This is a genomic window from Ureibacillus massiliensis 4400831 = CIP 108448 = CCUG 49529 (assembly GCF_000772965.1).
In the GTDB taxonomy this organism is placed as follows: Bacteria; Bacillota; Bacilli; order Bacillales_A; family Planococcaceae; genus Ureibacillus; species Ureibacillus massiliensis.
Genome location: NZ_JPVQ01000022.1, coordinates 1 through 57,671 on the forward strand (window position 1 = coordinate 1; position 57,671 = coordinate 57,671).

The 57,671-nt window shown below is 35.2% G+C and carries 40 protein-coding genes (1 of these 40 running past the window's edge); 36 read left to right on the forward strand and 4 right to left on the reverse strand.

Features of this window, described 5'->3' with window-relative positions:
• Nucleotides 1–1,521: 1,521 nt before the first annotated feature.
• Nucleotides 1,522–1,740, reverse strand: coding sequence for a hypothetical protein (locus CD30_RS20140; RefSeq protein ID WP_141096057.1), 219 nt, complete (start codon nt 1,738–1,740; stop codon nt 1,522–1,524).
• Nucleotides 1,741–2,388: 648 nt separating this feature from the next.
• Here CD30_RS20140 and CD30_RS11960 point away from each other — a divergent pair.
• From CD30_RS11960 to CD30_RS12080, 25 genes are all read left to right on the forward strand, one after another.
• A complete protein-coding gene (locus CD30_RS11960) occupies nt 2,389–3,624 on the forward strand; it encodes an efflux RND transporter periplasmic adaptor subunit (protein WP_036177227.1) in 1,236 nt (411 codons plus the stop codon).
• Nucleotides 3,625–3,627: 3 nt separating this feature from the next.
• Nucleotides 3,628–7,008 (forward strand): efflux RND transporter permease subunit, encoded by a 3,381-nt coding sequence (locus tag CD30_RS11965; protein ID WP_268871088.1) that lies wholly within the window; start codon nt 3,628–3,630, stop codon nt 7,006–7,008.
• A 684-nt stretch (nt 7,009–7,692) separates the two neighbouring features.
• Nucleotides 7,693–8,088 carry a hypothetical protein gene (locus tag CD30_RS11970; protein WP_036177228.1) on the forward strand — a complete coding sequence of 132 codons (396 nt, stop codon included), beginning with the start codon at nt 7,693–7,695 and terminating at the stop codon, nt 8,086–8,088.
• Nucleotides 8,089–8,151: 63 nt separating this feature from the next.
• On the forward strand, nt 8,152–8,757 hold the full coding sequence (gene folE, locus CD30_RS11975; protein ID WP_052126178.1) for a GTP cyclohydrolase I FolE: 606 nt from the start codon (nt 8,152–8,154) through the stop codon (nt 8,755–8,757).
• 15 nt (nt 8,758–8,772) lie between these two features.
• Entirely contained in the window at nt 8,773–9,597 is an 825-nt protein-coding gene (locus CD30_RS11980; protein ID WP_036177229.1) for a 6-carboxytetrahydropterin synthase, read from the forward strand.
• Nucleotides 9,587–10,309, forward strand: a complete 723-nt coding sequence (locus tag CD30_RS11985; protein ID WP_036177230.1) for an SDR family oxidoreductase — start codon at nt 9,587–9,589, stop codon at nt 10,307–10,309. The genes CD30_RS11980 and CD30_RS11985 overlap by 11 nt, the downstream gene beginning before the upstream one ends.
• An 18-nt stretch (nt 10,310–10,327) precedes the next feature.
• Nucleotides 10,328–11,251 (forward strand): ATP-binding protein, encoded by a 924-nt coding sequence (locus tag CD30_RS19550; protein WP_052126179.1) that lies wholly within the window; start codon nt 10,328–10,330, stop codon nt 11,249–11,251.
• A gap of 109 nt (nt 11,252–11,360) precedes the next feature.
• A complete protein-coding gene (locus CD30_RS11995; protein ID WP_036177231.1) occupies nt 11,361–11,612 on the forward strand; it encodes an acyl carrier protein in 252 nt (83 codons plus the stop codon).
• Nucleotides 11,596–13,050 (forward strand): class I adenylate-forming enzyme family protein, encoded by a 1,455-nt coding sequence (locus CD30_RS12000; RefSeq protein ID WP_036177233.1) that lies wholly within the window; start codon nt 11,596–11,598, stop codon nt 13,048–13,050. The genes CD30_RS11995 and CD30_RS12000 overlap by 17 nt, the downstream gene beginning before the upstream one ends.
• A gap of 63 nt (nt 13,051–13,113) precedes the next feature.
• Nucleotides 13,114–14,193 (forward strand): serine aminopeptidase domain-containing protein, encoded by a 1,080-nt coding sequence (locus CD30_RS12005; RefSeq protein WP_036177235.1) that lies wholly within the window; start codon nt 13,114–13,116, stop codon nt 14,191–14,193.
• Entirely contained in the window at nt 14,183–14,422 is a 240-nt protein-coding gene (locus CD30_RS12010; protein ID WP_036177237.1) for an acyl carrier protein, read from the forward strand. Before CD30_RS12005 ends, CD30_RS12010 begins: the two co-directional genes overlap by 11 nt.
• A complete protein-coding gene (locus CD30_RS12015; protein WP_036177238.1) occupies nt 14,419–15,864 on the forward strand; it encodes a class I adenylate-forming enzyme family protein in 1,446 nt (481 codons plus the stop codon). Before CD30_RS12010 ends, CD30_RS12015 begins: the two co-directional genes overlap by 4 nt.
• A 7-nt stretch (nt 15,865–15,871) precedes the next feature.
• The gene (locus CD30_RS12020; RefSeq protein WP_036177239.1) at nt 15,872–17,476 is read left to right on the forward strand and encodes a methyl-accepting chemotaxis protein; all 1,605 of its coding nucleotides are present in this window, start codon (nt 15,872–15,874) and stop codon (nt 17,474–17,476) included.
• Between the two features lie 11 nt (nt 17,477–17,487).
• On the forward strand, nt 17,488–17,814 hold the full coding sequence (locus CD30_RS12025; protein ID WP_036177240.1) for an STAS domain-containing protein: 327 nt from the start codon (nt 17,488–17,490) through the stop codon (nt 17,812–17,814).
• On the forward strand, nt 17,807–18,634 hold the full coding sequence (locus CD30_RS12030) for a PP2C family protein-serine/threonine phosphatase (protein WP_036177241.1): 828 nt from the start codon (nt 17,807–17,809) through the stop codon (nt 18,632–18,634). The genes CD30_RS12025 and CD30_RS12030 overlap by 8 nt, the downstream gene beginning before the upstream one ends.
• Nucleotides 18,635–18,650: 16 nt before the next feature.
• Nucleotides 18,651–20,750, forward strand: a complete 2,100-nt coding sequence (locus CD30_RS12035) for a flagellar assembly protein A (protein ID WP_036177243.1) — start codon at nt 18,651–18,653, stop codon at nt 20,748–20,750.
• A 1-nt stretch (nt 20,751) separates the two neighbouring features.
• Nucleotides 20,752–21,069: an STAS domain-containing protein gene (locus tag CD30_RS12040; protein WP_036177245.1), complete on the forward strand. Its 318-nt coding sequence runs from the start codon at nt 20,752–20,754 to the stop codon at nt 21,067–21,069.
• 443 nt (nt 21,070–21,512) lie between these two features.
• Nucleotides 21,513–21,704, forward strand: coding sequence for a hypothetical protein (locus CD30_RS20145; protein ID WP_141096058.1), 192 nt, complete (start codon nt 21,513–21,515; stop codon nt 21,702–21,704).
• Between the two features lie 701 nt (nt 21,705–22,405).
• Entirely contained in the window at nt 22,406–25,981 is a 3,576-nt protein-coding gene (locus CD30_RS19555) for an S-layer homology domain-containing protein (RefSeq protein ID WP_052126180.1), read from the forward strand.
• A 788-nt stretch (nt 25,982–26,769) separates the two neighbouring features.
• Nucleotides 26,770–28,194: an MBOAT family O-acyltransferase gene (locus tag CD30_RS12055; protein WP_036177249.1), complete on the forward strand. Its 1,425-nt coding sequence runs from the start codon at nt 26,770–26,772 to the stop codon at nt 28,192–28,194.
• A 9-nt stretch (nt 28,195–28,203) separates the two neighbouring features.
• Nucleotides 28,204–29,391 (forward strand): DHHW family protein, encoded by a 1,188-nt coding sequence (locus CD30_RS12060; protein WP_036177251.1) that lies wholly within the window; start codon nt 28,204–28,206, stop codon nt 29,389–29,391.
• Between the two features lie 443 nt (nt 29,392–29,834).
• Complete coding sequence (locus CD30_RS12065) at nt 29,835–30,725, forward strand: hypothetical protein (protein ID WP_036177253.1); 891 nt, start codon at nt 29,835–29,837, stop codon at nt 30,723–30,725.
• Between the two features lie 250 nt (nt 30,726–30,975).
• Nucleotides 30,976–32,499, forward strand: coding sequence for a DUF7309 domain-containing protein (locus CD30_RS12070; RefSeq protein WP_036177254.1), 1,524 nt, complete (start codon nt 30,976–30,978; stop codon nt 32,497–32,499).
• A gap of 200 nt (nt 32,500–32,699) precedes the next feature.
• Nucleotides 32,700–33,923, forward strand: coding sequence for a GNAT family N-acetyltransferase (locus CD30_RS12075; RefSeq protein ID WP_036177255.1), 1,224 nt, complete (start codon nt 32,700–32,702; stop codon nt 33,921–33,923).
• 763 nt (nt 33,924–34,686) lie between these two features.
• On the forward strand, nt 34,687–36,759 hold the full coding sequence (locus CD30_RS12080) for a choice-of-anchor I family protein (protein WP_036177256.1): 2,073 nt from the start codon (nt 34,687–34,689) through the stop codon (nt 36,757–36,759).
• A gap of 475 nt (nt 36,760–37,234) precedes the next feature.
• On the opposite strand, the gene CD30_RS12085 is transcribed toward CD30_RS12080, so the two are convergent.
• Both CD30_RS12085 and CD30_RS12090 read right to left on the reverse strand, forming a co-directional pair.
• Nucleotides 37,235–38,692: a carbon starvation CstA family protein gene (locus CD30_RS12085; RefSeq protein WP_036177257.1), complete on the reverse strand. Its 1,458-nt coding sequence runs from the start codon at nt 38,690–38,692 to the stop codon at nt 37,235–37,237.
• Between the two features lie 342 nt (nt 38,693–39,034).
• A complete protein-coding gene (locus CD30_RS12090) occupies nt 39,035–39,544 on the reverse strand; it encodes a hypothetical protein (RefSeq protein ID WP_036177258.1) in 510 nt (169 codons plus the stop codon).
• A gap of 293 nt (nt 39,545–39,837) precedes the next feature.
• Here CD30_RS12090 and CD30_RS12095 point away from each other — a divergent pair, with 293 nt between their 5' ends.
• The 9 genes from CD30_RS12095 (at nt 39,838) to CD30_RS12135 (ending at nt 51,019) form a co-directional block, all read left to right on the forward strand.
• On the forward strand, nt 39,838–40,284 hold the full coding sequence (locus CD30_RS12095) for an Hsp20/alpha crystallin family protein (protein ID WP_036177259.1): 447 nt from the start codon (nt 39,838–39,840) through the stop codon (nt 40,282–40,284).
• Nucleotides 40,285–40,856: 572 nt separating this feature from the next.
• On the forward strand, nt 40,857–42,422 hold the full coding sequence (locus CD30_RS12100; RefSeq protein ID WP_036177262.1) for a glucosyltransferase domain-containing protein: 1,566 nt from the start codon (nt 40,857–40,859) through the stop codon (nt 42,420–42,422).
• Nucleotides 42,423–42,578: 156 nt separating this feature from the next.
• Complete coding sequence (locus tag CD30_RS12105; RefSeq protein WP_036177265.1) at nt 42,579–43,508, forward strand: glycosyltransferase family 2 protein; 930 nt, start codon at nt 42,579–42,581, stop codon at nt 43,506–43,508.
• Nucleotides 43,495–43,914: a GtrA family protein gene (locus CD30_RS12110; protein ID WP_052126181.1), complete on the forward strand. Its 420-nt coding sequence runs from the start codon at nt 43,495–43,497 to the stop codon at nt 43,912–43,914. Before CD30_RS12105 ends, CD30_RS12110 begins: the two co-directional genes overlap by 14 nt.
• A 204-nt stretch (nt 43,915–44,118) precedes the next feature.
• The gene (locus tag CD30_RS12115; RefSeq protein ID WP_088350771.1) at nt 44,119–44,817 is read left to right on the forward strand and encodes an S-layer homology domain-containing protein; all 699 of its coding nucleotides are present in this window, start codon (nt 44,119–44,121) and stop codon (nt 44,815–44,817) included.
• Nucleotides 44,818–45,003: 186 nt separating this feature from the next.
• Nucleotides 45,004–46,305: a CAP domain-containing protein gene (locus tag CD30_RS19560; protein ID WP_052126182.1), complete on the forward strand. Its 1,302-nt coding sequence runs from the start codon at nt 45,004–45,006 to the stop codon at nt 46,303–46,305.
• Between the two features lie 225 nt (nt 46,306–46,530).
• Entirely contained in the window at nt 46,531–47,448 is a 918-nt protein-coding gene (locus CD30_RS12125) for a C40 family peptidase (RefSeq protein ID WP_036177269.1), read from the forward strand.
• Between the two features lie 217 nt (nt 47,449–47,665).
• Complete coding sequence (locus CD30_RS12130) at nt 47,666–49,690, forward strand: N-acetylmuramoyl-L-alanine amidase (protein WP_036177272.1); 2,025 nt, start codon at nt 47,666–47,668, stop codon at nt 49,688–49,690.
• 405 nt (nt 49,691–50,095) lie between these two features.
• Nucleotides 50,096–51,019, forward strand: coding sequence for a C40 family peptidase (locus tag CD30_RS12135; RefSeq protein WP_036177274.1), 924 nt, complete (start codon nt 50,096–50,098; stop codon nt 51,017–51,019).
• A 255-nt stretch (nt 51,020–51,274) separates the two neighbouring features.
• Here the strand turns inward: CD30_RS12135 and CD30_RS12140 are convergent, their stop codons facing one another.
• On the reverse strand, nt 51,275–53,302 hold the full coding sequence (locus CD30_RS12140) for an S-layer homology domain-containing protein (RefSeq protein ID WP_036177276.1): 2,028 nt from the start codon (nt 53,300–53,302) through the stop codon (nt 51,275–51,277).
• 235 nt (nt 53,303–53,537) lie between these two features.
• Between CD30_RS12140 and CD30_RS12145 the strand changes: the two genes are divergently transcribed.
• Both CD30_RS12145 and CD30_RS19565 read left to right on the forward strand, forming a co-directional pair.
• Entirely contained in the window at nt 53,538–55,022 is a 1,485-nt protein-coding gene (locus CD30_RS12145; protein ID WP_052126183.1) for an O-antigen ligase family protein, read from the forward strand.
• 980 nt (nt 55,023–56,002) lie between these two features.
• Nucleotides 56,003–57,671: the 5' portion of an S-layer homology domain-containing protein gene (locus CD30_RS19565; protein ID WP_052126184.1), read on the forward strand. Its footprint extends 1,076 nt past the window's final position; only the first 1,669 of its 2,745 coding nucleotides appear in the window; the start codon lies at nt 56,003–56,005; the stop codon falls past the right edge of the window.

Genomic DNA, 57,671 nt, shown 5'->3' on the forward strand with positions numbered 1-57,671 from the left:
AAAGAAAAACTATTTTCGTGTCTAAATATTTAAGGGGGCTAAAAAGAAAGATGGTGCTGAGTGGACAAAACGATCAAGTGAATGGACAAAAACCGCACGCGAATGGACAAAACTGAAGTGGGTAGACAAAACGAAGCGATGAACGGACAAAAGTTGGTGCTGAGTGGACAAAACGATCAAGTGAATGGACAAAAACCGCTCGCGAATGGACAAAACTGAAGTGAGTAGACAAAATAACAGTCGGAATGAGAAAAAAGTTGCTCGGTTAATTAAAGATTCAACATTATTTGTTATGTTACTAGTTAATATCTTGTGAAAAGAATTCGATACTCATAATTTCTTTTAACTTAGAAGTAGGCAACAGGATTTCGGATCTCAATCCTATTTTTTCTTTTTAAAAATAATAGCAATTAAAATGAATCGTTTTAGTATGGTCAATCGTAGATTAATATGAATGAACAAAGTGGTGATTAGTCTGTCATTTTTTTTCGGGCGGATAGGTAGTTGATTTGAGCACATAGTCCGATTATTGGATCACGTGCGCGTTGTTGTATGCAAATAAAATTTATTCGGGCGGATAAATCGTTGATTGGATCACATAGCCCGAGGATTAGAGCGGATACCAATCCGATTGGATCACATGCACCCTCGTTTCGGGTGGATTAAATAATTTGGAGCGGATACCAATCCGATTGGATCACATAGTCAGAGGATTGGAGCACATATCTGGTTGATTGGATCACAAGCTCCCTCGTTTCGGGCGGATAAAATTATTTGGAGCGGATACCAATTCGATTGGATCACATAGCCCGAGGACTGGAGCGCTTATCTGGTCGATTGGATCACAAGCTCCCTCGTTTCGGGTGGATAAAATTATTTGGAGCGGATACTAATCCGATTGGATCACATAGTCCGAGGATTGGAGCGCTTACCTGATTGATTGGATCACATGCTCCTCCGTTTCGGGCGGATTAAATAATTTGGAGCGGATACTAATCCGATTGGATCACATAGTCCGAGGATTAGAGCACATATCTGGTTGATTGGATCACATGCACCCTCGTTTCGGGAGGATAAAATTATTTGGAGCGGATACCAATCCGATTTGAGCACATAGTCCGAGGATTGGAGCACATATCTGGTTGATTGGATCACATGCACCCTCGTTTCGGGCGGATAAAATTATTTGGAGCGGATACCAATCCGATTGGATCACATAGCCCGAGGATTAGAGCACATATCTGGTTGATTGGATCACATGCACCCTCGTTTCGGGCGGATAAAATTATTTGGAGCGGATACCAATCCGATTGGATCACATAGCCCGAGGATTAGAGCACATATCTGGTTGATTGGATCACATGCACCCTCGTTTCGGGCGGATAAAATTATTTGGAGCGGATACCAATCCGATTGGATCACATAGCCCGAGGATTAGAGCACATATCTGGTTGATTGGATCACATGCACCCTCGTTTCGGGTGGATAAAATTATTTGGAGCGGATACCAATCCGATTGGATCACATGCTCCCTCGTTTCGGGCGGATTAAATTATTTGGAGCGGATACTAATTCGATTGGATCACATAGTCCGAGGATTGGAGCGCTTATCTGGTCGATTGGATCACATAGCCCGATGATTAGAGCGCTTATCTGATTGATTGGATCACATAGCCCGATGATTAGAGCGCTTATCTGATTGATTGGATCACATAACCAACAGATCCGACCTTTATCCAATAGTTCCAATCCCTATCAAATTAGCTGCTCACAAATCCACTCCGAAAATCAACGACAACTGCCCGTGTTACAGGATTTAAGCGAATTTATCTATCTATTTGAAATTTTTTTATTTTAGTAGAGTGATTTGATGCTTTTTTTAAAAAAGCATGGTAAACTGATTTGTGATAATGAACAATGATTTGAACCGATAGTTCAAAAGGTAAATAAAACCTGTAATTTAGCGCTTACATTTTCAAATTTTGTTCATTTTTCACAAGAATTGGGTAGTGCTTGTATACGTTTTGTACTAGCAGTCTAATTTACTTAACTGAAAAAATTTTTAAGATTGTTTAGACAAACAGTACGATGCCAGCAATATCTGATGAAAGCAGTCCAAACATTACATAATTGAAATTTGCCTACATAAGATGCATATGTCGCAAAACTAAATCACACACAAAAACTTATTGATTAGGTCTTTACGCGAACATTTTTATGGAAGTTTCCATGTATAGCTTTATTTTTAAATAAGGCTATTGCATTTCTTCCATTAAAGCTACAGACCCCATCATAAAAAGACATAGTCATTTTAATAAGCAATTTCCATTCATTTTTTGAATGATACTAGATTTTGAGATTACAATTTTAGGAGGATAACGTTTAATTATGAAGGTGAACAAATATCGTTTCGGTGGAGCGCTGTTTTTAAGTACAGCACTGCTGCTGAGTGGTTGTAATAATAATGCAGATTCAGAAGACACGACAGAAGAAGTAGTTCGCGAAATCCCTGTTGAAACAGCTGCTGTAACATTCGGTGCTTTAACGGATGACCAATTGTTAACAGGACAAATTGAAGCAGAAAATGAAGTATCAATCTTACCAAGTACTGCAGGCGAAATCACAGCTATTTATGTTAAAAAAGGTGATGTCGTAAAAGTAGGTCAGGTAATTGCTCAATTAGATAATACGAATGAGTTAAATGCCGTGAAACAAGCGGAAATTAGTGTGAAACAAGCCCAGCTTTCATTGGAAGATGCACAGAAAAGTCAATCGGATGCATTGGAAAATATTGAGTTGCAGCTTGAACAAGCACAATCAGCTTATGATACTGCAAAGGCTGATTTAGATCGCAATCAGAAGCTTTTTGATGCTGGTCTTATTTCAGAAAAGGAATTAGAGGGTTATAAATTACAAGAAAAAAATGCCCGTATCCAATTAGACCAGGTAAATTTAAGTAAAGTACAAGCAGAAAATACAATTGGTATCCAAACAGTTGAAACTTCGTTAGAACAAGCCCAGCTTTCTCTTGAATCAGCTAAGCAACGTTTAGATGACAAAGTGGTGAAAGCGACGATTTCAGGTGAAGTTACTTCTGTAGATGCAGAAGTAGGAGAAATGGCATCAGGTCAAAGTCCATTAGCAACAGTTGTTTCTATGAATACTGTTTCGCTAAATGTGAATCTTTTACAGGGTCATTTAAATTCCTTTGCAGTTGGCGATGAAATCGAAGTACAAGTGATTGGCCTAGAGGGTACATTTGAAGGTACTGTTTCATATATCTCAAGTATTAGCTCAGGCTCAGGTTTATTTACAATGGAAGTTCAAATTGACAATTCAGACAAAGTAATTAAACCGGGTATGGTAGCTTCTATTGTTATGGAAGAAGTTCTTGAACAAGATAAATTAATGGTACCAACGGAAGCAATTATTCAAAAAGAAGGTAAATCCGTTGTCTTTATCGTTCAAGATAATAAAGCGGTACAAAAAGAAGTGGAAGTTATCCGCTTCAATACCGAACTAACAGCAGTTACTGGTGAATTAAAAGAAAATGACTTAGTCGTTATATCAGGACAAAACCTCCTAAATGATGGAGATTTAGTGAAAGTCATGGAGGAGGACTAAACCTTGAAAAATTTAGTTAAAACCTCTATACAGCGTCCAGTCGGCGTCATTATGTTTGTCGTTGTCGCCCTGGTAATTGGATTTATATCTTTAACAGGTTTAAAAGTAGATTTATTCCCTAAAATGGATTTACCGATAGCGGTTGTAGCAACTAGTTATCCAGGAGGTGCCCCTCAGGAGGTAGAGGAGTTAATTTCCAAACCGATTGAGGATGCAGTAGGTACAATCGAAGGTATGGATACGATTCAATCGGTTTCTCAACAATCATCTTCTTTAGTCATTATGATGTTTGACTTTGGTCGAGACATTGAAAGTGCTATGACCGATGTGCGTGAAAAAGTGGATCAAATTTCTGGGACGTTGCCAGAGAATGCCAATGATCCAATGGTTATGCGACTTGACCCAAATGCAACTGCGGTCGTCTATGCATCGTTATCGGGTGCAGAGTTAAGTGAATTACAAGAGATTGCAGAAAACGAAGTACAACCTGCTTTAGAGCGTGCAGGTGGTGTTGCTTCTGCATCTATTTCCGGTGGGGTGGAACGCGAAATCCGCGTGAACCTTGACCAGGCGAAGCTAATGAATTTTGGCTTAACTGGCTCCCAGGTAATGAATGCGTTGGCTGGAGAAAACCGTTCTATATCAGCTGGGACAGTTGAACAAGGTGGTAAGGATGTTCAGCTACGGATTGTAGGGGAATATACTTCCATTGAAGATATCCGCAATACGCAGTTAACATTAAATAGTGGTGAAACGATTCGTGTACGAGATGTTGCGGAGGTTGTGGATACATTTAAAGAACAAACATCCGTTTCTCGTGTTAATGGGGAAGATACTTTATTGTTCTCAATTATGAAGCAATCTGATGCAAACTCAGTTGAAGTATCTACAGAAGTTCAAAAAGCTATAGATGAATTAAACGAAAAGTTTGCAGATCGTGGTTTGAAAATTAATACAGTAATGGATACGTCGACATATATTACGGATTCCATTGATTCTGTTATTAGTAACATGGTTATCGGTGGCGGTTTAGCAGCGTTAATTTTATTACTATTTTTACGTAGTATTCGTGCGACATTGGTTATTGGGATTTCTATGCCAATTGCCATTATTACGACGTTCTCGTTAATGTACTTTACTGGTGAAACATTGAACGTTATTTCCATGGGTGGTCTTGCCCTTGGTATTGGGATGATGGTGGATAGCTCCATCGTTATTTTGGAGAATATATTCCTCAAACGGCAGGAAGGTATGCCGCTTAGGGAAGCTGCTATAGAAGGTGGCGGCGAGTTAGTTGGTGCCGTTGTTGCTTCCACATTGACGACAGCCGTTGTGTTTATTCCAATCGTCTTTGTTGAAGGGATTGCAGCACAGATTTTCCGTCCATTGGCTTTAGCGGTAGTGTTCTCATTAACGGCGGCGTTGTTAGCAGCGATTACATTGATTCCGATGTTATCTTCGAAATTACTTGGTAATGTGATGATTGCCATGGATGGAGAGAAGCCAAAAGGTATTGTTAATAAACTACTAGAAGCGTTTAAAAAGGTTTATGGAAAAGTATTGAAATGGGCTTTGAAGTTCAGAAAAACAGTAATTTTAATTGTAATGGCATGTTTTGTAGGAAGCTTTGCTCTACTAGGCTCTGTGGGTGTTGAGTTTATGCCAGAAAGTGATGCAGGGCAAATCGGTATTACTGCAGAAATTCAAAGTGGCTCACAATTAGAAGAAACAGAAGAAGTTGTGAATGAAATCAATGAACGTCTTGCACAATTTGAAGACATTATTCGTGTAAGTTATGTAAGTATTGGCGGTAGTTCAAATGGTGTAAGTGCCGGTACAACCAATACCGCATCTTATATGCTTGAGTTAGTAAGTTCTAGTGAACGTGATATTACGACTAAAGAATTTATTGCACAGGTTACAGATCTTGTGGGAGATATTCCTGGAGCAGAGATTACAGTAGCTGATCAAAGTTCGGGTATGAGTACAGGGTCGCCAATTCAATTACAAATTTCTGGTGATGATCAAGATGTGTTAGGTGATTTAGCACAACAAGTAGTTTGGATGCTTGAAGATATTGATGGTACATTAAATGTAGAAAGTTCAATGTCAGAAGGGAATCCGGAAGTACAAGTTGTAGTAAATCGTGAAGTTGCAAGTGCATTTGGTCTTTCTTATCAGCAAATCATGAATGAAATTAATTTGTCCTTTAACGGTCAAGTGGCGACTTACTATAAAGAAGGCGGTTCTGAATACGATGTAACGGTTGCATTACCAAAAGAAGAAACGGAAACTGTTCGCGATTTAGAAACAATGAACATTCGTAATAATCAAGGTATGGATATTCCATTGTCCCTTGTAGCGGAATTTGTACAAGTACAGGGTCCTTCTCAAATCACACGTGTTGACCAAGTTCGTACAGTTAATGTAACGAGTGATGTTTATGGTCGTGATTTAGGAAGTGTCGCAACGGATATTCAATTAGCAGTTGAGGATTTAACCTTACCTGATGGCTATGAAATTAGTATGGGTGGGGAAACGGAACAAATGATGGAATCCTTCGGTCAACTAGCATTGGCACTATTACTAGGTATCTTCCTAGTATATATGGTCATGGCAGTGCAGTTTGAGTCCTTTGTATATCCATTCATTATCATGTTCTCGATGCCGACAATGATTATCGGTGTAATTGTGGGTCTATTTATAGTAGGTATCCCATTAAGTATGCCAGGTTTCATCGGTATAATATTACTAGCAGGGATTGTAGTAAACAACGGTATCTTACTAGTTGAGTATATTAATATTTTACGAAATAAAGGCATGGAACGTATGGAAGCCATTATCGAAGCGGGTAAAAGTCGTGTTCGTCCAATCTTTATGACGACATTAACAACTGTTCTTGCGATGATTCCATTAGCAATGGCATTAGGAGAAGGTGCGGAATCTCAACAACCAATGGCAGTCGTTGTTGTATTCGGTTTATCTGCTTCTACATTATTTACTTTAGTATTTGTTCCAGTTATGTATGTCATTATCGATAATATGGCAGTGAAAGTAAAAGGCTGGTTCGGTCCTAAAGAGAAAAAAGCGAAGAAGAAAAAGAAAAAATTCGGCTTCGGTAAACGTAAAAACGGTGATAACAGTGTTGAAGAGACAGTAGATACTAAAGATCGTTCATCAGAAGGTATTCCTGCGCTAAACACTGATGAACTTAAAGATAAAGTCGGTGTTACAAGTGATACAACTGAAATTCCAGTTGTTCCAGAAATACCAGAACAAACAGAATCAGAAACTGTAGAAAATGCTGAAGTATCCTCAAAACTTACTGATAAAAAAGTGAACAAACGAAAAGGACTATTTGGCCGTAATAAGTCCAAAGAATGATTAAAATTAATACAAATTACAAGCACCAGACGTGGGTAGATGCGTCTGGTGCTTGTTTTTTTATTTTGTGGTAAACGATTTATTCTTCTCTCTTTGATGTAATTCGTAAAGAAGTGTTTTCGTTAATAGGAACTCCTTCCTAATCGTAGTCCTATTTAATTAGGAATAACGGAGTAGAAGATGAGAGCAGTAGGTGATATCATTTGCTATTTTTTGAAAATATAATTAAATCACTTCCATTAGTAACTTCATAGATTAGTAAAGTCATATTTTTATCACTTCCAACAGATTCCGCTCAGATATCTAGAAGAATATTAATTAAGATTCAAACAGGTGGTAATTAGAAATTACTAAATTTCGCCAGTGCTTTATAAACTGAAACAATATAGACAAAAAAGTAAAAAAATAATATTATAAAGAAGTAATAGGTACTTTTTTCTTCTTGTAAAAATCTAGTTATAAGGACTTTATACCTAATGTAATTAATTATTTAATTATGGTTTATTAGCTATAATTTAGTAATTTGATTTATCTGAATAGTTGAATTTACGAAATAATATTAGAAATCTATCTATGTATGCTTTAGTACATAAATTGTTCGTAAATTCGTTATTGTATGATAATGATAAATTTATGTTTTGGGGTATGAGCGGATACTCGAAAATATCGAAAGGGGGATAAAAAATGACTCGAAAAACTACATATGATGGAATGTCAGTAAAAACAAGACAAAATATACCTTACCACTTTTCAAAACATAAGATCAAAGGAGAAATTCTAAAAATAACTGAAGAAAAGAAAATGACATCTGAAGAACAAGTAGAATTCTTATATGCTGTTATTCAAGAACAAGCTATTGATTTAGAAAAGTTAAGAAAACGAGAATTAAAGCAAAATTATGAAATTGAAAAGTCAAAACTATTTAATAAATTAGTTCATTGTTATGAAAAGAAAGTCGATATTGCAGTGGATCGTGAATTAAAGAATCACTATTTTGAATTGCGAGAGATCATAAAAGAAATGGTTAAAGTAGATCGACAATTTGAGAAGTTTGCAGTGATTTTGGATGATTTGAAATAAGGTTGCCCCAATGTCACGTAATATATCTACAGACAAAATAGCATTTACAGGAGAATGATAGACATGATTAACACTAAAGAATTAACAGAACCTTTCGCAGAAAAGAAATCGGTGGACAATCAAATAATTGAAGATGCAATGCGTACGATTTTAAATGAGTTAGGAGAAGATATCCATCGTGAAGGGTTATTAGATACGCCGAAACGTGTTGCGAAAATGTATCGAGAAGTATTTCAAGGAGTAGGTATTGATCCAGAAATCGCATTAACAACTACCTTTGCAGAAGACTATGAAGGCATTGTAACTGTAAAAGATATTACATTCTACACGTTCTGTGAGCATCACATAATACCGTTCTTTGGTAAAGCGCATATCGGATACATTCCAAATGGTCGTGTTGTCGGCTTATCTAAATTTGCAAGATTAGTAGAATTAACTTCACAGCGTCCACAAGTACAAGAGCGTATGACAACTCAAATTGCGAATGCAATTGAAAATGTACTACAGCCAAAAGGTGTTATCGTCACTCTTGAAGCAGAACATCTTTGTATGTGTGCAAGAGGCGTAAAAAAACCAGGAACAAAAACGGTTACGACAATTAAAAAAGGTTTATTTGCATCTGATGTTTCTCTATGTGAAGAGTTTGAAAGATCAATTTCTAGAGATTAATAGGAGGAATATCCAATGCTTTATTTATCAAGAAGGGTAGATTTCTCTGCCACTCATACATACAACATCCCGAGTTGGAGTAAAGAACTGAATAGACAAGTATTTGGAAAATGTAATAACCCTAATGGTCATGGACATGACTACAAGCTTGAGGTAATGGTGCGTGGAAAATTGAACATGGAATCAGGAATTGTGGTTAATACAACAGACATTAAACATATCGTAAATACTTTTTTAGCAGAAGAACTTGATGGGAAATTTTTAGATAGAGAACACCCGTATTTTATCCGAAACTTGCCTACAACAGAGAATTTAGTAAATTACATTTGGAATTCTTTAAAGGATAAAATGGAGGGCTGTGAACTCTATCAACTGCGCCTACACGAAAACCATTATTTACATGCCGAAAGGAAGATTAATGAAATGACTTATTTAACGAGACAATACCATTTCTCTGCTGCTCATAGATTACATAGCATCCACCTTTCTGATGAGGAAAACGTAAAGCTATTCGGAAAATGCAACAATCCAAACGGCCATGGTCACAATTATTATGTGGATGTTCAAGTAAAAGGCGAACCTTCTAAAGAAACGGGAATGATTATTAACTTAGCAGATTTAGATGAAATCGTTGAACGTGAAATAATGGATAAATTTGATCACATGAATTTAAATCTGGATACAGAAGAATTTAAAGAATTAAATCCAACATCGGAAGTAGTGGCAATGGTGTTTTATAACTTACTCAAACCACATATCCCAAATTTGCATAAAATCGGGCTATGGGAGACTGAAAAAAATTACTTTGAATATTTAGGTGAGGACGATTATGGCATTTAATACAGACATCCTTAAAGGAAAAAATATCGCAATAGCAGGTGCTTCGAAAGGAATTGGTAAAGAAACAGCCAAACTTCTTTCATCACTAGGTGCCAACTTACTATTAGGGGCAAGAACTTTAGATGCTCTTATCGAGGTGTCCGCTAACCAATCAAATAAAGTGGTACATCAATTTTTAGATGTAACAAATGAAGACTCTGTAAGAAATTTTGTTGAACTTGGAATATCAGAATTCGGTGAAATCGATGCACTCGTTAATTGTTCTGGATATGGTACTTTCAATTCATTTTTAGAGCTTTCAACAGAAGAATTCGATCGAATGATTTCTGTCAATTTAAGAGGAACATTTTTAACTTCAAAATATTTTGCGAAACATATGGTGAAAAACAAACGAGGACAAATTATTAATATTAACTCAATTGCTGGGGAGACGGTGCTTGAGGGGAATGCAGGATATTCTTCTTCAAAATTTGGCCTACTAGGATTGTCCAAGGTGATGCAGTTAGAACTAAGAAAACAAGGAGTATATGTAACTTCTGTTCTTCCTGGTTCAACAAGTACTTCTTTTTGGGATCACATTGAAAATCACCCAGATAAATCAAAGATGATTCCACAGGATGTTGTTGCAAAACATATCGTTTCAATCTTATGCCAACCAGAAGGAGTGGTCGTTGAAGAAGTAACCATTACACCACCTTTAGGGATACTTTAGTTTAGGGAGTGGATAACAATGAATCCGCTACTCAGTCGATTTTTTGGAGGTAACGAAAAACAAGAAGTTCAAGAAATCCCTATAATTCCTAAAACGATTCATTCTTTAGAAGAGCATCAAAGAATTTCAGTTGTTGGATGGATTGCGAATAAATTAGGACAGCTCATTGGAGTAGAACATTGCGATGACGGACAATTAATGGTGGATGTTTTAAGTAAAGACTTTACCGAATTAGATCAGGAGAATCAAGAAGAGTATCTTTTTTTTCTCGCTAATTCCCTCGTTACTTGGATTGAAAAGGATGAGGACGTTTATTTCAACATTAAAATGATGCAATTAGATTCCAACTATCACAAACATTTATTAGAAGTGTATGAGTTAGTGAAATCTTATGACAACATCTACTTTAACAAAAAGAATCCGCTTATACAGGACATTAGCGAAGATGATAAGGAATGGGAAATATATCGAGATGTCCTTCATGCTGCAAGTAGTAGGAAATTTTTAATGGTAAAAGATGAGGAGCTTGAGCAATACAGGAACGATGAGCTTCTACTAGATGAACCTGTTGAAACAAAGGAAGACATTCCTTTAGTAAGAAATAAAGCGAAAACTAAGCTACAGGAAATAGAGGTACCTTCGAGTAAAATTGCTAGCTACGTGTTATTAATATCTGAAGCGATTACCAATATGATCAAACATGCTAACGGTGGTCGTCTGAAAATTACAAAGAACGAAAAATCTATTCATTTTTTAATTGAGGACCGGGGTTCGGGTTTTCCTTTAAAAATATTACCTTATACAGTACTGATGTCTGGATATTCAACGAAGAAATCCTTAGGACAAGGGTTCACATTAATGCTAAAACTATCATCTCGAGTTCTTTTGAAAACTTCGTCAACTGGTTCAACAATCGTGCTTATTTTAGAAGAAGAAGAGTAAATAAAGAGAGTTTTATAAATGATTTTTAAATAGAAAACACTATAGTGATAGTGGAAATGATATTTTGATTTTACATGCGAAGGATATTGTTAAAAGGAGGAATAGTTCAATGAATTTTAATGATTTTTGTACGACGATGTTCGATCTACTGGAAAGAGAACCCATCATAGTTTCGGAAAATACAGTGCTTCGAGATGACCTAGATGTAGATTCACTTCAAATGGTTAATCTCGCAACAAGCTTGGCAGATCATTATCTTATCCCTTTTAGTTTATTTATTGAGAAAGCAGACAAGATTGGCACAGTTGGTGGACTATTCGAGATTGTTAAAGAAGGTGCAACATATGAAGTTATACAATAAAGTGCTAGCTGATATAGAAGAAAATACAATTTCTTTAACTACTTTTGATAGTCGATTCACAGCTGGTGAATTGCGAGATGCTGTTTCAAAGTATGAGGAATTACTACGTCCCTATAACGTAGTGGGAAAAAGAATTGCAATTTTAGTACCAGCAATACAGCAATTTCTACCTCTTTTCTTTGCAATAAATAAACTGAAAGGAACAGTCGCTCCTCTAAGCTGGCAATTTAGAAAAGAAGATTTGAATAATGTGATCGATTTTCTTAACCCCCATATTATTTTTACGGTAAACGAACATAATGGTTTTTCATTCTCAGAAGTGATTCAAGGTTGGGCGAGTGAGAAAGGAAATGAGACGTTAATCTTTACATCGGAAAATTGTAGCGATTGGCATCTCACAAATTTCCAAGGAGCAACTAAAAAGCTAGAAACAATCCCAGGTCGGTTTATCACATTTACTTCTGGTAGTACAGGAACACCTAAAGGATTAATTTATAAAGAAGAAATCATGGACTATTCCTACGAACAGTTATCGAAAGTAATGAAACTGGATAATAAAGATAATGTTTTTGTCTATGCATCCACAAGCACCGTTTTGGGGATTATTTCCATGAGTTCAGTATTAATGGCGAATGCAAATTTACTTGTGGCAAATGAGTTTGATTTAGTAAAAATTATCCAAAGGATGGAAGACACTCAGTGTAATAAGTTTATTACGACGCCTTCCATATTTAAAGCATTATACAATTTCGCAAGCAAGCTTAACCCGAAAGTATTAACCAATTTAGAAGTCGTTTGTCTTGTAGGCGAGAAGATACCAGACAATTACGTAAATCCATTCCCTCTATTAGAACAATGTATATTTGTTTCTCACTATGGTAGCTCAGAGACAGGCGCTGTTGGGAATGTATATCTTAAGAAGGATTCTAAAGATTTGGAGTATACATTGATTAATGAAGCCGAGGCAAAGTCAGTTGAAGGTGAGCTATATGTGAAAACAGGAGCGATGTTTACTGAATACTTCGGAAACCCTACATTAACAAATGAAGTTTTCGAAGACGGTTGGTATAAGATGGGAGACTTAGTTGAATTTTTAGATGATCAAGTCTTTAAAATCATCGGTAGGAAAAAGGACATTATTAAAAAAAGTGGTCAACAGGTCGTTTCTGCTGAAGTAGAACAGATTTTACACCGAATGGAAGAAGTTCAAAGTGTTGCTGTAATCGGCGCACCACACGAGGTCTTTGGAGAACAAATCGTTGCATTTGTCGTTTCTGAAAATTTAACTGCTGCAGATATTCGTACATATTGCTTAGGGAAAATCTCATCCTATAAAGTTCCTGACAAAATCATATTTTTAGAGGAACTGCCCTTAAATCAAGGGAAAGTAGATAAGTTAAAGCTAAGAACACATTTTGCAGAACAGCAATTAACATAATCGTGTAATAGATGATTTCTTTTAAGAAGTGTTTGAGAAGAAGAGAAAGATGATGGTGAAAAAATGGAAAAGTCTCTTGGGAAAATGTCGACGGATGTCATTATTGAGAAAACAATTTTTACAAGTGTTATGGATAACGGATTTTGGGATCGTTGGATTGTCCATGGAATCGATGAAGCATTCATTAAAGAAAATAAAACTAAAATGATCAATGTAGATGGCTGGACAAAAACGTTATCAGATAAAGCAGAAGAGTATTCAAAACTAGCGGAAAAATTTGAAGAAGCAGGGGACAAGCTTCAAGCAGAACAAAATTATCGTAAAGCGGGTATTTATTATAATCTCGTTCAATGGGTGTTTCCTGAGCCAGCTGGTAAGAGAGCTGAATGGTATGAACGCTGCTTAGAAGCGTTTCGATTTGCAGATCTTGCGTCGGAGGATGAAATCATCCATCATACATTGACGATTAATGAAAAAAATTATGGTGGACGTATTCGAATTCCGAATAGAGAAGTTGAAGGGGTTGTCATTCTTGTGATGCCAACCGATTCAACAAAAGAAGAATTCTATTTGTATGAACAGGATTTTGCTGAAGAGGGATTTGTAGTTATTAGTTTTGATGGAACAGGTCAAGGGGAAACATTACTAATCCATGGACATAAGGCAGATATTGAGACATGGGAGCAGTTCATGAATGGGGTAGTCCATTTTGCATCGGCGCAGTTCCCAAATCTATCGATCAATTTATTTGGTACAAGCTCTGGTGGTGCATGGGCAATGGAAGGTAGCCGAAATTCGCTCGTATCGAAAACGGCAGTTGTTAGTCCACCACCAAAGTTTAAAAATAACGTTCGACTTCCTGATTACTTTAGAGAGCGTATGAACAATATGTTAGTTGATTTTGATAAAGGCTCATTACCATTATTTCAACATGCAGAGGAAATTGACGACATCGTGGTATTTCACGGTGGAAAGGATTTATTAGTTATTGAAGATGAATTGAAGGAGCTATTTAATCAATTCTCCCCAGAAAAACGATTCATTACTTATGAAGAAGAGGCGCATTGCTGTAACTATAAATTAGGGGAAATTCGTCACAGAACAGCTGAATGGTTTAAGGGGAGAAACATCCATGAAATTTAACGATTTTTGTGAGACTTTATTCAATCTATTGGAAAGAGAACCTGTACCAGTTTCAAATTCTATGAATCTTAGAGACGAATTAGATGTGGATTCACTACAAATGGTCAATCTTGCAACAAGTATAGCAGATCATTATGAAATTCCTTTTCGTTTATTTATAGAAAATGCCGATAAAATTGGTACGGTTGGTGGTTTATACGAAATTGTGTTGGAGGGGGCATCTATGTGAGTCTATACGAGAATATCTTAGCAGGCTTAGATAGAAAAAAAGAATCATTAGTTACTTTAGAAAAATGTTTTACAGCAGGTGAATTGCAAGATGCTGTATTTAAATATGAGATGATGTTAAGTCCTTTTAACTTAGAGGGAAAAAGAGTCGCCCTTTTAGTTCCAACTATTTCTGAATTTCTACCATTATTTTTTGCGGTGAATAAACTGAAAGGTACCGTTTCTCCTTTGAGTTTGCAACTAAGAAAAGGGGACTTGTTAAATGTTTTGGATTTCCTAGATCCACATGTTGTATTTTCTGTAAATGATCATTCAGGATTTGCTTTCTCAGAAGTTGTAACAAATTGGGCAAGTGGTATGAATCGAGAAGCATTAATCTTCACATCAGATGATTGCACAAATTGGGAAGTGGAGATCTTTCATGGAAGCTGTAAACCATTACAGTCTCAATTAGGAGGATTTATTACTTTTACTTCAGGTAGTACTGGTACTCCAAAGGGTGTCGTTTTTAAAGATGAGGTCCTACAATATGGCTATGACAGACTGTTGGATGCCATGAAATTAGAACCTTCTGATACTGTTTTTGTTTACACAGCACCGAGTACGCTCTATGGTGTTTCATCGATGAATGCAATGTTAAAGGTAGGCGCAACATTGGTTACAGCTGATGACTTTGATTTAGTTAAGATGATTCACACAATGAAAAAAGCAAAGTGCAATAAGATTACTACAACTCCATCAATCTTTAAATCTTTATATAACTTTGCTAGTCGATTAGATGAAGAGGTTGTAAAAAATTTAGAATTAGTATGTGTGATTGGTGAGAAAGTACCTGCTAATTTTAAAAGTTATTTTCCATTAATGGAAAGTTGTACGTTTTTATCACATTACGGTAGCTCGGAATCTGGTTCTCTAGCAAATGCTTATATGAATAAGGATGCCGAAGAATTACTATTTACAATGCCAAAGGAAGTAGATTGTAAAACAGTAGACGGGGAATTGTTTGTGAAGTCAGGTGGATTATTTACAGAATACTATCAAAATCCAATTTTAACAGCAGAAGTGTTAGAAGACGGTTGGTTTAAAATGGGTGACTTAGTTGAATTTATTGATCAACACACATTCAAGATTGTAGGTAGGAAGAAGGATGTCATTAAAAAAGGTGGCGTTCAAGTAATAACAAGTGAAGTGGAACAAATTCTCAGTCAAATAGACGGTGTAAAAGGTGTTGCTGTAGTTGGTTCTCCGCATGAAGTTTTTGGCGAACAAATTGTTGCATTTATCATTGCTGATGGCATCACATCAAAAGATATCCGCTCTTATTGCGCGGGAAATTTTTCTTCCTATAAAATACCGGATAAGATGATTTTTATTGATGAATTCCCTTTAATAAATGGAAAAGTAGATAAGATGAAACTGAAATCCCAATTAAGTAGAGGATAACAATAATATGAAAAAAATAAAAAAAACAAGAAAAAGTACTTTAAATAGGCAGTTTGTCAGCAGAATGCTTATCGTGCTTTTAATTATATTAAGTTCTTCTGGTTTTATTCAGTATTTATATTTAAGTAAAAAGGTAAATTCTGATGTAACTGTTGAAGCATATAAAGTAGCTCAAAGTATTGAGCAAGGTTTGATAGAAACACATGAGGCATCAAAAGCAATTGAACTTCAACTAGACTTAAAGCTTAAACTAATCGCCCAGCATATTAGTGATCGATTAGGAGATAGACCTATAACTGAGATAACGAATGAAGAGTTAGTAGCTCTAAGCAAAGAATTTAATATTGCGGGAATTTCCCTATTCGAAGAACAGGCAGAAGGAGATATTGTTGGTGTCAAATCAACTGCACGAAGTGATATAGGATTTAGTTTTAAGAAGTTTCTTGGTGAAGAATCCCATGGGTATCAAACCGTATATAAGCTACTAAAGGGTGAGGAAATTGACGTTACTTATGAGACATATGTAGATGAAACGACGGTTGTTTTACCTATTGCACCATCGGGATCACACAACGATACCCCAACATTTTTTAAATATGGATATTATGTTGCTCCAGATAAAAATTACATTATCAATCCATTCTTTGAGGCAAATGAGGTATATCATTTTACACAAGATGTTGGACCAAGTGCATGGATTAAGACCGTATTAGAATCAAATGATTATGTAGAAGAAGTAGCGGTTTTAACACCGGAAGTTTACGCTGATCCATCATTATTAGATATTACAACTGAACTTTGGAAAAAAATTGAGTATGGTGCATTCGATTCTGAGACTGAAAAAGATAGAGCAACAGTATCTAGTTTTCTTGAAAAGCCTGAAAGAGTTTCTTATATCGAAAAGCAAGGTGAGAAGACTTATTACAAAATGTTTATTCCGACAGATGATGGAAAAGTCATTTATGTAGGATTAGATTATGATCATATGAGCGCACCATTAAAAAATATGTCATTAATACTTCTAGGATTTAGTTTTATTTCATTATTAGCGTTATTTATTTTATCAACAAGATTCTTTGGGAAAATCTATAAAAACATCCAGGTCATTATTTCTCAAATTAAAACACTTGAGTCAGGAGACTTTACTTCTCAAAGTGAGATCAAGGATAACGGTGAATTAGGAGACTTATCTGCTAGTGCCAATCGAATGACGGTTACACTAAAGGATGTTTTAAAGGATACAACGAAGCAAGCTTCAAAGGTGCAAACGTTGTCTTCTCAGTTAAATAATGAAGCAAATGAAACTGTTGAAAAGGTTTATGAAATTTCAATTGACCTAACATCTAAAGCTCGAGATGATGCATTTGAAATTATGGATTTCTTAGATATGGTAGAAAAAACCTTACAATCAGTGTCAAAAACAGAAGATGTCGAGTCTCTATTAAATCGAATAGAGAAAGTTCGAGCTCTTACAAATGATCGTTCACAATCAGCGACGGAGATTACTATTACTCTTTCAGATTTAATCAAATCATTACAGGAACAATCAATGGAGCTGTCTGAAATCTCAAATGTACTCTTCAAAAATATGTATAAGTTTAAACTTAAATAGGAGTGTCCAGCATGCTTTTAACAGTAGAAAGTTTTACAGAAGAGTTTAAGCAAGTTTTTCAATTAAAAGGGATATTGGATTTCTCAACTGTTGATCATTTTGATTTCTACCAAAATATAAGTGAATCTGTTAGGGAAATAGAAGTTGATTTTACTCATCTAGAATTTATCGATTCAACTGGAATTGGTGCGATATTATCAATTCTTCATCGTGCAGCTAGTTTAAATGCAAAGGTTAACTTCAGTGGGATGTCTAAGGATACCATTGATCTGTTTGAAACGATTGGCGTGTTCGATATAAAAAAATCTCTTCTAGATGGGAATGATCATCATGTTTAAAAGAGGATTAGTTCAAGATCATCAATTGCTTGATCCGCAGATTAAAACACTAGAACGAGAAATAAATTTGGCGAAAAATATCCAAACGAAATTATTAAATGGTGAGAGGCCAAAACTAGAGAATAGTGAAGTTTTAGGTATCTCAATACCTGCTAGGTTAATAGGGGGGGACTATTTTGATTTTTACCCCCTTCCTAATGGGAAGATTCGAATTGTAATTGGTGATGTAATGGGGAAAGGAATTCCTGCTGCCATGCTGATGATACTGACACGTGGCGCATTTCGGACAGCAGCAGAGTCAACAAAGGGTCCAGGTGAAACTTTAACGGCAATGAATAATGCACTTTATCGAGATTTGAGAATACTTAATTCATTTGTAACTGTATTTTGTGCTGATTGGGATTCGACAACGTGGACTTTTTCTTATGCTAGTGCCGGTCATTCATTACCAGAGGTTATAAGAAAAGATACGACTCAATTTGATATACCTTCTGTTCGAGGAATCATGCTTGGTGGATTACCTAATCAAGTATATAAAGAAGAAAAAGTAACTTTAGCTGAAGGTGATCTAGTTTTCTTATATACAGATGGAATTGTGGAAGCAGTTAATAAAGCGAATGAAATGTATAAAGTGGATCGTTTGAAAGATGTATTGAGATCAGTCGTGTCTAAGAATATAAAGACGATTGAAGAAACGGTGATTGAGGATATAAAAGTTTTTACTGAAGGATTACCACAACGGGATGATATAACGATGGTTCTTTTAAAAATTGGGAAGGAAAGCTCAGAGATATCCAGTTATAATGCCCCGCTAGTGTAATGAGAGGAGGATGGATATGGGTGAATTAATTACATCGAAGGGTAAAAATGCAAAAGAGGCTGTTGATTTGGCTTTATCGTTATTAGGTAAGGATATTTCTGAGGTGGAAATAGAGATATTAAAACATGAGGAAAAAAGTTTTTTAGGGTTAAAATCTAAGCCAGCTGTCGTTCGGGTCAAAGTAAAAGATGAAGTCATGTTAATAGAAGATGAACTGAACGAGTCCAGTCACCTTGTAACGGATAATGATATTGATTCCGCGTCCCAATCGATTGAAGAATTCCTATCATCAATAGAGAACGAATCGCAGAATACGGATGTAAATTTCAATCTTGATCCCTTTGAAATTGAAAATCTTCGAGGGAAAGCTTGGATCATTGATGGAAAGATTTATTGCAAAGATGCGGGAAATAAATATCCATTAATCGAACCATCTAAAGATGTACGTATATTTAAAAACGGTATGTTAATTCAATCAACAGAAATTATTACTGAAACAGATGTTTTCAAAATTGAAGCTCCTTCTGAAGAAATATTACCGTCTTGGGAGCTTTCGATAAGTAAAGATAAATTAGAAGTTCGTTTACAGATTAAAGTCGGTAAAAAAATAAGCTATACACCAATCGATTTAGAGCCTAGTGATTATCTAAAAATCGAAACAGTTAAAGCCATTACTCCTCTTACAATTCAACTAAGTGAAGTTTTAAATAAATTGAAAGAATTAAGAGTAGTGCATGGCATCGATTACACGGAGATTAATAAAGCCTGTGCCACAGAAGAAGATGGGGATTATATCATTGCAAAGGGTACACCAGCAACTCAAGGAAAGAATGGTACCTTCCAGCTTTTTAATGATATTGAAGTAAAGAAGCAATTAAAAGAGCGTGTAGATGGGTCTGTTGATTTTAGAGAAACGCGAGAATTTCCTTCAGTACATTTTGGTCAAATTATTGGTGAAGCCATGCCGCCAATCGAAGGGAAGTCCGGCATGGATGTTACGGGAACAGTAATCGAACCAGAAGCTGTATATCCAATTATATTAAAAGCAGGTACTGGTGTCATTCTTGTAGATAATTCTAAAGTCGTTTCAACAGAAACTGGTTATCCCGAAGTGAAAATAGTTGGACAGTTAGCAACTGTTTCCGTAGTTCCTAAACTAGTCATTCAGCATGATGTCACAATAGAAACTGGCAATGTTCATTATCTAGGTGCGGTAGAAGTTAAAGCATCCATCCAAGATAATATGACAGTGGAAGCAAAGGGAAATATTAAAGTTGGTAGTAACGTTATTCGAGCGAAAGTCTTATCCGGTAAATCTATTATTGTAGAAAATAATATTATCGCCAGCAGCTTAACTTCTGGGAATGGAATTTTACAAAAGCTAGAATTATCGAAAGAACTATTACGCTTTTCTAAAGGTTTGAAAAATTTGATTGTCGCAATGAAACAATTGTCACAAGCGTCGGCATTTAAAGTCCAATCTCTAAATGTCACAGGTCTTGGTCCACTTGTGAAAATTCTTTTTAATAGTAAATTTAAAGATATGCCACCATTGATAAATTCAATCGTAAATAGAACAAGAGAGTATTCCTCAATCTTGGAAAGTGATTGGATTGATTTTGCAGAATTAATCAATAAAGAATTTATTGCTTTTCATCAATCTTCGTTAAAAAATGAAGAAGATTTAGAACGTATTGTAAGTCAAGCGGAATCCTTGTACTTACCAGTGATGGATGAAAATGAGGCGGAATCTACTTTTATAAGAGCGAATTTTGTTCAAAGTAGTGATTTATATTCAAGTGGAGATATACTGATTACGGGCCAGGGCGTCTATAGCTCGAAATTGTATGCACGAAAAAATATAAAAATAAACGGTTTTGTTCGTGGTGGGGACATTTATGCTGAAAATAGTGTCATCATTAACGAAGTTGGCTTCCGAGCAAGTTCTTATGTAAAAATCAATGTATCGAAAGATGGTTATATCAAGATTAAAAGTGCTTCACCCAACACAATTATCCAAGTTGGCGGTCAGTCTCAAATTTTATATAATCCAGCAAAGAACATTGATGCAAGATTAGATCAGTATGGCAACTTAGTTATATCAAAGGAGGAATAACATGTTCCGGTTTAATGTACAAGATGAACATGAAAAGACCGTTATTCATTTCGATGGAGATTTAGACATTGAAGCAACAGAAGTCATTGAAGGCGAATTAATGAATGAAATAACTCATACTTCAGAATTAGTGGAGCTAAATTTTAAAAATATCGACTTCGTAGATTCTTCTGGGATTGGGTTATTAATTACTTTAATATCTGTATTAAAAGATTCAGAAAAAAAGCCGACAATCACAAATATTAATGAAGATGTCAAAGTCGTTTTTGAATTACTCCAATTAGAAGAAATATTAGGCAAAGATGTAGTAAACGTTTAACATTTAAACAATCATGTGCATATGGGGATATATTTTCGGAGAAGTTGAAATTTTGACTTCTCTTTTTTTGCGTGGGTTTGGGATAGTTGGTGTGCCGTAGAAATCGAGGGATTGGACAAGAGTTGGATGTAGGCGGAAATTTGCGGTGCTGGTGGGTTTGCTTGCGAATAAAGTTTGGAGTGCTGGAGGTTTGCGGATGAATAAAGCTGGAGATTTGCGAGTGGACAAAAGAAGGTTCTGGACGGGCAAAAAGTAGAGCTGAGCGGACAAAAGCCGCGGTTGAATGGACAAAACTTGAGGTACTGGACAAAAGCGGTTTGTGAATGGACAAAAGTAAATCGTGGATGGACAAAAAGTAGAGCTGAGCGGACAAAAGCCGCGGTTGAATGGACAAAACTTGAGGTACTGGACAAAAGCGGTTTGTGAATGGACAAAAGTAAATCGTGGATGGACAAAAAGTAGAGCTGAGCGGACAAAAGCCGCGGTTGAATGGACGAAACTTGAGGTACTGGACAAAAGCGGTTTGTGAATGGACAAAAGTAAATCGTGGATGGACAAAAAGTAGAGCTGAGCGGACAAAAGCTGCGGATGAATGGACAAAACTAACACCAGATAGTTATCTTTCGAGCGGATAGCATCACCATAGGATCACATAACTAATAATTGGATCACAAAGCATCCCGACTTGAGCGGAAGACGCCATGTCTTGATCACACATCATTCTTTCGAGCGGATAGCATCACCATAGGATCACATAACAAAATAATTGGATCACAAAGCATCCCGACTTGATCGGAAGGCTACATGCTTTGATCACATAACAATCTTTCGAGCGGATAGCATCACCATAGGATCACATAACAAATTAATTGGATCACAAAGCATCGCGACTTGATCGGAAGGCTTCATGTTTTGATCACATAACAATCTTTCGAGCGGATAGCATCATGATAGGATCACATAGCAAAATAATTGGATCACAAAGCATCGCCACTTGATTAGAAGGCGCCATATCTTAATCGCATAACTAACCTATTAGAACTAACGCCATGTCTTAATCACATTGCAAACGATTCCTTCACAATAAGCCCACATACTGAATCGACACCCCCTTTCTCCACATCACACACATTCCTATAGAACAAAAACCGTATCCGCTAGATTACTATCCGGAGCTACAATATTACTTTCGTTCATGAAAATCCGAAAATCATAAGAACGATAACTTTTCGCCATCATATACCAACAAAACCACAAATATATCATTTATTTATCAAACCTATTAAATTATTATTAAGTAGTAATATCAAAACTATTACTTGGGGGAAATAAATTAATGACGAAAAAACAATATAACAAATTTTTAAATACAGCAATCGCAGCAACGGTAGTAGCATCTGGAGCAGCAATGGTAGCGCCCAATACAGCTGATGCAAGTGAAAAGTTTTCAGATATAAAAGTAACAGATAATTTCTATGATGCTGTTATGAGCTTAGCAGATAGAGGTTTCGTAAAAGGATTTGAGGATGGTACATACGGTCCGCATAAAAGTATTACGCGCGGACAAGTGGCAGTCATCCTAGCGAATGCATTAGGGTTAGATAAAGAAAACGTAACAAATCCAGAATTTAAAGACGTTTCAACAGATCATCCTTATTATAGTTCGATTGCCGCTCTACAAAATGCAGGTTATGTAGCTGGTTTTGAAGATGGAACATTTAAACCAGGGGAACCAATTAACCGATATCATATGGCTTTAATCTTAAAAGCCGCATATAACTTATCAGCATCAAATGTGGATGCACTTCCATTCACTGATGTATATAAAGATTACAAAGAATCCATTGCAGCACTTTATGAAAATGGCGTAACTTCTGGTAAAACACCAACTTCATTTAAAGGTTTAGATAATGTAACACGTAGCCAAATGGCATTATTTATTGTAGCAGCTGAAAAAGCAGTAAACCCGACGATTACTATTAGCGAGATTACAGACACTAAAGTTGTGACAACAAAAGGTGAGTATTCATTTGTTCCGGAAGTTGCTGAAATTTTCACAGAAGCAAATGAATCAGCGTTAAAAAATGCACAAGCTCAAGTAAAAGTTGAAGCAGGCAAAATTGTTGAAATACAAGCTTTAACATTAAACAGCGCTGGTACAGCTGAAACGTCAGTCGTATTCAATGGTGGCGCTGCAAAAATCGGTGCATTGACAATTAATGCTGACCATGTTGAAGTGAATAACTTAGAAGTTACTGGAGATATTACAGTTACTGATAGTGTGTCAACTCAAACAAAATTAATACAAGTAAAATCAAATGGTGAATTAATTGTAGAAGAATCTGTTCAACCAGTAGCTGCTCGAACTTTCTTCTCATTAATGACTGCAACTGAAGAAGTAGGACCAACGATTACATTAGAACAATCTTCAGTACAAGGAGTTCAAGCAAAACGAAACAACCTAGTATTAATTTCTGATACAAAATTAGGTCATATCACTGTTGCACCAGCAGTATCTACTATTAAAGTTGATAGTAAAGTAGATAAAGTGGTTGTTGATAACTCATTAGCAATCTCAGGTAATGCAACAATAAATGAATTATCAGTAGAAAAAGAAGCAAATGTTTCAGTAAATGTTACTGGCGTAGTGAAAAACTTAATCGTTAAAAATGGAACATCTAAGGTTGAATTAGGTACATCTACTCAAGTTGAAGCTGTTAAGGTTCCAGTTGCGTCTACTCCTTCAACAATTATTTCGAACTACGATGATGTAAAAGATAATATTATTTCTATCGTTGATGATGAAGGTACTGAAATTGATGAATTAACAGACGCAGAAGCTTATCAAATTTTCTTAAACGATATTGCAAATGCTTCTGAAGGTGAAACTGTTGAATTAAGACGTGACATTACGGTTACTTCCCCATTAGTAATTGATAAAGCAATTACATTAGAAGGTAATGGTCATAATCTGGTGATCAACACTGGTAGCGATGATTATAGTAATACATTAAAATCATTATTTATCAACGCAGATGCAACGCTTCAAAACATGATTGTTGAAAACGGTGAATTAACAAACGACAACTTGATAGAAGTACAAGATGCAAATGTAACACTAAATAATGTTGCTATTCTTAATAGTAAACGTGCAGGTATTGCGCTTCTTGCTGGCGGTAAAATGACTCTTCAAGGTGAAATTACATTAAACGGTAATACTTGGGGCGGTATTGATGTAAGTAAAGAAGGTTCACATTTAACAATTGCAGAAGATGCAATGATTCATTATGATGGTGCGAAAAAAGTAAACGGCCAAGTAACGCCAATCGTTTATATTGATAATGAAGCGAAAAACATTGACCCTAGTGTTTACGTTACTGACAACGCTGGAATTTTACCGGAAGCTGTTTATGTATTAAAAGGTAAAGACGAATTTAACGTTGAGACAAATGAACTTTCAACAAAAGAAGAAGCAAACTTCGTATGGTTTGGTGGAACACCGATTTCTGAAGAAGGCGCAATTTCAAAATTCCTAGCAGATATCGAGGCAGCTGAAGTAGGTGACACTGTTGAATTAGCTCGTGACATCACATTAACTCAACCATTAGCAATTGATAAAGCAATCACAATTGATGGTAATGGATTCACTGTGACAGTAGAAACAGGAGCAGATGACTGGAGTAATACATTAAAATCAGTATTTATTAGCGCAGATGCAACATTAAAAGATATCAAGATTGTGAATGGTGAATCAACAGACGATAATTTAATCGAAGTACAAGCTGCCAATGTTACTTTACAAAACGTAACAGTAGAAGGAAGTAAACGTGCAGGTATTGCAATCTTAAAAGACGGTAATGTAACACTTGAAGGAAAAACAACTTTAAAAAATAACGCTTGGGGCGGAATGGATGTAAGTCAAGAAGGTTCTCACTTAACAATTGCTGAAAATGCATTCATCTCATATGATGGCGCAGTGAAAGCAAATGGACAAGTAACTCCAATCGTTTATATCGATAATGAATCGAAAAATATAGATCCAAGTGTTTATGTAACAGACAATGCAGGAATTTTACCTGAAGCTGTTCATGTAGTAAAAGGTGGAGCAAGTGGCACAGAAACTGAAACAAACGAAAGAGCAACATTAGAAGAAGCAAATTTCGTATGGTTCGGTGGAGAGCTTGAAGCAAATGAATATCTAGTAAACCAACTTGAGTACGATCTTGCAAATGCAGAAGCAGGAGAAACAGTAGAACTTGTTGCAGATATTACGATTTCAGAACCACTAGCAATTGATAAAGAAATTACATTCGATGGTAATGGACGTACAATTACAGTTGCAACAGGAGCAGATGACTGGAGTAACACATTAAAATCATTCTATATTAGTGCAGACGCAACATTGCAAGATGTTGATATCGTAAATGGTGAAGGTACTGACGATAACTTAATTGAAGTTGAAAATGCGAATGTAACGTTAGAAAACGTATCTGTTGAAGGAAGTAAACGTGCAGGTATCGCAGTATTAGCAGGCGGTAATGTCACTTTAGAAGGTGAAACTTCATTAATTGATAATGCTTGGGGCGGTATTGATGTAAGTAAAGAAGGCTCTCACTTAACAGTAGCTGAAGGCGCAACGATTGCTTACACTGGTGCGTTAAAAGAGAACGGCCAAATGACACCAATCATTTATATCGACAATGCTGCAGGAAATATTGATCCGAGCGTTTATGTAACAGATCTTTCTGGAACATTACCTGAAGCGGTTCATGTGTTTAAAGCAATACAAAATGGTGTTGAAACAAACGTAATAGCTTCTAAAGAAGAAGCAAACTTCGTATGGTTCGGTGGCACGCCAACATTAGTTGAAGAGTCTCCGGTAGTTGACTCTTCAGAAGAAATTGTAGAGTAATAGAATTTGCTACAAGGCAGTGAACGTAAACTTTAGGTTTTACGAAAATTTAAACATGCTAAGTTTCCTTTGAACTTTCAGATATCGGGCTACCAACCAAGTATTTGAAGCAGGTTCATATTTAGATAAGATGCTCCCTCAAGAAATTGAGGGAGTATTTTTCAATTTTATATTTGATTGAATCGAAGTTATTCGTAAAACAGGTTGTTTTGGCTGATGAAGGTTTAATAGGATCGCAAGGAATGAGGAATTGATCGTTTAGCAGAATGATTCGGGCGGATAGAGAATTCTCATCTTTGGAGAAAACTGTTTTGAGCGTATATGAGGTTCATTGGATCACATAAATGAACGATTTGGTCACTTAGCAGAGTGATTGGAGCGGATAAGAAGGCGTTTGGATCACATACGTTTTTTTGGGGCGGATATGTTTGTCATTGGATCACATAGGTGAAGGAATTGATCACTTAGCAACGCAATTCGGGCTGATAGAAGATTCTTCCTTTAAAGAAATGCTTTTGGGCAGATAGCCCCACCATTGGATTACACAAACTCCAAGGGATTAAAAAAATAAGAAACGACTAAATTATTGCATTAATCCCTTCTATCAAAAGACATGATTCGATATTTAACGGAACTATTTCAGCACTTTCCCGTCTTATTATTCCGTACATTTGAACTAAAAAACGTATATTCTAAAATCTAACAAACTAGTGTATACTTTATGCTTGAGAGAGAAGAAATTACTATTTTTTAACAAGATTGATTAATTAAGAGTGGAGAAGTTAGTTATGGTTTTTAGTAGCCTAATATTTTTATACGTATTTTTACCAATTGTAATTCTTTTATATTTTATATTGCCGAAGATATTTCGTAATACGCTTCTTTTAATCGCGAGTTTGTTCTTCTATGCATGGGGAGAGCCCACATATGTTGTGTTAATGCTGATTTCCATTTTGATTAACTATATTATGGGTCTCGTTATTGACAAGGCAGATGGGAAATCAAAACGGCTTAGTCTACTTTGGATTACGATCCTATTAAACTTTGCAATTCTTGGATATTACAAATATGCTGGATTCTTTATTGATATATATGCAGATATTACTGGTCAAACTATTGAATGGGAAGCAGTACCTCTGCCAATCGGTATATCTTTCTATACGTTCCAAGCAGTCAGCTACATAATCGATGTGTATCGTAGAGATGTAAAAGCACAGCGAAGTTTAATCGATTTATCGTTATTCATTTCCTTGTTTCCACAGCTTGTGGCAGGACCAATTGTTCGTTATCAAACGATTGCTGAACAAATTAAACAACGTTTTGTAGCAAGCTCTGATTTAATGATCGGAACGAGACGTTTCATTCAAGGTTTAGGGAAAAAAGTATTAATCGCCAATCCAATGGGATCCGTTGCAGATGAAGTATTTGCAATATCGGCTGCTGATTTGACTACAGGTACCGCATGGGTCGGAATTATCGCATACTCATTACAAATCTACTTTGATTTCTCTGGTTACAGTGATATGGCCATCGGGTTAGCTCGTATTTTTGGTTTTAATTTTGAAGAAAACTTCAATTATCCATACATAGCACAATCAATTACTGAATTCTGGCGTAGATGGCATATTTCATTAAGCTCATGGTTTAGAGATTACGTGTACTTCCCGCTTGGTGGAAGTCGAGTAAGTCACCAATGGAAAGTCTATCGTAACTTATTAATTGTATGGACGTTTACAGGGTTCTGGCATGGTGCTAGCTGGACGTTTATGGCGTGGGGCTTTTATTACGGAATTCTCATCTGTTTAGAGAAAAAATTCTTACTGAATTGGTTGAGCAAAATTCCAAGAGTTGTTCGCCACGTATATGTACTAATTCTTGTAATGATTGGATGGGTGTTCTTTAGAGCGGATAATTTTACATATTCATTTGACTATATAAAAACAATGTTCTTTATTACAGAAAATGAATTTTATGATTATAGTACGTTGATTTATTTACAGGATAATGGAATTTATTTCGCTCTGGCAATTGTGCTTGCAATTCCAATTTATATGCTGTACCAAAATTGGACGGAAGCAAAAGCTGAACAGTCGCTTGCATTTGCAGCATCACTCCGAGTTTGGCAAACTGTGTATTATATGGGGTTAATTTTAATTGTTACAATGTATTTAGTAAATGCAACACACAATCCATTCATTTACTTTAGATTCTAGGTGGAAAACATGAAAATTTTAAATTATTTATTACCTATAGCTTTTATTTGTACATTGGTTGGTGGATTGGCGCTTCATCTTGTCATTAAAGATCGTCCTATTTCTGACATGGAGAACCGTACTCTACAAACAGTTGGTGAATTTGATGCATCACTTGAAAGCACACTCAATGGGGAATTGACGAAAAAGGTGGAATCATATATTTCCGATCAGTTCCCATTCCGTGATGCTTGGATGAAGGCGTATGTGCAAGCGCAAGGGAAAATGGGGAAAACTTATATAAATGATTCCTATTTCGTGGATTATGCAAGTGGGTGGATCATTTCTAAACCGGTTCTGGATATGAAGGAAGAAGAGAAATTGGATGAATTTGCAGATGGATTTGTGGAAATTCAGGATGGGTTAAACGAACATGACACCCCAATGGCATTTTTCACTTTCCCAGCAAAGGCGACTTATGTACGTGACCCGAGCCCAGCTTATTTACCTAAGGATACAGGTGAAGAAAGCAATCGATTGTTGCATAGCATATTGACTGAAAAGGGTATTGATAATGCGGTACTGATGGATTTCATTGGGGATGACGTTGATGTGCATGATATGTATTTCAAAACTGACCACCACTGGAATATCTATGGCGCTTATCATGGGTATAAGGCTTTAATGGAAAACATCAGTGCACGGATTGATGAGGACATTGAACCGATAGCATATGATGAAGCGGCCAATGTGTGCTTAGAGAAAGATTTTGTAGGCTCATGGAATAAACAACTGTATATGACAGTCAATAGTGATGATCAAGTTTGCTATAACTATCCCGAATCCTTTGAAACTCAGTTCAAGATCTATAAAGGACCTGTGGCAGAAGGTAAGGAAATTGCGTTTAACGACATTTATGGTTTAGTTAGAAATAATCCTGAAGAAGATACTGTTTCGTATGCAACAGGCTACACTGCTGATTATGGTGTGTTAAATATTGTGAATGAACATGCTGAATCCGATAAGCATATCGTTGTTGTGAAGGATTCCTATTTCAATGCAATCCAATTCCACGTAGCAAGTCATTTCAAACAATTGACGGTACTGGATTTACGTTATATTGAAGAAAATCCTGTTGATTTTATCGCTGAATTAGACGCAGATTATGTATTCTTTGTTTATAATGATCGTAACTTTAATGTAGTGGAGATTTATTAATAAAAAAGCGTATTCGAACATGTTTCGAATATGCTTTTTTGATGTTTGATTTGCAACTGAAGCTGAACCTGATTTTATCGCTCTACAATGTGTCCGAATGGATCAGTTTTGTGACCAAATCGCTCTAATTTATGTCCGAATCGCCCTAATTTGTGACAATATCGCCCTTCACGAACAAGAGCTGCATTTATCGCTCTAAAATGTGTCCGAATGGATCAGTTTTGTGACAATATCGCTCTAATTTATGTCCGAATCGCCCTAATTTGTGACCATATCGCCCTCCATGAACAACAACCACATCTAACATTCACTAGTTCTACAAAACATCATCTCAAAATTAAATTCTATAATTATTTAAGAGGGAATATCATAAATTAATATAAATAAATTGGACGGAAATTAAATTTTTCTGATATTCAGATTGTATAGGAGGGGATGTATGCTTGAACATTGTTATTGAAAATGCAATAACGAATTTCGAATTCTATCAAAATAATATTCCATTAAACTATCAAAAGATGATAGAGAAACACCCCTCTGATTATATTGCGTTGGGTGCTCGAAGCGAAGAGTCATTTATAGGAATCATACTGGCAAAGAAAAATTTAAAAATATCAATAATAGAAATTGTTTATTTAGCTGTAAGTGATTGGAATAAAACTACAGGTGTTGAAGAAATGCTAATCTATGCATTGGAGGATAAAGCCCAAAAGGAAAAAGTCAACTTTATTAATTTCGACTACTTTGATAATAATGATTTGGATTACTTAAAATATATTGATGGGATTCTCCGGAAAAATAACTGGTCCTCCTTACGAACAAAAAATTATATCTATATAACTCGGAGTTTCAAAGTAGAAGAACATTATTGGTTCAGAAGATTTATAAAAAATACTCAAAATCTGTCAATATTTCAATGGGGGTTACTATCAGAAGACGACCGTCAAAAGCTAAAAGAGGAAGAGGGAAATGGATATCCTAAAAAACTATCTCCTTTTATAAATGAGGATCAAATTGACAAAAAAAGTAGTATTGGCGTCAAAGCTGATGGAAAAGTAGTTGGCTGGTTTTTAATTCAAGAAGTATCACCAACCATGGTGTTTATAAAATCTGTTTACCTTAAAGAAGGTTATAGGAGCATTGCAAATATTAAACAATTAATGAGCACAGGCATAATGCAAACAATCTATAAAAGTAAATCGAAATATGTGATGTTTAGTATTGGAGAAAGTAATAAACAAATGTTGAACTTTGTTGAGCGAAAATTTAAAAACGCTATCATCAGCAAAAAACCAGTTTATCGTTCATTAAAAAGAATCAATCAAAACCATTAATTTTTTGAGTGTATGGCAATAAGTTATGCGCGATTTTTTTGCGCGAAAACTGGAATAAAATGTTAAACTTTATTCCTTACCTTTTATTATATAAAAATACTATTTTAGAGTAATCAAACATTGTATGCTTAATACCACTATTTTTTGTCTAGAATTTTATTAAATTGAAAAAATGATAAATTACAAAACTTCTATGTTGTTGGCAGGTTATTCATTTTATAATTAAGAAAAATAATCAAAGGAGCCTATCATGAGCAAAATACTAGAATTAGAGTTGAATGTTTCAGATATCAGTCATAGAGTGAATCGAATTATTGAAGTTGAGGAAGAAAGTACTTTTGATCATTTAAGTGAAATTATTCAGATTGCCTTTAACTCTTTAGAGTTCGAATCATTTTTATTCGAAGTGAAAAGAAGCAATGGGCAAGATGAAAAAATGTATATTGGCGTGGACTTTGATGGTAGCTGCATAAAAACTAGCTCTATATTAGATGATGAGGAAGAAATTTTAGCAGATTGGTTTAAGAAAATAGATGACTATGCGAACTTTAAGATTGATAGTGACAAAGATTTAAACATCCAAATTTTATTTAAAAAAATTAAGGAAGAAAATATTTATATTGAATATCCGAGATGTATTGGTGGGGAAGGTCATTTGGATGGCTCCACTCATGCAGTTAATATAGAAGAAATCTCGGAGCAATTAGAATTTGTTAATTTCATTACAGATGAATTTGTGGAAGAATTTATGCGGGATTTAAATATAGATGATGAAATGGAAGATCCAAAAACAGATTGGCGAGATCTCTTCGAAGTCGCAGATGAATTGAAAAAGTTAAAGCCTTGGGAATATTTAGATAATAACCAAACGATTGTAGTAGAACATCCTGAATCGAAAACAATGCTTTACATTTGTGTAATGGGTGCAGGTGGACAAGAGTTTGGACTATCAATTTATCTTGATGATAAAGGCCGTAAAACGATGGAAAATATGCAGCTTGATAAATTACAAGACGACTTCTTATTTAATATGGAATGCTTGAATGTTACATTTGTGGATCGTGATGAACTAACAAATGATGACTATCAATTAATTAAGTCACTGGGGCTAACTTTTAGAGGCAAAAGAAATTGGATCCAATTCCGCTCTTATACACCTGGGAAATTTCCATGGATTCCAAACGATCGTGATGCAGATTTTATATTATTTGCAATGCTTGAAACAATTGAAGTTGTTAATAAATGTAAGAATGGATGGGAGTTTCCTAGCTTGCCAATAGGTGACTATTATTTCCGTAGAATTGAATTTGTTAATGACACATTTCAAGTAGTTGAACATATTATTACCTTTAATGAAAAGGAAAATCAGGTACTTGAGCCTATTTTAGTCGATATTTCGGAATTAGAAATAAAACAATTAGCAAAAAAGAAAGTGGAGCAAGAAGAGCTTGAATTCGATCTCTTGTATATGCCACAAGCAGTGCAGGAAAATCCTGGTGAACGCCCATTTTATCCATTATTGGTAATCGGAATGAGCCGTAGTTCAGGAATGGTTATTTACCAACAAATGCTGTCAATTGCAAAAGACTCATTTGTTGCACAAATTGCTTTTATCGAAATGCTAAAAAGTCTAACATTTAAACCAAGTACAGTCTATGTATCTGAAGGTGTTTATTCGACTGTTGCAAACTTATCAAAAGCCATCAATGTACCTATTAAAGCAGGCAAGTTAATTGCGATTGCCGATTTAAAATCTTATATGGAAATGAAATAAAACATTGAATTATTTACGCGCTAGGCATCTTGCATAAAAAAATGTAGGTGCCTGGTTTTGCGAACTTTTATCAATGAACGGGCACTCAACCTTAAATAATCAAAAACAAAAAAGCATTCCAGAAGCTTATATGTCTGAAATACCAATCATACTGCTACAATATAAATAAGTAGATACGACTGTAAAAGAAAGGTGAAATTATGAATCAAAGAAAGGGACTCGTGATGCGGGAGATACGAATGGATGAGATGGCGCAATCCATCGATCTGTTGAACTATGTCTTTCAAATGTCGATGTCCATAAAAAAAGATCGTCGTTTTGTTAGTGAGAAAAGTAGACAGTTTAATGAAGGGCATGCAATTGGTTGGTTTGATGGCGATCATCTTGTATCCCAAATCCTAAGCCTTCCATTCCAAGTGAATATTTATGGAGTACCGTACGAAATGGGGGGGATCACTGCCATTGGTACCTACCCTGAATATTCTAAGCAAGGGCTGATGGATCAATTAATAAAAGAAACATTGACGATCATGCGAGAAGAAGGCCGATATATTTCGTATTTATTCCCATTTTCTATCCCTTACTATCGAAAAAAGGGCTGGGAGATAATGAGTGATATTGTAGAGTTTCAGGTAAAAGATACTCAGTTCCCACATTATAAGCAAGTGCCTGGAAAAATTCGTCGTGTGAATACGCGCCATCAGGATTTAGTAAGTGTCTATGATCGCTTTGCTGCGAAAACCCATGGTGCGATGATTCGTAATACGATTGCTTGGAATGAAAAATTCCACGAAGATTATTGGGAAGAGAAGTTTGTTGATACAGATGTCGTCTTGCAGGCCGCGGTCTACTATGACGAAGATGATGTTGCGCAAGCTTATATGTACTACCGAATTATGGAGGAAAATTTCTATATAGATGAAATAGTTTATTTAACGGAGGAATCTCGTAAAGGGATTTGGAATTTTGTTTCTGCTCATACTTCCATGGTTTATAATGCTTATGGCAAAACTACTGGAAATGAACCTGTTGCATTTTTGCTGGAAGATAGCGAGATTATTCAAGAGGTTTCGCCTTATTTTATGGCACGAATTGTAGACGTACAAAAATTTCTGGAACGCTTCCCATTTGATGAACCTAATTTCCATATACGATTTGCTGTGTTCGACCGTCTAGTTGAATGGAATAACGGCACATACGATATTGAGTCGGTCGATGGACAGGTGACAGTCAATAAAGTAAATGATGTGGATGAGGATATCACTGTTCATTTAAACATACAAACTCTAGTTACGATGCTCCTAGGTTATAAGCGCCCTAAATATTTAGAAAAAATTGAACGACTTAGAGGTAAAAATGAAACCATTTCTACTTTAGAGGATATACTACCAATTGGCATTCCGACGTTTATCGATTATTTCTAGGTAATTGGAAGTAGCATTGTTTAAAATTACCTAACTTGTTAGTACATGAAAGTAATTATAAGGTATTGGTAATGTCATGCCGCATTTGAAATTGTTCACTACCCTACAAGTAAAGTGCTGGATGGGTTCCTCTCATGAGCAAAGAAAATAGAATAATACTAATTAGTTTCGGGAGAATTAACAAGTATCTCTAAATGTAAATAATAATTTAATTAAATAGCCAGGTACATAAACAATTATGTTTCATCGTTGTTTGTGTACCTGGTTTTTTTGTTCTTCTTTCCAAATCATTTTCAATGAGAAAAGTCATGATGGTATTAGCTGATGAGATATAAGCATAGGCTAATCCAACATAATTGTTTTCAATAATCGAATATTTACAAGATGACGTATAAGAGAAATAGATAAAAATATCCTAGTCTATCAAAATAGAACTCATTATGAGTTCTGCTTTTTATATGGGATCTTTCCAAAAAGATTACCAAATTTTATTGAACGTTTATTAAGTTATATAATTTATAGTCATTATTAAGAAATTTTTTTAAGACGATGTTGTAAGAAAAATTAGTGTTGAGACTCTGAGATTTTGTTAATTAAACTGTCGAACTGTCGTACGTAATTTTTATAAGTATAAATTGTTCTATATAAATAATCTCTCTTTGTAAATATTCAAGGTTAAAAAATTACAAAACTCTAATAATAATTAAAATTAAATTCACAAACTTTTATTAAAATAGAAGAAACTAGAAAAGGTGGTAGGAAAATGAGTAAATTTACATCAAAAACGATGTTTGCGTTAGCTACTGCTGGTGCTGTAGTGGTAGCACCAACTATTTCAACGCAAGCAGCTGAAGTAGAATATGAAATGTCAGTTGACGCGCGTTATAATTCTGGGATTGTGAATGCAGATGGCGGTACAACTGAAATAATCGCATATAACAAACATAATAATTCGGTTTATTTAGTAAATGGTGAATCGAAAAAAGTTGAAGCGGTTTCATTAGACTATAACGAAACAAATGCAATGAACTTAAAACCATTCTTCTCGGTAGATGTGGCAGAATTAATTGCTACAGTTGATGCTGATTTTGTTTACGGTGGGCTACCAAGTATCGCTGTTCACCCAAATGAAAATGTGATTGTGGCGGCTGTACAAGCTAATGACTATACAAAAGAAGGATATGCTGTATTTTTAACGGGTGAAGGTGAATTAATCAGCATTGTAAAAACGGGTGTGCAACCTGACAACATTACTTTCTCACCAGATGGTTCTAAGGTGTTAACTGCGAACGAAGGCGAACCACGTGACGGTTACGGTGAAGGAATTATTGACCCACAAGGTACGATTTCAGTAATCGATGTAACGGATGGCTTTACAAACCTAACTGCTGAGAACGTTACATTTGAAGCATTTGATACAGCTGAAAAACGGGCTGAATTAATAGAAAATCAAGTAATCTTAAAGAAAGGTTCTAATCCATCAGTAGATTTAGAACCTGAATATATCGTTGTAAGTGAAGATAGCAAACAAGCCTATGTTGCATTACAAGAAAACAATGCAATTGCAAAAATCGATTTAACAACGAATGAAGCAGTGTCTGTTGAAGGTTTAGGATTTAAGGATTTTAGTGCTGAAGGAAATGAACTTGATCTTCGTAAAGACAAAGTAGCTAAACTTCAAAATGAGAATTATTTCGGTATTTATATGCCAGATGGAATCGCTACTTATAGCGCAAACGGTAAAAATTATATCGTTACAGCTAACGAAGGTGACGGCCGTGAGTGGGGCGAAGAAGACACAGAAGCTTTCCATTTAAATGAAAATGAAGTAGAAGTCGATGGCAATGAAATCGTACTTTTCGATACAGCAGAATATGAAGGTTTCGAAGAAGGAAAAGAGTATATCTTTGGTGGTCGTTCATTCTCCATTATTGACGCTGATACTTTAGAAGTGGTTTATGATAGCGGTAGCGATTTCGAGCGTATTACTGCTGAGCTTTATCCAGAATTCTTCAACTCTAGTAATGATGAAGTGAAACTAGATGACCGTAGCGGTAAAAAAGGTCCAGAACCGGAAGATGTAAAGATCGGTAAAATTGGCGATCAAGTATTCGCATTCATTGGCCTAGAGCGTATCGGTGGTATTGCAATGTACAATATTACAGATCCAACAAGTGTAGAGTTCGTTGATTATATTAACACTCGTGACTTTAGCGAAGACATTAAAGGTGACGTTTCTCCTGAAGGATTAGCATTTGTAGGTGGAGAAAAACCAATGTTACTTGTCGGTCATGAAGTAAGTGGAACTGTAACAGTATTTGATTTATTAAAATCAGAAGCGCCTGTAGAAGAAAATCCAGCTGAAGAAACTCCTACAAAAGAGGTTTCATTCAACGACATTAAAGGTCACTATGCCGAAGATGCTATTTTAGCAGTTGCAAATGCTGGTTTATTCAGTGGTATAAATGAAAATACATTTGCACCAAATAAAGGCTTCACACAATCACAGGCTTCTATCGTGCTAAATCGTTTAGCAGAGGCAAATGGTTTAAATTTTGATATTCCAGAAAATCATTCAAATAAACCAATTACACGCGAGGATTTTGCAGTAGCAGTTTACAACTATTTAGAGCAAAGTGGTGCAGTATCAAATCCAAACGCATCCGTAACAAACTATAAAGATGATGCGAAATTAAGTACAGATGCGAAACAAGCTATTTATGCATTACAAGCAGAAGGATTAATGACAGGCGATGAAAAACAAAACTTCAATCCCAACAAACCTTTAACACGTGCACATGCAGCAATCGTTTTCTCGCATATCCTTGGAGAATAAGGTTGAAGCGCGGCGGCCATTAGAAACGGAGTTGAATAACTCTCCAGAAACTTTTCTGGAGAGTTGTTTTTATGTATTCACCTTTATCAAATAAATATCCTCTCTACTCTTTTGCGTATGTGGTCAAATAGACATTTTATATGCCCCAATCAAAGGCAATGGCTCAAGACGGAATGCTTGTGATTAAATAGAAAGCTTGAATAACTGATTCCAAACTCTATCTGCTCGAAAGCCACCCATACCATCACACTTGAAAAAAGGTTAGGCATGAAATTTATTCCGTAACGCATCAGTCTGTATATTGCTGTCCCAACCCAGTTGAAGAAGTTGATCAATTCTTCAATCTATCTATATAATCGATTCCTCCGCTAAATCTCCGATTCATCTCATAGACTAGTTTAATTTCAACCTAAAAAAGACGAGGAGTTCATCCTCGCCTTTCTAATATCATCTCATACACCCCATATTGTAAATCTTAAGCCTTATTCACCTTAAACCCTGAGACATCCTCATCCAGCAAGAACGAACTACCACGTTGTTTATAAGCCGATATGAAGAAGATGGCAATAATCGCAGCTGTTAACACAGCCCCACCAACATAAGAAGCATTTAGTGGAATGCCGAATCCCATCGTTGGTTCATATAAAATGTAAACGAGACACATGGACGTCATAAACGCGGCTGGAATGGTTGCAATCCAGTGATTTTTCTTTGCTAAGAATAAATACATTGCACCAACCCAAAGGGCGATAACTGCTGTCACCCCATTTGCCCAGGAGAAGTAGCGCCATAGAATATTAAAATCAATTTTTGTTAAGCCATAGGAAATGACGAATAATGGAATCGCAATCCATAAACGGCTTAATAATTTTGATTGAGCAAATTTGAAATAATCTGCAATAATCATACGAGCTGCACGGAATGCAGTATCACCAGAAGTGATTGGTAAAATGATAACCCCAATAATCGCAAGGGTACCACCGATTGATCCCATCATTAATAGTGAAACTTCGCTTACTACCGCAGCAGGTCCACCAGCTGTGATTAATTCATTTAGACCACCGTAACCGCCAAATAAACTCATAGAAGCAGCAGCCCAAATCATCGCGATAATTCCTTCTGCAATCATCATACCGTAGAAAATTTTACGTCCTTCATTTTCATTTTTTGTTGTACGCGAAATAATGGGTGTTTGCGTTGCATGGAATCCAGATAAAGCGCCACATGTAATCGTAAAGAAAATTAATGGGAAAATCGGCAAGTTATTTGGGTGCATATTTTGGAATGTTAATTCAGGAATTGGTGCACCTGTCACAAGTAATCCGATACCAATACCTACAGCAGAAATAAGTAACACTGCTCCAAAGATTGGGTATAGGCGCCCGATAATTTTATCAACGGGTAACAATGTTGCAAGAATGTAGTAGAAGAAGATAACCCCTACAATGATCGCTAATGCTACTTGACCATTCATCAAATTACTGATTAGCATTGCTGGTGAAGTAACGAAAACCGTACCAACTAAAATAAGTAATAAAAGTGCAAACACATTTACAACATGTTTCATAAATTTCCCTAAAAATTTTGCGGCAAGCTCAGGAAGGTGAGCTCCCTTATTACGAATAGAAATCATGCCAGTTAAATAATCGTGAACTGCCCCTGCAAAAATACAGCCGACTACAATCCAAATGAAAGCGACAGGTCCATATAAAGCCCCTGCAATTGGTCCAAATACAGGCCCAGTTCCTGCAATATTTAATAATTGAATCATTGAATTCTTTGGTGTAGACATAGGAACGTAGTCAACCCCGTCTGCATTTACATAAGCAGGCGTTGGACGAGCTGGTTTTGATCCAAATACTTTTTCAACAAACTTCCCATAAGTGAAATAACCCACAATCAAAATAACGATACAGACTAAAAACGTAATCATCTCACATTTTCACCCCTATTAGAATTTTCTGTTTATTTCTGATAGATTGATAATATCACATTTTGTTATATAACAGCAATATATATATATTATTTATATATAACAGATGTGAAAACAACGACAATTGTTACAATGAAACCCCTTACAAATATGTATGGATCAAAGATTAAGAATATGATAGGAAAAAAATATTATAAAAAGTAGCAATGAAACTCCCCTAATCAACGAACGGTAAGTTCATTACAATAATGATGGGTTCTTTAGCTCAGAAAAAAAATAAGCAGCACGCTTTTTTTCCTCAACATAAAAAGAAGACACCCCTTTGTGGATGCCTTCCTTCTATTACAATGCTACAAATGTTTTTTTCATTTTCATAAAGCCGTAAACAAAGAAGAATATTCCACAAGTAATATACGTTAAAACGACAAAAAGAACTGATTTTCCTTGTTCTCCTGTCCAGCGGAAGAATAGACGATAGTAGAAATAGACCATTAAGATAATTAATGCGATTGATGATAAAAATCCAATAAATGGGATAAATGAAATGATTATGAGCCCGAAGAAAATTAATGTATATTTCAAAGCCTCTGATTTCACTGCTTCCATCGTTGATTTTTTCGCTCCAAAGGCAAACATCATGTAAACATTGATAAACGGAATCCAACTCATAAAAGCGATTTCGTGGAAGCCGTTAGCTTTTGCAGTATTAGAATAAATAATGGCAGAAAGAATGTAACCGATAATGGCAAAAATTATGGCGATGATAAGCATGGCCATCAACATAGCTGCAAAAGCGGCTAAATCTACAAATACCATACTGTCGTTGTATTGGTACTGTTGAAGTTGTTGCATTCAACATACACCTCCTTTCAAATACGTATTAATGTATGAATCAATATTTGTATTTAAGCATAAAAAAACGAGAATTTTATTAAGTGAATGTTAATTTAAGATGTAGCGTAGTAAATGTAATGTTATTCAATTTATTAATAATGAGTAAGTTTAATAAAATCATATGTACCGGAACGGAAAAAATGACCCGAATTCAATTTTTCATTCAAACTTCAATAAAAGCAAAAACCATTTACAAGTAACCGTATATAATAGAACGAAAAATATTTTCTAATTAAAGGAGGGGATTGATTATGTTTGATTTGAGCCCATTTCGTAAAAGAACCGATGAACTGTTCAATCATATTGAAAAGGTTTTTGATGAAATGTTAAATGATAGCAATTTTCCTATACTCAGCGAACAAATGAAATCACTCCGTTCAGAATTTACTGAGGGGAAAGATGCTTACTTTATAGAGGTAGGTGTGCCGGGTTTTTCAAAAGAAGATATTCAAATTGATTTAGAAAATAATCAGCTAACAATCGTTGCAAAACGTGATGAAAGAAATGAAATGCGGGATAAGGATGATCAAATCATTCGCTATCACAGACAGTTCGGTCAATTTGTTCGTCAATTTTATGTTCCTAACATTGACCAAGATCAAGTGGAAGCAAAATTAGATAAAGGGTTATTGAAAATTAAACTACCGAAGCTAACACTTGGCGATAGTGGTAGTCCAAAGCGTATTGATATCGACTAAACTACAATGAATTTATAGGGACAATCTACTATTAAAATAAAACCTTCTAAATGAATGGAGCAGACTATAGACTAACTCGAAAGAAATGGGTTTGTTTATAGTCTTTATTTTTAAAGAATGATAGTTTAAAAAAGAATTCTATTATGGACAATGGGTCATAACTGAAAGTGCCCGAATGCTTGTAACAAAACGGGAAGAGGAATTTTCACAACCAAAAGTGCCCACCCGACACTCGTAAAAAATAAGTTAATCCCCAATTAGCTCCCCCTTATAGATGATATTGCGACTGAAACATAACAAATCCCCCAACACCTACAACTTCCTATTAAAAAATGATTTAAAAAGTAGTTTAATTGGAAATAATGATAGGGATGTTATATAGAGAGAGTGAACACAAATTCGCACACTAAACTATCTTACTAATCTATTGTTTTAATACCTCTATGCCAAGCTTTTGCCCTGTCTTATAGTCGTTCAAACTTCATTTACATAAATTTGCACGTGCTGTATAATTAAAAATTGTACATAAAACTGTCGAATCATGGAATTGGACAACTTGTTGGAGGTAACACATGCCAGAGAAAGCATTTGAAAAACTGAAACAAAACATTAAAAATGAATGGATTATAGCCTTTAATGCAGCCATGATTATCGGGATTGTAACTCATCTTTATGCATTCATGCACAGATACCCAAATCATGATAGTCTTCATAATTTATATAGCTCACAAGCAATGGTAACATCCGGGAGGTTTTTCCTTAGCCCTGCAGCTGGTATTAGCTCTTATTTCGATCTTCCATGGGTTATTGGATTATTCTCTATTTTCTTCTTAGCATTAGCTGCTGTCAGCTTAGTCATTTTATTTGAAGTACGTAAAAAATTATCAATCATTCTAATTTCAGGGATTGTTGTTACATTCCCAAGTGTATCTTCAACATTTTCATATATTTTCACAGCTGATGGTTATATGCTTGGTATTTTTATGGCTATTTTAGCTGTTGTGATTACGAAAAAATTTAAGAAATTTGGTTTCCTTATTGGAGCAGTGCTGGTTTGTTTATCAGTAGGGGTTTATCAAGCAAACCTTTCAGTCGTTTTAACATTTACAACGTTTTGGTTAATTCATGAAATTATTTATTCAAACAACTCATTAAAACAAATTTGGGCAAATGTTTTACGATCAGGCCTTATGATTGGAATTGGGATGGTTGGGTATCTAATCGTCTATAAATTATTTACCTCTTTTTTTGCGGTTCAAATTTCAACCTATCAAGGACTAGATAAAGTAGGAAACTTAACGTTATCAGACATCCCTAGAAGAATCTCTCAAATAATAAAAGAATTAAAAACTTTCTTCTTTAGAGGTTTTATCAATGGCTATGAAGTTAATTTTCTTGAAATTTTAAACGTCTTATTAGTTATCGTTCTATTTGTTGGTGTCATTGTTGTTATTATTAAAAAACAGCTTTATAAAAATATTGGGATGCTCGCTACTTTAGCGATCGGTGTCATCACACTTCCATTTAGCTATTACATTGCTTACTTTATGTCACCATCTGTCTTTTATCACATGCTAATGGTCTTTGGGCTAAGCAGCGTTTATATTTTCATCGTATTAATGTATGACAAAATTGATGAGAAGCAAGGACCTGTATTAAAAATTGAACGTTTCAATTCATGGGCAACAGTAATTTTAATGACCTTTACTATTTTTAATTTTGGTTTGATTGCTAATATTGCTTACATGAATATGGAACTCCGTTATGAAAAATCAATCAATGTGGCAAATCGACTTGTGGATCGTATTGAGCAATTAGATGAATATGAAAACATTGAAAAAATAGCGGTTTATGGCAATGTTTCGTTACATTCAGACTTAACGTCAAAAATTATTCCAAGCCAGATCCCTGAAATGACGGGTTCAGTTGGGGAAGTTGTATTTTACAAGCCATATAGCTATCAAGAACTAATCGATCAGTTCTTAGGCTATTCTTTAAAAATGGCAACTGATGAGGAAATGGAACAAATTAGCCAAACTGAGCAATTCGCTGAAATGGGTATTTGGCCAGCAAAAGACTCTGTTGTGGTTATTGGTGATACGGTCATCATTAAATTTGAAGAAGTTGAAACAAATTAGGAAACATTTCGTACTAATAAATAGGACTTCTAATACGCATGTGAGATTTTCCATACGCTAAAAACAGAAAATCTTAATTATGAATTAATACAAAACAAATTTACATTAAGTAAAACACGACCTCCGAACAAAACGTCAAGTGGAAAGGAGTACAATATGCCGTTATTATCAGTAATTCTCCCTGCGTATAACGAAGAAAAAATGATTGCAAAAGCGGCTGAAACACTTTCTGCCATTTTACAAAAAGAAAATATTGAAGCGGAGCTCATTTTCATAAATGACGGTTCGAAAGATGGAACTTGGCAAGAAATTGAACGGGCAAGTCTGGAGTTCAACTGTGTACGAGGGGTTTCATTCTCTCGAAACTTCGGAAAAGAAGCTGCTATCTTGGCGGGGCTTGAGCATGCAAAAGGGGATTGCTGTGTTGTCATGGATTGTGATTTGCAGCATCCACCAGAAACAGTTATTCAAATGTATCGACTTTGGGAAGATGGATTTGAAATTATTGAGGGTGTCAAGTCTTCCCGGGGAAATGAAACGAAAGTACATGGTATCTTCACGAGGGGTTTTTATCGGTTAATCAATAAAGCAACGGGCTTTGATATGTCACGTTCTTCAGATTTTAAGCTTTTAGATCAAAAAGTTGTTGAAGAGTATATCCGTTTACCAGAAAGAAAGCTATTTTTCCGAGCACTTTCATTTTGGTTAGGCTTTAAAAGTATTGAAGTGGAATATGAAGTTCAAGAGAGGACAGCAGGGGAAACAAAATGGTCATTTTACTCTCTTTCGAAATATGCGATTAATAATATTACTTCCTTTTCAACTGCACCGATGCAAATTATTACAGTAATCGGTGTGTTGTTCTTACTTTTCTCTATCTTTTTGAGCGTTCAATCGCTTGTAAATTATTTTTATGGGCAGTCCTTAGGCGGTTTCACAACGGTCATTTTACTATTGTTAGGGATTGGGAGCTTGTTAATGATAAGTTTAGGAATTATCGGTTTTTATATTTCAAAAATTTACGAAGAAGTAAAACGTAGACCACGTTATATTGTTTCTGGGAAGACGACAAATGGAAAAGAATAAATCAAGCCTTAGTTCTCTCGTTGATGAAAAGTTTTGGAAGTTTATATTAGTCGGTATCGTAAATACAATCGTTGGAACAGCCATCATGTTTGGATTATATAATTTTGCAGGATTTTCTTATTGGATTTCTTCTAGTGCCAACTATATTTTAACGAGTATACTAAGCTATTTTTTAAATAAATATTTTACATTTCAGCACAAGGAAAGTTCAATTAAGTCAGCTATTCGATTTACAATAAATATTGCAATTTGTTATTTGATTGCATATGGCTTGGCAAAACCATTAACACTACAATTTTTATCCAATGCAGATGTTGCTGTTCAAGAGAATGTTGCCATGTTTGTAGGAATGGTTCTTTTTACTGCATTAAATTATTTAGGCCAAAGATTTTTTGCTTTTAAATAGAATTGCAGGGGTGTCTACATATTAGTTACCCCCTACCAAGCCCTAATGTCTTTTCAACACATATGGGAGAAAAGTTACTAAAGCGAGGCTCACTACACCAAAGATTACTTACTTCTTTCATCCTCACCAAATCATCAAGATTCAGTAAATATATCATTTTTAGAAAGTTTTATATCGAAATAAATTTCAAGGGGGAAGTTTAAATTGACTAAAAGAAAAATGTTTACAAAAGTAATCTCCGTATTAAGTGCAGGAATATTGGTAGCAATGGTTCTCGTATTAACACCCTTTCAGCCTCAAACAAATGCATTATCGAAGGAATCGGATTCAAACCCATTTTCTGATGTAAAGCCAAATAACTCTCATTACAATGCAATTTTATCTCTTTACGCTGATGGTATTATTACAGGGGTTTCTAACACGGAATATAAACCAAACTCCATAATAACACGTGGTGAAGCAGCACAGTTTATCGTTAATGCTTTAGGAATGGATACGAGTAAAGTAACAAACCCAGGTTTCTCAGACGTTCCTACAACTCATAAAAACTATGAAGCTATTGCAGCTTTATATGGAAAAGGTGTAATAGGTGGGTATACAAATGGTAATTTTGGTCCAAGCGATTCATTAACACGATCACAAATTGCCACAATGCTAACGAGAGCATTCGGTTTAGAAGAAGCCACTACAACGAAAACAAAATTTTCTGATGTGAATAAATTAACAGATTCAAATGCAAAAAAATATATTCAAACTCTTGTAAACTACAATATTACAGTAGGAACAACTCCGACAACATTTAGTCCAAATATGAAGCTAACACGTGGTCAACTTGCGACATTTTTACTAAAAGCGATGGAAGTTGATTCGGATGACGACTTTGAACTTATTAACGTGGAATAGAGTTTGTATCAAATGTCCCAAAATACTCATCAATTGACCAATCATAAGGAATGAATTTAAGCTCCACGTAGTGATTTCGATTCAATCCCTATAAAAATACAAAACTACTAGTATAAAAATAGATGTTGATGGATATTCTATAAAGAGATTGTGTTAGGGATTAATAGAATCGTTAGGGGAGAAATCATGCTTAGAATATTTATGAATGTGATGATACTTTTCGTTATGTTTACTTCTTTTAGCACGTCACAAGTTGAGGCGAAAAGTAGTTTATTAACTGATTCGGTAACAGAAGAGAATGCGCTGAGCAACTCTAGCTCAAATGAAACGAATGAAACAAATAAGCTAGTACAACCACAAAATGTATTATATAAATCTAGCAATCCGGAGCAGTCGATTGAAAATGAAAATAGAAAATTGCAATCTGACTCTATATCAAGTTCAATTGATGAAACGAAGTCCGTTAAGTCTACTTCTGAAATATTTAATAATATGTTACAAACACAAACATTTCCATATAAAGATGTAAAAAAAGGGCATTGGGCTTATAAGGAAATTGTTACTTTTATAAATAATGATTATTGGTTAAATAATAAAGAGCCATATTTCAAACCAAATTATGCTGTAACAAGGGCAGAAGCAGCGGTCGCTATTGCACGTTCATTAAACATGGATACTGATTGTGTAGGTGATATTAAGTTCGCTGATGTACAGTCAGGGGATCCTTACTATAATGCCGTTTGTCAGCTTACAAATGCAAAAGTAATTGAAAATGGTACCAATTATTACCCAAACAAAAAAATTACAAGAGCAGATTTTATTAAAATGATTGCATTAGCCTATGATATAGATGTTGATTCAGTCAATGATAAGGCTTTTAAAGACATAACGAATCATCCGCTAAAGAATTATATTCAATCATTGGCTGATATTAATATTGTTAGTGGTGTAAATGAACATCAATTTGCACCGGAGCGACATGTTACTCGTGCTCAATTAGCTATCATCATTTGTAGAGCAATAGAGTTTCAAGAAGCATTGAATAACCATGAAATGATATATGATTTTTTGAAAAAGGATTATATCGAGACCATTAATGACTCTGCAGAGTGGTCGAAAGAGGTTATTAAACTAGTAAACGAGGAGAGACAGAAAGCCAATCTTCCATTATTACAAGAAGATCCACAGCTTTCACAGATTGCTGTAATCAAGGCACAAGATTTTATTAATTCTCATTACTTTGAGCACGAATCTATACTATATGGTCAGCCATGGGATTTAGCAGCACTTTTTGATTATGAATTTATGACCTTAGGGGAAAATATTGCAAAAAACTATCATTCTCCAAAGGAAGTTGTTGCTGCATGGATGGAATCGGCAGGACATCGTGAAAATATTTTAAGACCTCAATATACCAATATAGGCGTAGCATTTAAGAAATCAACTGACGGGAATTTCTATTGGGTGCAAATGTTCTCTAGTAAGTAAACAATCCTCTAACATTACAAAAATGTTACAAGAAACACAAAAATTATCCAATTTAATATTTGTCAGTAACGCTGATGATCAGGGAAACCTTGATATATCAGCGTTTTTCGTGTTGGTAGTCTTGTTTTGAAACCGTTACACAATTGAAAAATAAAAATACTAAATTTTATGATAGTCTATTATCAGGTCAATAAATCGAAAGAACGTGTCGGAGGAGATTACCAAATGAAGAAAAAGTGGTTACTACCTGTACTTGCTTCCTTAATGGCTTTTTCAGCTACGCCAGCTTTAGCTAGTGCTAATTCAAATACACAAGCAACTCAAGCGGAACTTACAACAACAGCGAAAAGTTTTTTAAATACACCATACTACTACGGTGGAACTACTAAATCAGGAATTGATTGCTCTGCATTTACAATGAGTGTTTTTAAACAATTTGGTATCCAATTAGATAGAACATCAAGAGGTCAATATAATCAGGGTACTTCAGTATCAAAAGCAGATTTGCAAGTTGGCGATTTAGTTTTCTTTAATACTTCTGGTAGCGGTGTGTCGCACGTTGGTATTTATATTGGTAATGGTAATATGATTAGTGCTGAATCTTCAGAAGGTGTTGCGATTTCAAGTATTAATGACCCATACTATTGGGGACCACGTTATATTGGTGCTAAACGCATTGCTGAATTCCCTTCGGTAAAAGATGCTGCGATTGATTTCTCAGTTTATGCTTCTCGTAGTGAAGTTGCTAAGCAATTAGCAGTCGCTTTAGAGCTAGACATGACAAATACAGAATCTGGCTTTACTGATGTGAAGACGAACCATAAAAACGCAGGTGCAATCGCTGCTGTAAAAGAAAAAGGTATTTTCTCTGGTGATGAAAATGGAAAATTCAATCCGTTCTCACCTATTACAAAAGCACAACTTGCTAACGTTTTAGTAGCAGCATTCAAATTAGAAAAAGGTAGTCTTGATAAAACATTCTCCGATGTATCAAGCGAACACTATGCAGCAAACTCAATTGAAATTCTAGCTTCAAATGGCATCGTTTCAGGAAAAGCAGACGGTTCATTTGGAACTAGTGATATCGTGACGTTAGAACAACTTAGCTCAATGATTCAAAAGGCAAAGCTTTTAAGTAAATAATCCGACAATTTTATATAAAATATGATGAATGAAGGGAGAGTTTGCTATTTTTCGCAGCTCTTCTTTTTTATATCGAAAAATAGATTAAAAAGTAATAGTCACCATTTAAAGGGGGTGTTAGGAACTTAAGAAAAAAGTGTAAATAGTCTTAATGAAAACTATGAAAATCTTTGGTAAACTAGGAAGTAGCTCGAATGGAAGGGAGGAAATAGGAAAAATGACTGTAAAAAAAATAACTAGCGTGTTCCTTGCCTTACTGTTGACATTCTCAGCTTTGGGCGTTCAACAAGCGAGTGCTAGTGCGAAATTTGCAGATATACCGTCTTCACACGAAATTTATGACGAATTAACGTATTTATCAGACTTCAATGTTTCTTCGGGTTATTTAGTTAACGGTAGTCGTTATTTTAAACCTGATAACAACATTACAAAATCTCAAGCTTCAATTATGGTAATCAATGCATTACAATATCAAACATTAAGATTAGAAAGATCTAGTTTTGTTGATGTGAAAATTGGGACAACGGTTTCGCTCTATGCAGAACGAGTGAGAAAAATGGGCTATGTTGAACTTTCAGCAGACAAAAAGTTCAATCCTAACAAAGCATTTACTTTAAATGAGACAAGCTATATGTTAGCAAATGCATTTAAGTTAAATCCAGATAAATATAGCAATGAACCAATCCCATACACAGATGTACCGAAAACTAGTAAATATTATAAATATATTAGTGCGTTATACCATAATGGAATTTTAGAAGAAGCAACAACAATTAAACCAACTGCACCTGTAACTCGAGGTAAATTTGTTGAATACTTAGCAAGAGCAAAGAATAAATCATTTAGAATAAATGAAGAAGTTCAAGGTGTTACTTCTCCTGAGAATAACGGGATTATCGGTAAGGTTAAAGTTACCGTCGATAATCTAAACGTACGAAGCTCTGCTAATTCAGCAATTTCAACTAACAAAGTTGGACAAGTAAATAAAGGTACAACTTTTTCAGTAGTTGAAGATAAAAATGGGTGGTTAAAGGTTATTTATAATAATAAATATGCCTATGTGTCAAAACAATATACAACGTATATTGAGAAAGTCACAGAAGATTCACAAGGAGGTACAAAACCTGCTGACAAGCCAGGTACAACTCCTACTAATCCAACTACACCATCAAATAATGTTCCAAACTTAGATCTTTCAATAGGAAAAGTTGAGGTAACAGTTGATAATCTCAACGTAAGAAGTTCAGCAAACACTTCCATTTCAACAAATAAAATAGGACAGGTGGACGCTGGAACTATCCTATATGTGTTTGAAGATGATGGTGAATGGTTAAAAGTGAACTATAATGCACGTTTTGGATATGTATCAAAGGAATTTACGAAATACATAACAAAAGTGCCAGAACCTGTAGAAAATGAAGAACCAAATAAACCAGAACCAGAAGAACCAGCAGAAGTTCCTGATGAAATCGTACCTAATGGAGATGTAATTGGCCGTGTAACAGTAGATGGCTTACGCATGCGCAAAGGTCCAGGTGCAAGTTATGAGGCGATTGATACTCTAAATACTGGTGATAAAGTTGTTGTCCATAGTATTTCAAAAAATTGGGCAAAAGTTACTTATGGTAATAAAGAGGGCTACACACATAAATCATATTTGAAACTATTAAATCAAAATGGTAATGTGTTAGAAAATCGTATTATTATACTTGACCCAGGACACGGTGGTAAAGACCCAGGAACACATTATTCTAATTACAATGAAAAAGATATCGTATTAAAAATTTCAAATCTAGTGAAACAAAAACTAGAAGCTAGTGGTGCGAATGTTTTAATGACTAGAACAGGCGATACATATCCTACGCTTCAAGATCGTGTTGATTTCACGGCAAATAATTACGGTGAACTATTTGTAAGTATTCACGTAAACTCAGCTGATAGTACATCAGCGAAAGGTACGGAAACGTACTATAGTATTACATCTGGTGATATGTATAAAGAAGATATCGATCTTGCAACATACATTAACAGTGAAATTGTTAAAAATGCTGATATGGTGGACCGTGGTGTAAGGAACTATCCATTCTATGTTGTTCGAAATATGATTATCCCTTCTGTATTAGTAGAAGTAGGATTCATTTCAAACAGTCAAGACCGTGCTAAATTAGTTGACAGTAAATATATAGAAATATACGCTGACAGCATTTACAATGGTATTGTTAAATATTACTCGAAACAATAACATTTTATCCCAAAAGCATAATAGCTTTTGGGATTTTTTTTGTTGAAAGTTGTTGGATTTCAGTTGAAAAATAAATAGCTGAGAAAATGATAAAATATTGGTAAAAATAGAAGAAATAATGTTAGTAATATGATGTACATATAATAGGAAATTAATATGAATGAAAGTAAATTAATAGGAGGAAAACTTGGTAAAATATTCACTCAATTTTACAGTATTATTACGCATTAATTGTTGTTGTTTAAATATTCTCGTTAATACAATAATATTCTCTAAAACGCATATAAACTATTATTCTCTAAGTAACGAATAAGTTATCGAAATGAAAAATTATAATACTCTTTTCTATGATAGTCTTTATGTAGGATAAATATATCACTTAAAGCTAGAAGGGAGTACTTAAATATGAAAAAGCGGTGGTTACTACCAATCTTTGCATCATTCATGATTTTTTCAGGTATAGGTACAGATAACGCTGAGGCAGCAAGTGTTGCAGATTTAACAAACACAGCGATGAACTATATTGGTGCACCATATCAATATGGAGGTACTTCTATTAAATACGGAATAGATTGTTCAGCATATACACAATTAGTATTTTCTAAATTAGGAATTTCACTTCCTCGCTCATCAAGCGCACAATACAATGAAGGTACATATGTTTCAAAAAGTAATTTACAAGCAGGAGACTTGGTATTCTTTAATACTTCTGGAAGAGGAGTCTCACATGTTGGTATATACATAGGTAATAATAAATTCATCTCAGCTACAACAAGTGGCGGCGTTGCTGTTGACAGTATCAACGATCCATACTATTGGGGATCACGTTACGTTGGTGCAAAACGAGTAGCAAATTTCAATGAAGAAAAAGCAGAAGTAAAAGCAGCTGCAGTTGATTTTACTCGCTATGCTTCACGTGGACAAGTTGCGTTGCAATTAGCTGAGGCGTTACAATTAGATACTTCAGATACAAATTCACCATTTAACGATATCGCTCCTGATTCTAAATACGCTGGAGCAGTAACAGCATTAAACAAAATTGGTGCTTTTAATGGAAATGAAGCTGGGAACTTTGAACCGAATTCACCAATCACTCGTGGACAGTTATCTTACGTTTTAACTGGCGCATTCAACTTAGACTTACAAGGTGAAGCAGAACAATTTTCAGACGTACCAGAAGGTCATTGGGCATATGAAGGCGTAAAATTACTATCTTCTACAAAGCTAACATACGGCCGACCGGATGGCACATTTGGAGTAAATGATTATGTAACACACACTCATATCACAGACTTTATCAATCGTTTCATTTATAAATATAATAAATAACTGTTAAAAAGAGATGCGAGTTCTGGCATCTCTTTTTTACGTTCAGAATCACTAATGAAGCTCTTCATTAACTAAAGACACACAAAGTCGCATAAAGGCACAACCACCTACTTAACAGAGTACCGGGTCCCCCAAATAATCTTCTTACCACCAATTCACCCTAAACCACACCTACTTCCATCCAAAACAAAAACTCCTCTCAAGCCGAAACCAGCTTAAGAGGAGTTTATTATTTTTATTTTTAGATTAGTAGATTTAATTCAATACATTAATTAAATCAGAACGAATCCATACAAATTGCGGAGATGAAGTAGTGTATGGAGGCGTAGCATCAGAGTAAACTTTATACCATACATAACCATCTGCTGCTTCCGTTTTATCAGCAATAATGACTGGGTAACCAAACTCTCCTGATTGACCAGGGCGTTTTTGATCATATGAATAAGCGATAGCACTGTTTGTTGTTGGTTCAACACGCGTATTTACGCTACCCGCTAATGCCATCACCATTCCGATTTGACCATCTTCATAATCTTTAAAGCCATTACGAGAATCCATACGGTACATATGACCAGCTACCTTTGCACCCCAATGTGGATCAGAAGCATAGTTCACATTGACACCTACTGTTTTGTTACCAGGAACCGCACCTTCATTACGATAGTCACCGTTTTGTGGTAGGTAATTTGCATTTAATAAATAATTTACGAAGGCAAATACACTATCTTTCGGTTCAGCGTATTTTTCACCAGTTTTTAACGGATCGTGATCATATACTTTTATTCCAAACAGGTTATTAATGTCTTTTGCTTTAGCACTAATACCGTAGTCACTCTCATGGATTGCTGTTGCTAAGATAAATAATGCATTAACGCTATATTTCTCTTCCATTTCTTTTAAGTAATTACCTAAACCAATTAGTTTAGATTCTTTTGTAAGGTTAGCATATCGGCTAGCACCAGATGCTTCTTTAAGTTCTAGCTCTTTTTTAATGATTGATTCAAGTTCTGCTGCTGTATAATTTGATGGTTTACGAACAGATGCGAATTGGAAGTATGGATAGTAAGTGCCAACCTCTTGCATTTGTTTATTAAAGAAATGAACACCATCAAAACTATAATATGTTTCTCCAGATTTCATGAAGTCCGCAGCAGGTCCAACAGTATAAAATCCTTCAGATCTACCTTGAACATGGTTATAAATTCTATGGTTTAACATACCATCCGTAATGAAATATTCGTCACGGTTTTCAATGGCAGCAGTTGGGATAATACTAACATCAGTAGGCTTTGCATAACCTACGACGTCACCAATTTGTACAATTACATATACTTCACCTTTTGAATTAACTCCTGTGCCGTTATATTTCAATTCGCGACCTTCAGTAACGTATGAAATTTGTTCAACGAAGTTATTATATGCATAAACGGATGTAGTATTTGCAGAAGTATCTGCCGCATATGCTAGTCCACTTGGTGCTTTAATAATATTATTTCCAAAGTAAATTAGATTTAATGATGATGATGCATTTAGTGCAGCTAAAGCATCTGAATAAGTTTGATACATTGTTGGATTTTTCGTTACAGTACCATTTTCAATTTTTCCAACATAGAAAACTTGTTTTACAACTTCTTCTGGTGGTTGTTCATTACCATTATCCGGTTGATTGTATTTTTCAGCTTCATGGTACATGCGGAATAGGAATGCTGCTGCATGAGCAATTGTTGCTGAATCTTTTGGATTGAAATACACACCGGAATCCGTATGTGAACCTCGAATAATGTTGTAATGAACAGATGTTGCTACACCTTTTTCAAACGAATAATAAATTCTTTCATTGTCTTTAAAAGTTAATGGTGCTTCTTCTAGCGGAACATTTAGATATTTAAGTGCGTTGTATAACATACCGGCCATTTGTTGACGGGTAATTTGATCGTTAGGTCTAAAAGTACCATCTGGATAACCACTTAAAATTCCAGCACCGGCTGCATTTTGTACTTCACGAGTTAAACTAGCACCCTTTAAATCTGAAAAAGTATATTTCGTAGAGAGTGGTAAATCTAATGCTCGAGCAATATATGACGCGAATTCACCACGTGTCACTTTTCGATTTGGATTATAGTTTCCTTTAGCATCTGGTAAAATAACTCCTTTATTTGCCCAATATGTTAATTCAGTTACCATTTGGTGATTACTGATGTCATTAGCATATGATTCTGTGGGACTAACAATTGAGAAAGTTAAGACACTAGCAAGTACTAAGCCTAGTGATTTTTTGATCATTAAAGTTATTCCTCCCCTCATTTTCTGTTATAATGATAGCAATTTTTGAGGGAAAATGATAGGTACTTTCATAGTATAAAAGATTACAAGTATATTAAAATTAGTATAATAATTCACATTATTAAAAGATTTGTAATCAAGATGTAACCATATTATACTTAAAAAAAGTTGTAGAATAATTTGAGTTATAGGGAATAACAAATAGTAGATACAAAAAGAGGGGATCGAAAAATAGATGTTAGACATTTCGACAAAGATAGAAAAAAAAGAATGGTTAGAAATAATTCTTGCACTAGCAGTTATAATAGCAGGAGTACTTTTACCATCATCTTTTGCATTAATTAGTACAACAATTTTCTTTGCTTTGTTCGCATTTTTTAAGCCATATCAAAGCTTAGTCATACTTATTCCGTATGTTATTTTCCGTACCTTCTTTATTGAAATTAATACAGGTATGAAATTGATTGGTGATTTAATCACTATAATCGTCCTAATCCGATTATTATTATTGAATATAAAACATTGGAAATCATGGTTTCATTTCAAATTGTTTGAATGGTTTTTCTTTGTTTTCTTAATATTTGGTGCAATTATTGGTTATTTAAATGACGTAACACTGGCTTCGGTTATTTTCCAAGTTCGTACGTTTATCATCATGTACTTATTATACTTCGTGATAAGTCGACTTCAATTACCGAAAAACTTCTTTGTAAAATTGTCGTGGATTACGGTCTTTTCTGGGATTATATTATTTATCCAAGGTGTTGTTGAAAAGATTTCTTCTCGCCAATGGTTAATGCCTGAAGTTTGGTCAGAAAAAGTTCTTTCAGCGACAAATGCAGTTCGTGTATATGGATTACTAAATAATCCTAACTCGTTAGCGCTAGTGATGTTCTTTGCAGTATGTGCTGTTTTTTTCCTACGTTGGGTATATAAAGATGAAAAATATAAATGGTTACTTATTGTATGCCAAGTCGCATTCACAGGACTGATCGTATTAACTTTATCCCGAGGTACATGGATATTCACGATTGTCTTTATCGCTTTCTTCTTTATCATTGCTCGTAGAAGTAAACGCCTTAAACAGTTTGCCATAACTTTAGTTGCATCCATTGTGCTTGTTTATATACCTGTTTACTTTGGTGCTGTTTTAATGCAACAGATGGGTGCGGTTGAAGAAGGGCCAAGTGATGGTGGTGGAATTGGTAACCGATTCGCTGAAACATTTGATGAGGATACTTTAGCGTTAATGAGTGAAAGTGGTCGTTTATTCTATATTAAAAAAGGCTTTGAAGTGCTGAAGGATTACCCGATAACAGGTGCTGGATTTGGTACTTTTGGAGGATCTGCAACATTATCATACGATTCACCAATTTATGATAAGTACGAAATACGATCAGATATTTATGGTGGGAAGAACTTCTATTCTGACAATCAATATATACAAGTCATTGCTGAAACAGGAGCTATTGGTGTACTCCTATTTGCTGGATTCTTAATTGCAATGCTCTGGATCTTCATAAAAGAACGAGAATCAATGTTTGGTAAAGTAATGTTTGCCCTTTGGTTTGCAACAGGTGTTGCAGGTGTTGTATATAATATTTGGGAATTAAAAGTATTCACAATGTTCTTCTTTATGTTGTTTGGAATTTTTGCTTCCATCAATCAATATTATCAAAAGCTTCCATTAGATAAAGAAGCAGAGAATGCGGTAGAATAAATAAATCTTAGTTAGCTTTAGTAAAGGTGAATGTAACTTTCGATTGTAGAGGACAGTGTTTTTCCGTAGTAAATTTCATTCGATCCCAAAACAAAATAATCGTTTAAAGGCAGTTCTCAAAATTTGAGGGCTGTCTTATTTTTGTGAAAATAATAAATTTCGTGCGGATTGTAGATAAATTTCATTCTAGCTTTTCTTTGAGAGCGCTTGTCGAGGACAAAATGAATGATGAGATTCGTGGAAGTGTCCGTGAGTGAGCTTGTCGAGGGCAAATTTAGGTGAGAAGCATCGAAATTGTCCACGAGAAAGCATCTCGGGGACAAAACTCATCCAAAAACCGAAGAAATTGTCCATGAGAAAGCACCTCGGGGACAAAACTCATTCAAGAACTGAAGAAATTGTCCATGAGAAAGCACCTCGGGGACAAAACTCATTCAAGAACTGAAGAAAATGTCCACGAGAAAGCATCTCGGGGACAAAACTCATCCGAGAACCGAAGAAATTGTCCACGAGAAAGCATCTCGGGGACAAAATTCATCCAAAAACCGAGGGAAATGTCCTTGATCCAACTTTAAGAACGCCTATCGCATCAATCCCATCAAAATCCCATCAAAAACCCACCCCATACAACATCCCCAATACACACAATATCCTCATCCTACTTGTTCCAACGAAAATATCCTCGTAACAAAAATTTTAAAATCCACTATAATATAGATTCTCGTTACCATCTAAGACTTTTGCAGCTAGTGACAATGCAGGTTGGAAGCTCCCTTAAATGCCATTTTTAATACCTCTAGTAAATATTGTCCATATCATAAAAATATATAATAACTATCTATTATACAAGAGGAATGTAATAGAGTTATTACAGAATTGATACAATAGAAACATAGAATAATAGTCAATTTTTTGATATATTAACCATATCAATATATTAAAGGAAGGTGACATGCTTCTTTACCATATGGAGCAACATTATGAAGAAGAAAATTGCGATCATCATGAGTTTTTTACTCACAGTCTCTGTTGCATTTGCTAGTGTGAAAAGTTATGCAGCGATTCCAACGCTAAAAGAATCATACCCTGTATCTCAGGGCGTACAGTATTCGAACTATACATATTCTGGTTCTATCATTAATCAGTTAGAATTGAATCTAACAAATCCTTATACAAAGTTAGAAATGAGTATACCATCACCGATTAACTCCCTTGCAACTCTAACTAATAGAGCTAATAATGATTCAAAAGAAGGACATCGTGTCGTTGGTTCAATTAATGCAAATTTCTTCAATATGTCAGATGGGTATCCACTTTATTTATTAGCACAAAAGAATAAAATATTGTGGCCAGAAGTGATTTCTGCGAATAATACTTACTATGTTAGTAAACCAATTGCTTTTGGTGTCACAGCCGATGGTAAAGCCGAAATTGATTATTATGATGCAAGCTTCACCGTGAATTTTAGAGGTGAAAATATTAAGATAGATGGTTTGAATGTAACGCGAGGTGAGAACAAAGGAATTCTTTATACGCCTCAACACCATAGCTCGAAAACACCAAACAATAAATATGGTATGGAGTTTGTAATTGAAACACCAAACAATATTACTGAAACAAAGTTCGGTCAGACTTTAACAGGAACAGTTAAACAAATTCGTCAGTATGGTGATGATACAAGACCAACAATTCCACGTAATGGTTTTGTTTTATCCTTTAATGGGGAAGCACTTCAGAAATTTAAAAGTATACAAGTAGGCGAACAAATCTCAGTATCTATTGGTGTGAATCCTATTTGGAAAGATGCCGAGTATATGGCGGCAAGTGGACCATTACTTGTGTACGATGGCAAAGTGAATTTAACAATAGATCCAAAGAGTCCGCGTGCAACGCAGGTAACAGCTAGAACAGCAATTGCTATTAGTAAAGATAAAGAAAAAGTTTATTTGATTACTGTTGATAGTGCAAATGGTAGTAAAGGTATGACACTTACTCAGTTTGCAAATTATATCGCAAGCCTCGGTGTAGATCGTGCGATAAACCTTGATGGTGGCGGATCCACAACAATGGGTATTCGTAAATATGGAAGCAATACCGTTGTACTAGCTAATAGTCCATCAGGAGGCGTACAACGTAGAATTTCAGGTGCCTTACATGCAATTAGTACAGGAGCAACTGGAGCACCAAAAACATTAAAAGTGACACGAGATCAAGTCGGTTCAGTGCTTATTGGTGCTAGTGTAAAAATAACGCCACAATACGTGCTGGATGAGCATTATAATGCTTTAGAATTCAAAAACTCAGATTTCACTGTTACAGCTACAAATAATCTAGTGTCAGTAAATGGCTTAAGCTATACAGCTGAATCAGTAGGAACTGAAACAGTAGTTGTTCGTAATGGCGATGCATCACAAACGATTAAATTTGATGTAGTCAATGCGCCTTCAACTCTATCAATCTCTTCTTCAAGTTCAACTATTGAACCAGGTGGAGCTTTACAATTCCAAGCGACAGCGAAGGATGCAAGTGGAAATAATCTTGTCTATTCTACGAACCAGCTAACTTGGTCAGTAGAAGGTGACTTAGGTACGATTAGTCCATCAGGTTTATTTGAGTCAAATGGTAAGGTTGGTAAAGGTGCAGTTATCG

Excerpts from the sequence above, each read along its gene's own strand:
- CD30_RS11960 (WP_036177227.1), top strand. The coding sequence starts at position 2,389 with ATGAAGGTGAACAAATATCGTTTCGGTGGAGCGCTGTTTTTAAGTACA.
- CD30_RS11970 (WP_036177228.1), top strand. The coding sequence starts at position 7,693 with ATGACTCGAAAAACTACATATGATGGAATGTCAGTAAAAACAAGACAA.
- folE (WP_052126178.1), top strand. The coding sequence starts at position 8,152 with ATGATTAACACTAAAGAATTAACAGAACCTTTCGCAGAAAAGAAATCG.
- CD30_RS11980 (WP_036177229.1), top strand. The coding sequence starts at position 8,773 with ATGCTTTATTTATCAAGAAGGGTAGATTTCTCTGCCACTCATACATAC.
- CD30_RS11985 (WP_036177230.1), top strand. The coding sequence starts at position 9,587 with ATGGCATTTAATACAGACATCCTTAAAGGAAAAAATATCGCAATAGCA.
- CD30_RS19550 (WP_052126179.1), top strand. The coding sequence starts at position 10,328 with ATGAATCCGCTACTCAGTCGATTTTTTGGAGGTAACGAAAAACAAGAA.
- CD30_RS11995 (WP_036177231.1), top strand. The coding sequence starts at position 11,361 with ATGAATTTTAATGATTTTTGTACGACGATGTTCGATCTACTGGAAAGA.
- CD30_RS12000 (WP_036177233.1), top strand. The coding sequence starts at position 11,596 with ATGAAGTTATACAATAAAGTGCTAGCTGATATAGAAGAAAATACAATT.
- CD30_RS12005 (WP_036177235.1), top strand. The coding sequence starts at position 13,114 with ATGGAAAAGTCTCTTGGGAAAATGTCGACGGATGTCATTATTGAGAAA.
- CD30_RS12010 (WP_036177237.1), top strand. The coding sequence starts at position 14,183 with ATGAAATTTAACGATTTTTGTGAGACTTTATTCAATCTATTGGAAAGA.
- CD30_RS12020 (WP_036177239.1), top strand. The coding sequence starts at position 15,872 with ATGAAAAAAATAAAAAAAACAAGAAAAAGTACTTTAAATAGGCAGTTT.
- CD30_RS12025 (WP_036177240.1), top strand. The coding sequence starts at position 17,488 with ATGCTTTTAACAGTAGAAAGTTTTACAGAAGAGTTTAAGCAAGTTTTT.
- CD30_RS12030 (WP_036177241.1), top strand. The coding sequence starts at position 17,807 with ATGTTTAAAAGAGGATTAGTTCAAGATCATCAATTGCTTGATCCGCAG.
- CD30_RS12035 (WP_036177243.1), top strand. The coding sequence starts at position 18,651 with ATGGGTGAATTAATTACATCGAAGGGTAAAAATGCAAAAGAGGCTGTT.
- CD30_RS12040 (WP_036177245.1), top strand. The coding sequence starts at position 20,752 with ATGTTCCGGTTTAATGTACAAGATGAACATGAAAAGACCGTTATTCAT.
- CD30_RS19555 (WP_052126180.1), top strand. The coding sequence starts at position 22,406 with ATGACGAAAAAACAATATAACAAATTTTTAAATACAGCAATCGCAGCA.
- CD30_RS12055 (WP_036177249.1), top strand. The coding sequence starts at position 26,770 with ATGGTTTTTAGTAGCCTAATATTTTTATACGTATTTTTACCAATTGTA.
- CD30_RS12060 (WP_036177251.1), top strand. The coding sequence starts at position 28,204 with ATGAAAATTTTAAATTATTTATTACCTATAGCTTTTATTTGTACATTG.
- CD30_RS12070 (WP_036177254.1), top strand. The coding sequence starts at position 30,976 with ATGAGCAAAATACTAGAATTAGAGTTGAATGTTTCAGATATCAGTCAT.
- CD30_RS12075 (WP_036177255.1), top strand. The coding sequence starts at position 32,700 with ATGAATCAAAGAAAGGGACTCGTGATGCGGGAGATACGAATGGATGAG.
- CD30_RS12080 (WP_036177256.1), top strand. The coding sequence starts at position 34,687 with ATGAGTAAATTTACATCAAAAACGATGTTTGCGTTAGCTACTGCTGGT.
- CD30_RS12085 (WP_036177257.1), bottom strand. The coding sequence starts at position 38,692 with ATGATTACGTTTTTAGTCTGTATCGTTATTTTGATTGTGGGTTATTTC.
- CD30_RS12090 (WP_036177258.1), bottom strand. The coding sequence starts at position 39,544 with ATGCAACAACTTCAACAGTACCAATACAACGACAGTATGGTATTTGTA.
- CD30_RS12095 (WP_036177259.1), top strand. The coding sequence starts at position 39,838 with ATGTTTGATTTGAGCCCATTTCGTAAAAGAACCGATGAACTGTTCAAT.
- CD30_RS12100 (WP_036177262.1), top strand. The coding sequence starts at position 40,857 with ATGCCAGAGAAAGCATTTGAAAAACTGAAACAAAACATTAAAAATGAA.
- CD30_RS12105 (WP_036177265.1), top strand. The coding sequence starts at position 42,579 with ATGCCGTTATTATCAGTAATTCTCCCTGCGTATAACGAAGAAAAAATG.
- CD30_RS12110 (WP_052126181.1), top strand. The coding sequence starts at position 43,495 with ATGGAAAAGAATAAATCAAGCCTTAGTTCTCTCGTTGATGAAAAGTTT.
- CD30_RS19560 (WP_052126182.1), top strand. The coding sequence starts at position 45,004 with ATGCTTAGAATATTTATGAATGTGATGATACTTTTCGTTATGTTTACT.
- CD30_RS12125 (WP_036177269.1), top strand. The coding sequence starts at position 46,531 with ATGAAGAAAAAGTGGTTACTACCTGTACTTGCTTCCTTAATGGCTTTT.
- CD30_RS12130 (WP_036177272.1), top strand. The coding sequence starts at position 47,666 with ATGACTGTAAAAAAAATAACTAGCGTGTTCCTTGCCTTACTGTTGACA.
- CD30_RS12135 (WP_036177274.1), top strand. The coding sequence starts at position 50,096 with ATGAAAAAGCGGTGGTTACTACCAATCTTTGCATCATTCATGATTTTT.
- CD30_RS12140 (WP_036177276.1), bottom strand. The coding sequence starts at position 53,302 with ATGATCAAAAAATCACTAGGCTTAGTACTTGCTAGTGTCTTAACTTTC.
- CD30_RS12145 (WP_052126183.1), top strand. The coding sequence starts at position 53,538 with ATGTTAGACATTTCGACAAAGATAGAAAAAAAAGAATGGTTAGAAATA.